This is a genomic window from Planktothrix tepida PCC 9214 (genome assembly GCF_900009145.1).
Lineage (GTDB): Bacteria > Cyanobacteriota > Cyanobacteriia > Cyanobacteriales > Microcoleaceae > Planktothrix > Planktothrix tepida.
In genome coordinates, this window is the sequence record NZ_LN889782.1 from 764,496 (window position 1) to 822,166 (window position 57,671).

At 39.1% G+C, this 57,671-nt stretch carries 47 protein-coding genes and 1 pseudogene (2 of these 48 cut by a window edge); 26 read left to right on the plus strand and 22 right to left on the minus strand.

All coding sequences use genetic code 11. From position 1 onward, the window contains the following. Window positions 1-630: the 5' portion of a calcium-binding protein gene (locus tag PL9214_RS06300; RefSeq protein WP_072717957.1), read on the minus strand. The gene continues 267 nt to the left of window position 1, outside the view; only the first 630 of its 897 coding nucleotides appear in the window; the start codon lies at window positions 628-630; the stop codon falls past the left edge of the window. Window positions 631-775: 145 nt separating this feature from the next. On the opposite strand from PL9214_RS06300, the gene PL9214_RS06305 reads away from it, so the two are divergent. Further along, window positions 776-2,083 carry a hypothetical protein gene (locus PL9214_RS06305; RefSeq protein ID WP_072717958.1) on the plus strand — a complete coding sequence of 436 codons (1,308 nt, stop codon included), beginning with the start codon at window positions 776-778 and terminating at the stop codon, window positions 2,081-2,083. A gap of 61 nt (window positions 2,084-2,144) precedes the next feature. On the opposite strand, the gene PL9214_RS06310 is transcribed toward PL9214_RS06305, so the two are convergent. Then, complete coding sequence (locus tag PL9214_RS06310; RefSeq protein WP_072717959.1) at window positions 2,145-2,816, minus strand: response regulator; 672 nt, start codon at window positions 2,814-2,816, stop codon at window positions 2,145-2,147. A 44-nt stretch (window positions 2,817-2,860) separates the two neighbouring features. Continuing rightward, window positions 2,861-3,925: a sensor histidine kinase gene (locus tag PL9214_RS06315; protein ID WP_072717960.1), complete on the minus strand. Its 1,065-nt coding sequence runs from the start codon at window positions 3,923-3,925 to the stop codon at window positions 2,861-2,863. A 364-nt stretch (window positions 3,926-4,289) separates the two neighbouring features. On the opposite strand from PL9214_RS06315, the gene kdpA reads away from it, so the two are divergent. From kdpA to PL9214_RS06340, 5 genes are read left to right on the plus strand one after another with little or no spacing between them, the layout of a single operon-like run. Next, a complete protein-coding gene (kdpA, locus tag PL9214_RS06320; RefSeq protein WP_072717961.1) occupies window positions 4,290-5,972 on the plus strand; it encodes a potassium-transporting ATPase subunit KdpA in 1,683 nt (560 codons plus the stop codon). A gap of 38 nt (window positions 5,973-6,010) precedes the next feature. Next, complete coding sequence (kdpB, locus tag PL9214_RS06325) at window positions 6,011-8,077, plus strand: potassium-transporting ATPase subunit KdpB (protein WP_437126745.1); 2,067 nt, start codon at window positions 6,011-6,013, stop codon at window positions 8,075-8,077. Between the two features lie 41 nt (window positions 8,078-8,118). Next, on the plus strand, window positions 8,119-8,388 hold the full coding sequence (locus PL9214_RS06330; protein ID WP_072717963.1) for a potassium-transporting ATPase subunit F: 270 nt from the start codon (window positions 8,119-8,121) through the stop codon (window positions 8,386-8,388). A gap of 48 nt (window positions 8,389-8,436) precedes the next feature. Further along, entirely contained in the window at window positions 8,437-9,015 is a 579-nt protein-coding gene (gene kdpC / locus PL9214_RS06335; protein ID WP_072717964.1) for a K(+)-transporting ATPase subunit C, read from the plus strand. A gap of 2 nt (window positions 9,016-9,017) precedes the next feature. Next, window positions 9,018-10,175: a histidine kinase gene (locus PL9214_RS06340; RefSeq protein ID WP_072717965.1), complete on the plus strand. Its 1,158-nt coding sequence runs from the start codon at window positions 9,018-9,020 to the stop codon at window positions 10,173-10,175. Here PL9214_RS06340 and PL9214_RS06345 read toward each other — a convergent pair. From PL9214_RS06345 to PL9214_RS06355, 3 genes are all read right to left on the minus strand, one after another. Then, complete coding sequence (locus tag PL9214_RS06345) at window positions 10,172-11,524, minus strand: Fic family protein (protein ID WP_083579901.1); 1,353 nt, start codon at window positions 11,522-11,524, stop codon at window positions 10,172-10,174. The two genes, PL9214_RS06340 and PL9214_RS06345, sit on opposite strands and share 4 nt — an antisense overlap. Window positions 11,525-11,579: 55 nt before the next feature. After that, the gene (locus PL9214_RS06350) at window positions 11,580-12,839 is read right to left on the minus strand and encodes a glycoside hydrolase family 10-like protein (protein ID WP_072717966.1); all 1,260 of its coding nucleotides are present in this window, start codon (window positions 12,837-12,839) and stop codon (window positions 11,580-11,582) included. Between the two features lie 109 nt (window positions 12,840-12,948). Further along, the gene (locus PL9214_RS06355) at window positions 12,949-14,490 is read right to left on the minus strand and encodes a bifunctional aminoglycoside phosphotransferase/ATP-binding protein (protein ID WP_072718686.1); all 1,542 of its coding nucleotides are present in this window, start codon (window positions 14,488-14,490) and stop codon (window positions 12,949-12,951) included. 176 nt (window positions 14,491-14,666) lie between these two features. On the opposite strand from PL9214_RS06355, the gene PL9214_RS06360 reads away from it, so the two are divergent. Then, entirely contained in the window at window positions 14,667-15,668 is a 1,002-nt protein-coding gene (locus PL9214_RS06360; protein WP_072717967.1) for an adenosine kinase, read from the plus strand. Window positions 15,669-15,800: 132 nt separating this feature from the next. Here PL9214_RS06360 and PL9214_RS06365 read toward each other — a convergent pair whose 3' ends face one another. Both PL9214_RS06365 and PL9214_RS06370 read right to left on the minus strand, forming a co-directional pair. Then, a complete protein-coding gene (locus tag PL9214_RS06365) occupies window positions 15,801-16,388 on the minus strand; it encodes a 50S ribosomal protein L25/general stress protein Ctc (protein ID WP_072717968.1) in 588 nt (195 codons plus the stop codon). Window positions 16,389-16,620: 232 nt separating this feature from the next. After that, complete coding sequence (locus PL9214_RS06370; protein ID WP_072717969.1) at window positions 16,621-17,961, minus strand: adenylosuccinate synthase; 1,341 nt, start codon at window positions 17,959-17,961, stop codon at window positions 16,621-16,623. 449 nt (window positions 17,962-18,410) lie between these two features. Here PL9214_RS06370 and PL9214_RS06375 point away from each other — a divergent pair, with 449 nt between their 5' ends. Further along, window positions 18,411-19,439 (plus strand): adenosine deaminase, encoded by a 1,029-nt coding sequence (locus PL9214_RS06375; RefSeq protein ID WP_072717970.1) that lies wholly within the window; start codon window positions 18,411-18,413, stop codon window positions 19,437-19,439. Window positions 19,440-19,693: 254 nt separating this feature from the next. Here the strand turns inward: PL9214_RS06375 and PL9214_RS06380 are convergent, their stop codons facing one another. Then, window positions 19,694-20,131, minus strand: a complete 438-nt coding sequence (locus tag PL9214_RS06380) for an ATP-binding protein (RefSeq protein ID WP_072717971.1) — start codon at window positions 20,129-20,131, stop codon at window positions 19,694-19,696. A 604-nt stretch (window positions 20,132-20,735) separates the two neighbouring features. On the opposite strand from PL9214_RS06380, the gene PL9214_RS06385 reads away from it, so the two are divergent. Next, window positions 20,736-21,872, plus strand: a complete 1,137-nt coding sequence (locus tag PL9214_RS06385; protein WP_072717972.1) for a PP2C family protein-serine/threonine phosphatase — start codon at window positions 20,736-20,738, stop codon at window positions 21,870-21,872. 87 nt (window positions 21,873-21,959) lie between these two features. Here PL9214_RS06385 and PL9214_RS06390 read toward each other — a convergent pair whose 3' ends face one another. The 4 genes and pseudogenes from PL9214_RS06390 to PL9214_RS06405 all read right to left on the minus strand — a co-directional run bounded on the left by PL9214_RS06390 (window position 21,960) and on the right by PL9214_RS06405 (window position 23,865). Then, window positions 21,960-22,280: an STAS domain-containing protein gene (locus PL9214_RS06390; RefSeq protein WP_072717973.1), complete on the minus strand. Its 321-nt coding sequence runs from the start codon at window positions 22,278-22,280 to the stop codon at window positions 21,960-21,962. Between the two features lie 166 nt (window positions 22,281-22,446). Further along, window positions 22,447-23,088, minus strand: a complete 642-nt coding sequence (locus PL9214_RS06395) for a helix-turn-helix domain-containing protein (protein WP_072717974.1) — start codon at window positions 23,086-23,088, stop codon at window positions 22,447-22,449. A gap of 42 nt (window positions 23,089-23,130) precedes the next feature. Continuing rightward, a pseudogene (gene dps / locus PL9214_RS06400) lies at window positions 23,131-23,520 on the minus strand (DNA starvation/stationary phase protection protein Dps); the annotation flags it as partial. 84 nt (window positions 23,521-23,604) lie between these two features. After that, window positions 23,605-23,865, minus strand: a complete 261-nt coding sequence (locus PL9214_RS06405; RefSeq protein WP_072717975.1) for a ParB N-terminal domain-containing protein — start codon at window positions 23,863-23,865, stop codon at window positions 23,605-23,607. A 275-nt stretch (window positions 23,866-24,140) separates the two neighbouring features. Between PL9214_RS06405 and murI the strand changes: the two genes are divergently transcribed. Continuing rightward, complete coding sequence (gene murI / locus PL9214_RS06410) at window positions 24,141-25,004, plus strand: glutamate racemase (RefSeq protein ID WP_072717976.1); 864 nt, start codon at window positions 24,141-24,143, stop codon at window positions 25,002-25,004. Between the two features lie 952 nt (window positions 25,005-25,956). Next, the gene (gene sds / locus PL9214_RS06415; protein WP_072717977.1) at window positions 25,957-26,928 is read left to right on the plus strand and encodes a solanesyl diphosphate synthase; all 972 of its coding nucleotides are present in this window, start codon (window positions 25,957-25,959) and stop codon (window positions 26,926-26,928) included. Between the two features lie 120 nt (window positions 26,929-27,048). On the opposite strand, the gene PL9214_RS06420 is transcribed toward sds, so the two are convergent. Beyond that, window positions 27,049-27,537: a hypothetical protein gene (locus PL9214_RS06420; RefSeq protein WP_072718687.1), complete on the minus strand. Its 489-nt coding sequence runs from the start codon at window positions 27,535-27,537 to the stop codon at window positions 27,049-27,051. 147 nt (window positions 27,538-27,684) lie between these two features. Between PL9214_RS06420 and hetZ the strand changes: the two genes are divergently transcribed. The 6 genes from hetZ (at window position 27,685) to nadB (ending at window position 36,191) form a co-directional block, all read left to right on the plus strand. After that, window positions 27,685-28,845 carry a heterocyst differentiation protein HetZ gene (hetZ, locus tag PL9214_RS06425; RefSeq protein WP_072717978.1) on the plus strand — a complete coding sequence of 387 codons (1,161 nt, stop codon included), beginning with the start codon at window positions 27,685-27,687 and terminating at the stop codon, window positions 28,843-28,845. Beyond that, the gene (locus PL9214_RS06430) at window positions 28,838-29,863 is read left to right on the plus strand and encodes a hypothetical protein (protein ID WP_072717979.1); all 1,026 of its coding nucleotides are present in this window, start codon (window positions 28,838-28,840) and stop codon (window positions 29,861-29,863) included. Before hetZ ends, PL9214_RS06430 begins: the two co-directional genes overlap by 8 nt. A gap of 95 nt (window positions 29,864-29,958) precedes the next feature. Further along, entirely contained in the window at window positions 29,959-32,319 is a 2,361-nt protein-coding gene (locus PL9214_RS06435) for a transglutaminase TgpA family protein (RefSeq protein ID WP_072717980.1), read from the plus strand. Window positions 32,320-32,714: 395 nt separating this feature from the next. Next, window positions 32,715-33,590 (plus strand): hypothetical protein, encoded by an 876-nt coding sequence (locus PL9214_RS06440; RefSeq protein ID WP_139294978.1) that lies wholly within the window; start codon window positions 32,715-32,717, stop codon window positions 33,588-33,590. A 269-nt stretch (window positions 33,591-33,859) separates the two neighbouring features. Then, on the plus strand, window positions 33,860-34,291 hold the full coding sequence (gene psbU / locus PL9214_RS06445) for a photosystem II complex extrinsic protein PsbU (protein ID WP_072717982.1): 432 nt from the start codon (window positions 33,860-33,862) through the stop codon (window positions 34,289-34,291). A 187-nt stretch (window positions 34,292-34,478) separates the two neighbouring features. Further along, window positions 34,479-36,191, plus strand: coding sequence for an L-aspartate oxidase (gene nadB, locus PL9214_RS06450; RefSeq protein WP_072717983.1), 1,713 nt, complete (start codon window positions 34,479-34,481; stop codon window positions 36,189-36,191). Here the strand turns inward: nadB and PL9214_RS30485 are convergent. The 4 genes from PL9214_RS30485 to btpA all read right to left on the minus strand — a co-directional run bounded on the left by PL9214_RS30485 (window position 36,188) and on the right by btpA (window position 41,024). Then, complete coding sequence (locus PL9214_RS30485) at window positions 36,188-36,406, minus strand: hypothetical protein (RefSeq protein WP_139294979.1); 219 nt, start codon at window positions 36,404-36,406, stop codon at window positions 36,188-36,190. The two genes, nadB and PL9214_RS30485, sit on opposite strands and share 4 nt — an antisense overlap. A gap of 258 nt (window positions 36,407-36,664) precedes the next feature. After that, a complete protein-coding gene (locus tag PL9214_RS06455; RefSeq protein ID WP_072717984.1) occupies window positions 36,665-38,827 on the minus strand; it encodes a CHASE2 domain-containing protein in 2,163 nt (720 codons plus the stop codon). A gap of 316 nt (window positions 38,828-39,143) precedes the next feature. Continuing rightward, window positions 39,144-40,064, minus strand: coding sequence for a vitamin K epoxide reductase family protein (locus PL9214_RS06460; RefSeq protein ID WP_072717985.1), 921 nt, complete (start codon window positions 40,062-40,064; stop codon window positions 39,144-39,146). Between the two features lie 96 nt (window positions 40,065-40,160). Continuing rightward, window positions 40,161-41,024: a photosystem I biogenesis protein BtpA gene (gene btpA, locus PL9214_RS06465; protein WP_072717986.1), complete on the minus strand. Its 864-nt coding sequence runs from the start codon at window positions 41,022-41,024 to the stop codon at window positions 40,161-40,163. A 271-nt stretch (window positions 41,025-41,295) separates the two neighbouring features. On the opposite strand from btpA, the gene PL9214_RS06470 reads away from it, so the two are divergent. Then, a complete protein-coding gene (locus tag PL9214_RS06470; protein WP_072717987.1) occupies window positions 41,296-42,561 on the plus strand; it encodes an RNA-guided endonuclease InsQ/TnpB family protein in 1,266 nt (421 codons plus the stop codon). A gap of 46 nt (window positions 42,562-42,607) precedes the next feature. Beyond that, the gene (locus tag PL9214_RS06475) at window positions 42,608-43,546 is read left to right on the plus strand and encodes an SGNH/GDSL hydrolase family protein (RefSeq protein WP_072717988.1); all 939 of its coding nucleotides are present in this window, start codon (window positions 42,608-42,610) and stop codon (window positions 43,544-43,546) included. 26 nt (window positions 43,547-43,572) lie between these two features. Here PL9214_RS06475 and PL9214_RS06480 read toward each other — a convergent pair whose 3' ends face one another. From PL9214_RS06480 to PL9214_RS06490, 3 genes are all read right to left on the minus strand, one after another. Continuing rightward, window positions 43,573-44,640: a Gfo/Idh/MocA family protein gene (locus tag PL9214_RS06480; RefSeq protein ID WP_072718688.1), complete on the minus strand. Its 1,068-nt coding sequence runs from the start codon at window positions 44,638-44,640 to the stop codon at window positions 43,573-43,575. 302 nt (window positions 44,641-44,942) lie between these two features. Continuing rightward, window positions 44,943-46,115: a hormogonium polysaccharide biosynthesis glycosyltransferase HpsP gene (hpsP, locus tag PL9214_RS06485; protein WP_072717989.1), complete on the minus strand. Its 1,173-nt coding sequence runs from the start codon at window positions 46,113-46,115 to the stop codon at window positions 44,943-44,945. Between the two features lie 165 nt (window positions 46,116-46,280). Beyond that, the gene (locus PL9214_RS06490) at window positions 46,281-47,579 is read right to left on the minus strand and encodes an MFS transporter (RefSeq protein ID WP_072717990.1); all 1,299 of its coding nucleotides are present in this window, start codon (window positions 47,577-47,579) and stop codon (window positions 46,281-46,283) included. 265 nt (window positions 47,580-47,844) lie between these two features. Between PL9214_RS06490 and PL9214_RS06495 the strand changes: the two genes are divergently transcribed. Then, entirely contained in the window at window positions 47,845-49,089 is a 1,245-nt protein-coding gene (locus tag PL9214_RS06495) for a DNA methyltransferase (RefSeq protein ID WP_072717991.1), read from the plus strand. Window positions 49,090-49,115: 26 nt separating this feature from the next. Further along, window positions 49,116-50,027 (plus strand): Bpu10I family restriction endonuclease, encoded by a 912-nt coding sequence (locus tag PL9214_RS06500; RefSeq protein WP_072717992.1) that lies wholly within the window; start codon window positions 49,116-49,118, stop codon window positions 50,025-50,027. A gap of 211 nt (window positions 50,028-50,238) precedes the next feature. Here PL9214_RS06500 and PL9214_RS06505 read toward each other — a convergent pair whose 3' ends face one another. After that, window positions 50,239-51,462, minus strand: a complete 1,224-nt coding sequence (locus PL9214_RS06505) for a glycosyltransferase family 4 protein (protein ID WP_072717993.1) — start codon at window positions 51,460-51,462, stop codon at window positions 50,239-50,241. 33 nt (window positions 51,463-51,495) lie between these two features. On the opposite strand from PL9214_RS06505, the gene PL9214_RS06510 reads away from it, so the two are divergent. From PL9214_RS06510 to PL9214_RS06530, 5 genes are all read left to right on the plus strand, one after another. Then, window positions 51,496-53,259 carry a fatty acyl-AMP ligase gene (locus PL9214_RS06510; protein WP_072717994.1) on the plus strand — a complete coding sequence of 588 codons (1,764 nt, stop codon included), beginning with the start codon at window positions 51,496-51,498 and terminating at the stop codon, window positions 53,257-53,259. 71 nt (window positions 53,260-53,330) lie between these two features. Continuing rightward, a complete protein-coding gene (locus tag PL9214_RS06515) occupies window positions 53,331-54,116 on the plus strand; it encodes an aspartyl/asparaginyl beta-hydroxylase domain-containing protein (protein WP_072718689.1) in 786 nt (261 codons plus the stop codon). Between the two features lie 171 nt (window positions 54,117-54,287). After that, window positions 54,288-56,078 carry a fatty acyl-AMP ligase gene (locus tag PL9214_RS06520; RefSeq protein WP_072717995.1) on the plus strand — a complete coding sequence of 597 codons (1,791 nt, stop codon included), beginning with the start codon at window positions 54,288-54,290 and terminating at the stop codon, window positions 56,076-56,078. A 248-nt stretch (window positions 56,079-56,326) separates the two neighbouring features. Continuing rightward, window positions 56,327-56,803 (plus strand): acyl carrier protein, encoded by a 477-nt coding sequence (locus PL9214_RS06525; RefSeq protein ID WP_083579902.1) that lies wholly within the window; start codon window positions 56,327-56,329, stop codon window positions 56,801-56,803. After that, window positions 56,796-57,671: the 5' portion of an aminotransferase class I/II-fold pyridoxal phosphate-dependent enzyme gene (locus PL9214_RS06530; protein ID WP_072717996.1), read on the plus strand. 450 nt of this gene lie beyond the right edge of the window; 876 of the gene's 1,326 nt are visible here — the first part of the coding sequence; its start codon is at window positions 56,796-56,798; its stop codon lies off the right edge, out of view. Before PL9214_RS06525 ends, PL9214_RS06530 begins: the two co-directional genes overlap by 8 nt.

Here is a 57,671-nt window from a genome sequence, read left to right on the forward strand (position 1 = left end):
AATATCAACCGGGTCAGCATCAGTAACTAAACCAATAATTGTTTGATCACCTAACAGAATATCAATATCAACGGCTTGAGTCAGATCATCTTTTAAAGCCGGAGGTGTTCCTAATCTTCCGTCGGCTAACCCTTGCTGCCAAAAATGTTCAAATAAGGTGTTATATAGTCCTGATTCTAATTCTGATCTAATTTCAGGATATCGAGTTTGATAAAAGTCAGTATCAAAAGCTAAACTAGGATTTCGCCCTTCGTATTGTCCGTGCAGAAAAAAATGTTCAAAGGGATTAATTTCTGCTCTCAGGAAAGCACCTTTGACATCGGAATATCGTTCTAAATAATAGAATGGATCAAAAAAGGGATTCGGAGAGCGCAATTCAAACTGACCATAATTAATAAAATGTTCAACAGGTGTCAGAAATCCTTCTTCTATTTGGGCAGATAAATCGGGATTAGACTTCTGATAATATTGACTATCAAAGATAGCATTAGGTTCATAACCTGATTCTTGACCTATCTCGATAAAATGATCAAAAGCTGTATCAAATTCTCCACTTTCAATTGTTTTAGCAACATCAGGATATTTGGCAAGATAAAATTCTTCATCAAACAAGGTTTCTAACGTTAACATTTTTTCACAACCTTCCGATTATTTACTTCTGTCTTAAGTTTACTATAACAACAGTAACCCAATTTTCAAAAAAACAGTAATAATAGAATTATCCAGAGAAAATCACCTCTGATGAAATTGGATGAGTGTTGAGTAGGAGAAACCAATGGTTCTTAATCCTAGCATCATCAATGCCGTTGAAAAATTGGGACATCGTGTTACCAGTGGCGATGTAGCCACTCAAGCGGGAATTGATGTTAATATCGCCCAACGAGAACTTCTAGCTCTAGCATCGGAAGCGGGAGGTCATTTACAAGTTGCTGAGTCAGGAGATATAGCCTTTGAATTTCCCCAAAATTTTCGGGCTATTCTGCGGAATAAATATTGGCAATTAAAATTAAAAGACTGGTGGGAAAAAAGCTGGAAAATTTTATTTTACCTGATTCGGATGTCTTTTGGAATTATTCTAATTGCATCGATTATTCTAATTATTTTTGCTATTATTGCAATTACCATTGCCATTAGTTTTAGTCAAGATAATGATAGTTCAGGCGGAAATGATAGCAGTATTGGCTTCTTTCCGATTAGTTGGTTTATATCGGATTGGTGGTGGTTTTTTTCTTGGGATACTAATAATTATCAACGCTATGATTCTCCCCAGAAAAAAAATGATAAAAAACGGATGAATTTTTTGGAATCTATTTTTTCTTTTATGTTTGGAGATGGAAATCCGAATTATAATTTAGAAGAACGAAGATGGCAAACGATTGGCAGAGTTATTCATAATCAAAAAGGAGCAATTATTGCGGAACAAATCACCCCTTATTTAGATGAAATCGGGAGTTCAGTGGCTCAAGAATATGAAGATTATATGTTACCGATTTTAGCTCGATTTGATGGCCGACCGGAAGTGAGTCCAGAAGGACAATTAATTTATCATTTTCCCGAATTACAAATCACAGCGCAAAACTCCAAAACTCAGCCTGTCCCTGCTTATTTAAAAGAAAGAAAGTGGCGTTTTAGTTTAGCAACTTCTGGACAAGTTTTAGGAGCAATTGGTTTGGGTTCGGTTAATTTAATTGGCGCATTAATGTTGGGAAGTTTATTAAAGACTCCTGAAATTGCTGGATATTTAACCGGATTTTTAGGGTTTGTGCAATTTATTTATCCCATTTTATTGATTTACGGTATAGGATTTTTAACGATTCCTTTGATTCGATATTTTTGGATTCAAGGAAAAAATAAAAAGATTGATAATCGCAATATTATGCGACAAAAAAGAGCTAATATTTTAGCTCAGGGAGGTTCGATTTTAAAGAAAAAAATCAATTATGCTGGTCAGTTTGCTAAAAAAATTGTGATTCATCAAGATAATTTAGCTTATACGACTGAAACTGATTTATTAGAACAGGAAATAAAAAATTTGGATCAGAGTGATGCAGAATGGCAAAAGCGTTTAGATGAATCTGAATAATGGTAAAATAGACTGAATTAAACTTAATAAAACTTGAATTTTATAAGACTTAAATTAGGGCTCATGAAGGTTTAGAAATCAATCCTTTCTGAATCGCTAGAATTGCAGCTTGGGTGCGATCGCGTACTTCTAACTTTTGTAAAATAGCATGAACATGACTTCTAACTGTTCCTAATGTAATATGAAGTAAATTTGCAATTTCTTGATTCGTTTTCCCATCAGCAATTAAGGCTAAAATTTCTTGTTCTCTTTGGGTTAAATCATGAGCAGCGATCACTGTATTTTGGGTTTCTCCTGAGCTAGTATTCTCAAAAAATGTCCGAATTTCTGCCGTTACCGTTTGATCCCACCAAGAGGCTCCAGCAGCAACAGAATGTAAGGCTAAAATTAGTAAATGAGGTTCAATTCCTTTTAAACAATACCCGGATGCACCCGCTTGAATTAACCGTTCAATTAGGCTTTTTTGGAAATGAGAAGTTAAGACTAAAATCGGAATTTCAGGGTGGTTTTGTTTGATTTGACGACAGGCTTCTACGCCTCCAATTCCAGGTAATCCTATATCTAATAATACCACATCTGGTAAATATTGATTTGTTAATTCAACGGCTGTTTCTCCATCAGTAGCTTCGCCAATAATTTTGATGTCGGCTTCTTTTTGCAAACGAATATTTAGTCCTAGACGAAATAATTCATCATCTTCAACTAATAAAAGTCTTAATAGGTTTGATTGCATTTTTTTTATAACTTTTTTAAAAAATTTAAGTGTTACAGTTGAATTTATCCCTGAGCCAGAGCCGGAAGGCGAAAACAAAACATTGCCCCATTGGGGATTTTGTTTTCTGCCCAAATTATACCTCCATGGGCTTCAATAATTTGTCGAGTTAAGTATAATCCTAATCCTGAGCCTTTCGCTTGGCGATCGCTATTTCCTTGATAAAATCGCTCAAACAAATTCGGCAATTCTTCGGGGGTTATTCCTAGACCCTGATCCCAAATTTTCACCACTTGAAAATGAGCTTCAGACTCCAATATTACTTCAACCCGACCTCCACGCGGAGAATGATTAATCCCATTAATTAATAAATTACTAAAAACGCGCTGGAGTTGCAGTTGATCGCCTTTGACCCAGAGATATCGGCGAAAATTAGAATCTTGATAACTTAAATTAAAATAAATTCGCCGGGTTTCTGCTAAATTCGTTAAAGTTGCGATCGCTTCTTCTGCAATTTCAACTAAATTAATCGGTTCTAAATTTAGTTTTAATCCCTCCGTATCATTCCGATAAACATCCAATAAAGTTTGAACTAACTGTAAGCTACTTTGGTGAGAACGCAACATCATATCGAGAATTTTTTCTTGAGTTGAATTAATATCACCAAACTGTCTGTTTTGAAAGGATTTTAGCATTTCAATTGCCCCTAAAAGCGGTGTTTTTAAATCATGAGTCAAAGTAGACGCAAAATCTTCTCGAACACTGGCTAGTTTTTGATGAGCTTGGAGTTGAGCTTGTTGTTGAGAAATCGCTTCTTCATAGCGACGAGTGCGATCGCTTAACCAACCTGTAACAATTAAAGCAAAAACTACAATTATTCGATTAGCAACTGTTGCTGAATTATTAATTTCAGCAAGGGGAAAAACTAAATTTAATAACGTTAATAAACAAGCAGATACAGTTACTTGTAGCGTAATCATCCGATTTAAACGGGGGTGAGCTAATAAAATCGGAACCGTATAAAGATAACCAAAAACATAGTCTGCGGGAGTCGTATATTCTAATAAAATCACCACCGCAAAGAATCCTAAAATTAACCAATGAATTTTTAAAGGATTTTTTAAAGTCATAACTGATTGCTCAATTGATTGCTTTTTTTAATCTAACTTAAAATCACCGTTGAAAGTGAACTATAGCAATCCGCACCTTCGAGACAGAGGTTGTAACATTTTATCGTAGGGGTTGAGTTTTCTAACCCTATTAGGATCTGGGTTCGGAGGGACGCTACCCCTACATTTTTTAGGATTGTTATATATCTCTAGTTATACTCATCTATATCAAGAAGTTTATGAGTTCAGATGGGGGTAGCTACATATCTATTATATTTTGGGCTTATATCATTTTCTGCTCAAAATTATACTTTTTGTTAGATTGCTTTTTCGAGAAAAAGTAAAATAATACGATTAAATTCAGATGTAAATCTCTCTCATATTTATGTGGCAAGGATTTTTTCAAATTGCCCTAATATTAGGACTATTAGTGGTTATTGTTCCTATTTTTGGAACCTATATCGCTGATGTTTTTTTAGGGAAAAAGACTCTTCTTGACTTTATACTCAATCCCCTGGAACGCCTGATTTATAACTTCAGTGGAGTTCATTTTCAATCCAATATGACAGGTTGGCAATATGCTAGGGCTATACTTTTGAGTAACTTATTGATGGGAGTTTTTGTTTATATTATTATTAGTTTGCAAGGAATTTTACCCTTAAACCCAATGCAATTAAATGCTCCGCGTTGGGATTTAACCTTACATACAACCATTTCATTTTTAACCAATACGGATCAACAACATTATTCCGGTGAAAATACCCTCAGCTATGCCAGCCAGGTACTCGCATTAGGGTTTTTAATGTTTACTTCGGCTGCGACAGGTTTAGCCGTTTCTATCGCTTTTATTCGAGGATTAACAGGCAGATCATTAGGGAATTTTTATATTGATTTAACCCGTTCTATTACTCGGATTTTATTACCTATTTCTTTAATTGGAGCAATCATTTTATTAGCGTCAGGTGTACCTGAAACCTTGGCAGGGTCGCAAATTGTTACCTCCTTAGACGGAGGAACACAAGCGATTGCACGGGGGCCTGTTGCCCATTTTGAAATTATTAAACAATTAGGAGAAAATGGGGGAGGTTTTTTTGGAGCAAATTCAGCCCATCCCTATGAAAATCCCAATGGGTTTTCTAACTTAATTGAAACCTTAGCAATGGTTTCTATTCCTACTTCTTTGATTTATACCTTTGGAATTTTGATCCAAGATAAAAAACAAGCCTGGTTACTCTTTGGAATGGTATTTTTAATCTATTCCGGCTTCATTATTATTACCGCCCTAGGAGAATTTCAAGGAAACCCAATTGTTAATAATTTTCTCGATCAACAAGCACCCAATTTAGAAGGAAAAGAAATCCGGTTTGGTTGGGCAGAAACAGCATTGTGGGCTGTTACCACAACCGGAACGATGTGCGGTGCTGTTAATGGAATGCTGGATTCATTCATGCCAAATGGGGGTTTTTCTACTTTATTTAATCTGTTTTTACAAATTGTTTGGGGAGGACAAGGAACTGGAACAGTCTACTTATTTATTTTCCTGATTTTAACAGTGTTCTTAACCGGATTAATGGTGGGAAGAACCCCAGAATTTTTAGGGCGAAAAATTGAGAAACGAGAAATTATTCTCGCCAGTGTAATTTTACTGGTTCATCCCATTGGGATTCTAATTCCTGGTGCTATTACTCTCGCCTATCCTCAACTTTCAGGGATTTCAAACCCCGGATTTCATGGCATTTCCCAAGTAATTTATGAATACGCTTCCGCCGCTGCCAATAATGGCTCAGGATTTGAAGGATTAGGGGATAATACGATTTGGTGGAATTTGAGTACCAGTGTTGTGCTTTTAGCCGGACGTTATATCCCAATTGTGGCTTTATTACTGTTAGCAGAAAGTCTATTAAATAAACAACCTGTTCCTGAAACTCCGGGCACATTAAAAACAAATTCTCTCTTATTTATCAGTGTGACAACGGGAGTGATTTTGATTTTAGGAGCCTTAACATTCTTACCTGTTTTAGCATTAGGGCCAGTGGCGGAAGCCTTTCAAATTGCTAGTTTCAAATAATCTCATTATTTTTTATTAAATACCCCTTCAATTTTATGATGCAAACTCGCTTAAATAAACGACAACAAAAAAAGCAAAAAAAAGTCAATACAAAAGGACTTTATCAACGGGCATTTCAAGATGCTTTTAGCAAACTTGATCCGCGATACATGATTAAAAATCCTGTGATGTTTGTCGTTTGGTTAGGAACAATAATCACAGCCTTATTAGTTCTCGATCCCAACTTATTTGGAACCGTTAAAGGAGAAAATAATCGCTTCTTTAATTTTCTCGTGACCGTGATTTTATTGTTAACCCTTCTGTTTGCAAATTTCGCTGAAGCGGTCGCAGAAGGACGGGGAAAAGCCCAAGCAGATTCCTTACGTTCTACAAAAGCGGAAACCACCGCCCGCAAATTATTACCCGATGGTTTGATTGAAGAAATTAGTTCCACATCGTTAAAAAAAGGAGATCAAATTAAAGTTATTGCTGGAGATATGATTCCAGTAGATGCTGAAGTAATTGCGGGAGTTGCTTCTGTCGATGAATCTGCAATTACTGGCGAATCTGCCCCGGTTCTAAAAGAACCTGGAAGCGATATTGCCAGTTCTGTAACGGGAGGAACTCGGATTATTTCTGATGAATTAATCTTGCGGGTGACATCGGAACCAGGAAAAGGATTTTTAGACCGAATGATTGCTTTAGTTGAAGGGGCAGAACGGACAAAAACCCCAAATGAAATTGCCTTAACGGTGTTATTAGCCGTATTAACTGAAGTTTTTTTAATCGTAGTTGCTACGATTTCACCCCTTGCTAATTACGTTCAAACTCCAGTTAGTATTGTAATTTTAATTGCTTTATTAGTGGCGTTAATTCCCACAACAATTGGGGGTTTATTAAGTGCAATTGGCATTGCTGGAATGGATCGGGTGGCTCAATTTAATGTTGTTGCCACATCGGGACGGGCTGTAGAAGCCTGTGGGGATATCAATACTTTAGTCTTAGATAAAACCGGAACCATTACTTTAGGAAATCGACTAGCTGAAGAATTTATTCCGGTGAATGGTCATAGTCCAAAAGCTGTTGCTGAAGTCGCACTCGCTGCGAGTATTTTTGATGAGACACCGGAAGGAAAATCGATTGTTCGACTTGCAGAAAAAATGGGTGCAACGGTTAATTTTAATCGAAAATTAGCCGAAGGAATTGAGTTCTCTGCTAGAACTCGTATGAGTGGTACAAACTTACCTGGTGACAGCGAAGTTAGAAAAGGGGCAGTTGATGCAATTAAGGGATTTGTTCGATCTCGCGGAGGTCAACTAACGACTGATTTAGATATCGCTTATCAGCATATTTCTCGTTTGGGTGGTACACCTTTAGCAGTTTGCAAAGACAATGAATTGTATGGAATTATTTACCTAAAAGATATTATTAAACCGGGAATTAGAGATCGCTTTGCTCAACTGCGACGTATGGGAGTGAGAACCGTAATGTTAACGGGAGATAATCGGATTACGGCTGAAGTTATTGCTCAAGAAGCGGGGGTAGATGACTTTATTGCAGAAGCCACTCCAGAGGATAAAATTTCTGTGATTCAACGGGAACAATCCCAGGGTAAATTAGTAGCGATGACGGGGGATGGTACGAATGATGCTCCGGCGTTAGCTCAAGCAAATGTCGGGTTAGCAATGAATTCGGGAACTCAAGCTGCAAAGGAAGCTGCGAATATGGTTGACTTAGATTCTGATCCTACAAAGTTGATTGATTTAGTCACCATTGGTAAGCAATTATTGATTACTCGCGGAGCGTTAACTACTTTTTCTATTGCGAATGATATTGCTAAGTATTTTGCGATTATTCCAGCGATGTTTTCATCAGCAGGAATTGGGGGTTTAAATATTATGGGGTTAGCCAGTAGTCAATCGGCTATTTTATCCGCCCTAATTTATAATGCTTTAATTATCCCCGCCTTAATTCCTTTAGCCTTAAAAGGGGTTAAGTTTCGCCCCGTTAGTGCCAATAAATTACTTAGAGAAAACATTTTAATTTATGGATTAGGAGGAATTATAGCACCCTTTATTGGAATTAAAATGATTGATAGCATAATTGCTATTATTGGTTTAACATAATAATAAACCAGATTTTGATAGACAAAAAATAGGAGTAAAAAATGAAAAAAATAGATGAATTTAATTCAAAATTAACCCGTAAATTCAAAGGAATAATTTCCTTAATCAAAACTAAAGGCAAACCCAACCTTTTACCCCTTTCTTTATTTTTCCTGTTATCCTCTAATTTAATCTTTGCTCCCATTATTTATGCAGCAACAGGAGAAGAGATAACTCGCAAAGCAGCTTGGGCTATTGGGGTTTTAATTTTAGTAACGATAGCCATTGCTCTCTACTTATTGGCTGTAATTTTACAACCTGAACGGTTTTAAAAACCAGTCAAATTCTTAAAAAATGTACTTTCAATTTCAAAATATACTATGTTTAGAGATTTGTTAACCGCCATCCGCACTACCCTAGTTTTATGGGTTTTAACGGCTATTTTATACCCGGTTTTGATTCTAATAATCGGTCAATCAATTTTCCCATTTCAAGCCAATGGAAGTTTGATCAAAAATCCGCAAGGAGAGATTGTGGGTTCAGCTTTAATCGGTCAAAATTTTACCTCTAATCGTTATTTTATATCCCGTCCAAGTAGCGTTGATTATAGTCCGGTTAACGAGGGTTTAGCAACGGGAATTTCAGGAGGAAGTAATTTAGCACCCAGTAATCCCGATTTGTTAAAAAAAGTAACAGCACGAATTGATCAACTCCAATTTAATAATATTATTCCAACGGCGGATTTAGTTTATTCATCGGGTTCTGGGTTAGATCCTCATATTAGTATTCAAGCCGCAAACGCCCAAATTCAACGTGTGGCTAATGCGCGTTCTTTAAATCCTAATCAAGTGGAAATTCTCGTTAACAAAAATACTGAACATCGATTTTTAGGAATTTTTGGAGAACCAGGAGTTAATGTTATGAAAGTTAATTTAGATTTAGATAACCTATCCAATTAACGATGATTAATAGCAGTGAAATTGATGCTCAAAAAAATTCCCCTGAATCTTATTATCAAACCTCCTCTCGAAATCAAGGGAAACATAAAATTTTTATTGGGATGTCTCCTGGGGTCGGTAAAACCTATCGAATGTTAGAAGAAGGACATCAATTAAAAGAAGAAGGAATTGATGTTGTAATTGGGTTATTAGAAACCCATGGACGGGAAGAAACCGCAGAAAAAGCAATCGGTTTAGAACTTATCCCTAAAAAAACGGTTTTTCATCAAGGAATAACCTTATGGGAAATGGATACCAATGCAATTTTAGCTCGTCAACCTCAATTGGTTTTAGTGGATGAATTAGCTCATACTAATGTTCCGGGTTCTATCCGAGAAAAGCGTTATCAAGATGTGGAAATTATTCTTAATCATGGAATTAATGTTTATTCAACCGTGAATATTCAACACTTAGAAAGTTTGAATGATTTAGTCGCAAAAATTACAGGAGTTATTGTTCGAGAACGCATTCCTGATCGTCTTTTAGATGAAGCGACGCAGGTTGTGGTCATTGATGTTACCCCAGAAACGTTACAAGAACGCTTAAAAGAAGGTAAAATATATGCACCTGAAAAAATTGAACAAGCGTTACAAAATTTCTTTCAACGTCGTCATTTAGTGGCGCTGCGAGAGTTGGCTTTACGCGAAGTTGCTGATAATATTGAAGAATCAGCAGAAACGACTGAAAAAGCTTTATTTTGTAATGTTCATGAGCGAGTTTTAGTTTGTATTTCTACTTATCAAAATTCCCCCCAACTTTTGAGGCGAGGATTACGTTTAGCGAATGTAATGAAAGCTCGTTTATATGGGTTATATGTGGAAAACCCAGAACGTTTTTTAACAAAAGAAGAAAGTTTACTGTTAGAAACTTGTCAAGATTTAATTAAAGAGTTTGGGGGAGAATTTCTTCGGGTTAAAAGTTATAATGTCTCGGAAGCGATCGCTCAAATTGCTCACCAATATCATATCACTCAAGTTGTCCTCGGACATACGCGCAAATCTCGTTGGGAATTGTTTTGGAAAGGCTCACCCGTTCAGCAATTGTTAAAATATCTGAAAGGAGTTGATATTCATATTATTGATGGTGAAAAAACATTGAATTCCTCCTCTTCATTAGATTAGAGTTTCAATCTAGCTTGTAAGTTGGCTGGAGCCAGATAGAGAACTGTTTTCTGATTTTTAGATTTAGCGGCTATTAATAAATCTTTATTCACTAATTTATTAAGATAGCTTCTGGCAGTATTTTCGGTGATCCCAAAATCGATGGCGACTTGTTTTGAAGTAAATTCTTTACCGGGTGTTCTGAATGCTTCTTTGAGGATTTCTAAATGACCTCTGCGTAAAGTTCTTGCAATAGGACTTTTATCAATCCAATCCATAAATTCATAAAAATCTTGTTTTTTTCTGCTCATATACTCATACAATGATTTCACTGCTTTTTCTATGGTACTAATCTGATTATAGAGAAAATAGGTGAGATCAAAATCATCAGTTTCAGTGTAAATAAAAGCTTGATCATAATCTCCACGTTTTTCTTGTATGAGTTTGCTAATCGAAACATATTGAAATAGCCAATAACCTGACCGCAGAATACTCCAATAGAAAATAGCTCTTGCCGTTCTACCATTACCATCCCCAAAAGGATGGATATATCCTATCATAAAATGTAAGATAATAGCCTTGATGATGGGATGAATAAAATTACTATAATCATTGGGAGCGGGATCATAATTTGCAAAATCACACAAATTTGTTAATCTAGCTTCGAGGGTTTTCCAGTCAGGAGGATAAAAAGTATTCTCATTGTATAAATTAGAAACAAAAATATTATTGTTTTTTCTAATTTCCCCTGGTGTTGCTTGATTTTCTATGGCTTCTTCTGTTGCAATTCTATGGAGTTCTAATATCAATTCTAGGGATAATTTCTCATCTTTTTTTTCAACCGCTTTTTTCATCAATAAATAATTATTGAGGATCATCTGTTGAGATTTATCTTTAGGGGTGAGATTTTTTTCCAGCATTTCCTTTGCAACTTCACGAGTTGTTGAAGCTCCTTCAAGTTGAGAGGAAGTTATCGCTTCCTCTTGCATTAAACTTTTGACGAGATAAGGATTTTTGGGAGGAGAAGATCCGAGAATACTATTACTATTCTCTCGACTTCCCCCGGTCATTGTATCAATCCCATAGAGTTGAGCAAACAGTGAGTCTGGTACACAATAACTAAAGCAGCGATTGCCTTCAGCTTTTAATAATGGGAAGTTTTTAGTAATTGCTTTCCGTGCAATTTTAGTGGCTATCCATGCAGCTAATTCGTTGTCACCCGGCTTGACTCTCCATTTAAAATCATTCCAATGAAAATACCTTCCTTTGGAATCTGTTGCTCCATATTTTCCAAGTAACGGTAGAAATTTTTCGGCTTCAACCTCTTGTAATAGCAAAATGAGAGGCTTAGGAACTCTAATTCTTGCCATAGAGAGTATTTCTCACTCAATTCTATTCTTTTAGTTTATCTTATTTTAGTCAAATTCATGAATCAGAAAATAAGGTTTTAAAGCTTTGGCGACGATATCGGGGCGAGTCGGGAGTAAAGTAACTCCACAGGGTTTCCCAATAGAAAAATGAGACTCCATCAAAACCGCGATCGCGCACAACTTTCATTTGTTTTTCTATTTGTTCCATTGGTACAGGATGGCGTAATGTTCCACTTAATAACCCAATAATTACCGGGACTTTCCGCCGTGCTATTTGTACAGATTCATGGTCTAATTCTGAAATAAATTTAGTTATACTATCTCGATAAACTTGCAAAACAATATCATCCACTAATCCTTGATTGACCCAGGTTAACCAATCTTGTAAATACATTTCATAAGTATATTCGTAAGGGTTTGGAGATAAAGAAATCATACAATCGGGTTTAACTTCTTTAACATTTTTGACAATTCTTTGAACTAACTCAGTAATTTTATCTGCTCTCCAATTTCGCCATTCTTGATTATAAGGATTGTTAGGGGGTAATTGATTATTATGTTCTTGTTTATAAAGTTGAATCGTATACTCATCATAACCAAATTCAACAGGAAGACCAAAATGATCATCGAGTTGAATTCCATCAATATTATATTTCATTACAACTTCTAAAATTAAATCTTCAATAAATTGTTGGACTCCAGGATGTAACGGATTTAACCAGACATTTTTAATGGTCATCCATTCTAAAATTTGATTGACAATCCAGTTTTTGATCTTGGTTTGATAGGAAACATCCTCCGAATTCCTGAAATGATTTAAGGCTTTTTCTCCTTTTTGAGTTTGAGCAAGCCAGTCAGGATGACGTTGAACAATCGCTGAGTTTTTAGGAGCCATAAATCCATATTCAAACCAAGGAATTACTTTTAATCCGTTTCGATGTCCTTCTGTAACAATTTTGGATAAAATATCTCCTCCTAATTGGGTTAAATTTAATAAGGAATCTTGTGAACGACCGATGACTCGTCTGGCGACTGCACTTTTATAAAATGTAACTCCTCGATTCCAAACAACGGGATAAATCGTATTAAATTTGAGGTCTGATAATTGATGTAAAGCACGATTCATTCCCCAAGGAAAAAATAAAACTCCACTGCTGACATTGGTTAACCAAACTCCTCTAATTTCATTGGGTATAATTAAAATAGGTTGGGACGGTGCGGGCGGAATTAAAAGAGTGATCGCTACAATCAACGATAAAATAAAACTTGAGATTCTATAGATAGTTAATATGATTTTTTTTCTTAATTTTAGCATTATAAAAAAGTAAACACAAAGACACTCATACACAAAGAAAGAGAGAAGGATAGACGGTAAGGAAGAAACTAGATTTTTAGTGTATCCGCAACCGAAACCCTAGATAATTTTAATATAATTTTTTCCATTGCTGATCAATATTTTGGGTTGTATCAATCGTGGTCAGATAATTCTTTTCATAATCTGTAAAAGGTTGAGCTTTTGCTTGTTGAGAGGTTAATAAATCTACCGTTGCGTCAGCAATATCTCCCTGACGGTGTTGCAAACGATCTTGTAAAATATCCATCGGTGCTGTACATTCAATAATTTGTAAGGGTAATTGATGAGTATTACAAGTTTCTATCACTTCTCCCCGTCGTTCTTGTTGATCATATTTGGCATCTAAAATTACCCAAAATCCTTGTTTTGCTAATAATAATCCTAACTCTAATAATCGTTTATAAGTCTTTTCTGTCATTTCTGGGGTATAGATTTCTTCTCCTCCTTTTTCATACAGGGGAACATTTGCTAAATGTTTTCGCACTGCATCAGAACGAATATGAATCGCATTTAATCGTTTTGATAATTTGCGGGCGGTTGTGCTTTTTCCAGACCCCGATAACCCGGACATCATCACCATTCCTCCTGAAGATCTGCGAGTATATTGCCATGCTAATTTATAATATTGAGTAGCTTCTTGTTTTGCTATTTCTTTTTGTTCTTCAGCAACGGCTGGATCATCTAAAATTAAAGAATTAACTTTGGCTCTAACATAAGCTTGACGAGTTAAATAAAAAGGTAATAATTGTAATCCTTCCCAATCTCCGGTTTGTTCAATATAAGTATTTAAAAATCGATTTCCTAAATCCGTCCGTCCTCGTCCTTCTAAATCCATGACCACAAAAGCGACATCATAAATCACATCCACAAAGCGAAATTCTTGATTAAATTCAATCCGATCAAACAGTAAAATTTTATCCTGATAAATACAAATATTTTTTAAATGCAAATCGCCATGACATTCTCGAATCCATCGGTTTTCAATCCGACTTTTAAAAATAGCGTCATGGGTTTCAAAAAAGTGATCTGTGTATTGTTTGGTTTGTTCATATTGTTCTTGAGTTTGACAACAGCCAATATATTTTTGTGTTTTTTGATAATTTCCATCAATGGAATGACGAATTTGAGCAATTTCTCCAAATTTGAGAATCTCATCATTCGTTGGACAACTTTGATGGAATTCAGCAACAACTTTTCCTAACTCTTCCATCTCGTTTGTTGTCAATTTATCCTGTGCAAATAAATTGATCAATAAATCTTCTTCTGGAAACTGACGCATTTTTAAAGCATATTCAACAGCAGAGTTTTGATTATCCCCGAATTGAAAGCGATCGCCGATTTCTATAATCGGTACAACCTCTAAATACAATTCTGGTGCTTGTTGCTGGTTCATTTGTAATTCTTGTTCACAAAAATAGCGCCGTTTCTCTAAAGTTGAATAATCTAAAAACCCAAAATCGACTATTTTTTTAAGTTTATACACATACTCACCCGTTAACACAATAAAAGAAATATGTGTTTGTAAGAGTTGAATCGGTTCTTGTACCGGATGAAGGTAAAAATCCGGTTCTAACATTTGTTGAATCAGTCGAGGAAGTGCAGAGTCAGTCATATCCATACCGGAAAGATAAAAATGAATTCAATCAAGCTGAGAACAAGTCATGGGTTTAGGGTTATTTTTATTATCTCTTGAGAAAAAGCCAATTCCAATCACTTGAAAATAAAAGTAACAAAAGATTTGATATGATCAACAATTGAATTGTTCAAGCCGTTTTATACAAAGAGTCAATGACAGAACCCAAACCCTTTAATGTCTTTGGTGTTGGAAATGCCCTCCTCGATATTTTGGCATTAGTTGAGGATAATTTTATTCAAACCCATGACCTCAACCGAGGATCAATGACCCTGATGGATACAATCAAACAGGGGAAATTATTACAACAATTGGAAACCCATCCCTTAGAATTACGTTGTGGAGGTTCCGCCGCTAATACCATGATGGCGATCGCCCAAAGTGGCGGGACGGGAATTTATTCGGGTAAAGTCAGTGCGGATACCAATGGCGAATTTTATCAACAGGATATGGTCGCGGCTGGAATTCAATTTGAAATTGAACCCGCCGACACCACCCAAGGGCCAACGGGAACCTGTTTAGTCTTAACAACCCCTGACGCAGAACGCACCATGTGTACTAATTTGGGGGTTTCTACAACTTTATCGGTTACGGATATCAATGTTGATCATTTGAGTCAGTGTCAATACAGTTATATTGAAGGCTATTTGTGGGATGCACCCCAACCTCGAAAAGCCAGTATTGAAACCATGGAACAGTCGAAACGCCTGGGGGTAAAAGTGGCGTTTACTTTCTCCGATATGTTTTTAGTTGAACGGTTTGGAGATGATTTCCGTAGCGTTTTAACAGAGTATTGTGATGTTTTATTTTGCAATGCAGATGAGGTGCGTCACTTCTGCGGTAACGAAGATTTAGAGGTTTGTGCCCGTCAGTTAGGAGAAAAAGTTAATCTAGTTTTCATTACCAATAGTAATAAAGGCTGTTTAGTTGTTGAAAACCAAAGTTTAATTCAGGTTCCAGGGTTCCCGGTTAAACCTGTTGATACCGTTGGGGCGGGAGATGCTTTTGCTGGTGGGGTATTATATGGACTCACCAATGGTTTAACCACCCCACAAGCCGCCCGTTGGGGAAATTATCTCGGTTCTCAAATCGTTCAAATTCATGGCCCCCGTTTAAGCGAATCTCAACAAGATAAATTAGCAACAATTATTAATTAGACTGCGAAGTGCGGGGTGCGGAGCGTAAGGTTTCAGGTGTCAGGCTTCAGATGTAGGGTTTCAATGATTTCTCCCTCTCCCCTGCTTCCCCTGCTTTCCCTACTTCCCCTGCTCCCCCAGTTCCCGATATTCTTAACCTTCGACGCTGCTTTCTTCCTCACCCCGTTCAGGATGAATAATACTAACAACGACTTGCTCTGCATCCCCTGTAGCTGTGACTCCCGCAGGTAAATTGAGTTCTCTAATGTGCAGGGCTTGACCTTGATGTAAACCTGTGACGTCCACATCAATGCGATCAGGAATGCTACCCGGTTCGCAGTCTACTTCCAATTCAGAAAGAACAACATCTAACAAACCGCCTTCTAATTTCACCCCAACCGCTTCACCAACGAAATGCAGAGGAATAGAAACGGTTAAACTATCTTGTTGAGCAACGGAGAAAAAGCTCAGGTGATAGGGAAATCCTTTCCAAGGATGTTTTTGAACTTCTCTGAGCAGGGTTTTACCACTCCAAGACAGTTCAGGAACGTTCAGTTGAATTAAAGTATGGTTAACAACATTCCGTTTGAGCAGGGTTTCTACAGTTTTCGCGGGAATCGTAATGTTAATAGATTCAGTACCTTGATGACCATACAGCACCGCCGGAACTAATCCTTGACGACGCAAAGCATTGGGTTTAGAGCCTTCTGGCCGTTTTTGACCTTCAATTGTAATTTCCATGACGTTGATTGCGCTTAGGGTTAAACACTTAAAATTTTTTAGCCAAACTCTGATTATACCAAAATCATGACGTTGTAGCTCAGATCTTGGATTTTGATTGCATAGATCATTCGGATATAAACACCATCTCCACGCCTAGGCACTAAACCATTGAACGTAGCATGGGTTGGCATCCCAAGCTACGTTTTAAAGAGAAGAAATATGACAACGAAAAGACTGGATACAATCCCTTCTAACCGCCAACGGTTACAGGTTGTCCGTCTGCATCTAATAACGCTCGTTTCGGCCCGTGAATCGGATCTTCAACAATAATCGTTTGATCTCGACTGGCTCCTAATGAAACAATCGCGATCGGAACTTTCATTAATTCCGCTAAAAATTTCAAATAACTTAAAGCTTCTTTGGGTAAATCTTCTAACTTGCGACAATCAGCCGTTGATTCTTTCCAACCGGGAACCGTTTCATAAATCGGTTGACACCGAGCAAAAGTTCTCGCACTACTAGGGAAATGTTCGCACCGTTCCCCATCAATATCATAGGCAACGCAAACTTTAATTTCCTCTAAGCCATCTAAAACATCTAATTTGGTAATGGCCAAACAATCTAAACCGTTGATTCTAACAGCATAACGGCCAATCACCGCATCAAACCAACCGCAACGCCGTTGACGTCCCGTTGTTGTTCCGAATTCAGCCCCGCGATCGCATAAAACCTGGCCAATGCCTTCCACCATCTCCGTCGGGAATGGCCCTTCACCCACACGAGTTGTATAAGCTTTCGCTACCCCAATTACCCGATCAATCATCGTCGGGCCAACTCCTGCCCCCACACAAGCCCCCCCTGCTACGGGGTTAGAGGAGGTCACATAGGGATAGGTTCCATGATCTAAATCTAATAGTGTCCCTTGCGCCCCTTCAAATAAAATATTCCGTCGAGCCTGCACTGCTGCGTCGATTTTCAGTGAAGCATCAACGACATGGGGACGCAACCGTTCTGCATATTCCAAATATTCCTTAATCACCGCTTCTGGGTCGAGAGGAGGATGATTATAAAGCTTTTCGAGGATAACGTTTTTATTGTTAATCGTCCAGCGCAACTGATCGGGCAAAGTCTCGGTTTCCATCAAATCAATGATGCGAATTCCCGTGCGTTCAGACTTATCGGCGTAAGTCGGGCCAATCCCCCGCTTCGTTGTCCCAATCTTTTGATCTCCCCGTTGCTCTTCCGATGCTTGATCCAAGAGGCGATGGTAAGGCATCGTTACATGAGCCGTCTGGGAAATCATTAAGTTTTTGGTGGAAATCTTCAGGGATTCGAGTTGATCCAGTTCTTCAATTAAAATTTTGGGATCAATCACGGTTCCTGAACCGATAATGCACTCGGTATCGGGATATAAAATGCCTGAAGGAATCAGGTGCAGTTTAAAGGTTTGATTGTCAACTACAACCGTATGACCTGCATTAACGCCACCTTGGTAGCGGACAACCACATCGGCTGAACCACTCAGCAGATCGGTGATTTTGCCTTTTCCTTCATCGCCCCACTGGGCACCGATAACAACTACGTTAGCCAAGAGAGTTTTCACTCCGACAGTTTACACAAATCTTAATTATCTGTTATTAAGGGAACTCTGTCAAATTAAGTTTTGTTAACTGTTTTGTCACCCTTGATTCTAATGCCCTCACTGACCCCTCTAGGATAGAGACCCCAAGGACACCTCTCTATCAGCGATCGCCGATTCCCCCCAGATCTCAGTTTTTGAGCAGAAAAATATTAAAAGAAGTAACACAAATCAATTTTATCTTAGATTTTTATCCAAAACTCTATTATAGCAAAAAAAAGATTTTTCAGCCCCAAACTCTAAAATAAGAATCTTCATAGAAATGCAGGTTTTAACCCCATGTTTTTTGAGGGTTGTGCTATCGTTAATGGTTAATATCAGGATCAGTTGATCAAGTGAGTCAATAAACCTTGAAACCGATCAGTGATAGCCATTGTTTTAACCTTTATTTAAGAGTTACTATGCCGTTACACGCTGAGTTACATCGCCATTTAGGGGGTTCTGTTGTACCGCGTATTCTGTGGCGGTATTTTGAACGTCATAACCCTCAGTTAACCCAAGGGTTTGTTGAATATGAACGGTTTGAAGATTTTTATACCAAACCCCGCAATACCTTAGATGAATATTTAGAACTGCATACAATGGTTGAAAGTGTGCAGACCGTTGAAACCCTGCCTTATTTTATTTATCGGTTGATGCGGGGTGCTTATACTTTTGAAAATTTGGCGTATTTAGAATTGCGCTATACACCTTATTTACGAACACCGGAACATCTCAACCAGTCCCAACGAATTGATTGTATGGCTGAAATTGTGGAAGTCGTGGGAAAAGCGAGTCAAAGTAGTGATACTCCCATTATTACCAGCCAAATTTTATGTATGCACACTCGACTTCCATTAGAAGTTAACCGGGCAATTATTGATTTAGCAGCACAAATACCTCAATATGTTTGTGCAATCGATATTGCTGGAGGGGATAATCATTATGCTGAACGGTTGGATGAGTTTATTAACTTGTACCAATATGCCTTATCCTTGGGATTAAAAACCACCGGACATTTATATGAAACCCCAGAAGGTTGTTATCCCGAATTATTGCCCTATTTAATGCGAATTGGTCATGGCATTCAAATTCCGTTATTACATCCTGAATTATTACCGGAATTAGCTCGACAACAGCAATGTTTAGAAGTTTGTCCCACGACCTATATTAAAACGGGTACTCTCAAGGATATTCAGCAACTAAAAATTGTCTTTGAACGCTGTTTTGATGCCGGAGTTGATATTGCCATTTGTACTGATAATGCCGGGTTACATAACGTGCGTTTACCCTTTGAATACGAGAATTTATTAACCCTTGATATTCTAGGGTTTGAAGAATTACAAGCCTGTCAACAAGCCGCCTTTCGTCATGCCTTTGCATGGCCCCATGAAAACCCCCCCGCACACATTCTCAATGGTTTATTAAAACCTGAACCTGCAATGGTTTAAATCATGGGAAACAGCGAGCAGTTGATTTATTCTCCTGTCTCCTGTCTCCTAACTTTTTAATAATTTCGGTTTTTTCGCTTTTTCTAATAGCGGTTTTAAACCCTGAGCAACTCGTTCCCCTAAAAGTTGATGTCCAGCAGCATTCGGATGAATAAAATCTTCCTGTCGGTATTATAGCCACTGGCAATACTATCTCCTAAAACAATAATTTTGTCTCCAACTCCCGCCTCAAGATTTTTAACTGTTTCAATAGCTTAAAAATTCTTAATAATTAATAAACAGTTACGTCCATCTTCACCCTGTTCATAACTTAAATAATCGGCAATATCGTACATTAATTTCAAACCCCTTCCCCCTCCCTTTATCTCCGTATTCCTTGAGGGATCATTCATCTCCTTGAGAATGTCTTTGATTTTATCAAGTAAATCAAAAGGTTCGCCAAAATCCCAAATCCGAATTTCAATTTGTTGTTCTAAAACAGTCACTTCTAAATCAATATATAGATCCTCAGAACGTCCTTTATGAGCATGACGAACTGCATTTGTAAATCCCTCTGCTAAAGCTAACTGACAGCGTATCCAAACAGATTGAGGAATAAAGGACTGATACAGTTGCTCAAACCATGACAAGACTTTAGTGAGGAACACTAAACTAGACGGAACTTGAAGTTGAGTCGTTTGGGGCAGTGGCAATGGTTTTGAATCCTCTTATTCAATCACAATTAAGTTTGACTGATTCCCTAAATCCTTAACTGCATTAGGGATTGAGAATGATAACAAGTGGGCTAACTTCATCATAATACAACAAAAGTTTGCACAGGAGGGCAGCTAATTTAACCTCAGAGGTAGCCAGTTCGTTACAGCGTTTTATCCCCCTCGAATAAGTCATTGCCTCTGGAGTCCTCCAATAGTTTACTGCATTTTTGAGTGGTTTTCTAGTCTTTCTGAACCGCGATTGTGCTAGATCAAGTAAAATATTGGAGATGGGATAACACAACCTGTGAAATTTCATAAAAATCAACCGCTAAAGGAGTGAAAACACACTCCTCGCTAATCAGGCTGAAAGCGCGTAGATCAGGGCTAATATGACATAAAATTACTTCTCTAACATGAAAAGGAATTAATCGTAACTTTTATGGGATGAACTTTATGAATCTTAAATATTAACTGAACAAAACCTTGAATTCCGTCAATTTCAAGTTCAGGCAATCCTCTAATTAGACTATACTCAAAGACAGCAAAGTCTTAACTTGGCCTTGATTACCCTCATCTGGTGTACCAACGTACCTCAACGCTCATGTTTAAAATTCTGGTTATCGATGATGATGTTGCCATTTTAGAACTTCTCAAAAGAACGCTGAAAAAACAGGGTTATGATGTTAGTGTGGCAAATAATGGTGAAGAAGGCATAGAACAGGCTAAACAGCTACGTCCAGCACTAATTATTTGTGATTGGATTATGCCCAAGTTAACGGGGATTGAGGTCTGTCGTCAAGTTAAAGCGACTTCAGAATTATCAACGACACAATTTTTCTTATTAACATCCCTCGGTTCAGTTTCAGATCGAGTCACGGGCTTAGATGCAGGCGCTGATGATTTTATTTCTAAACCTATTGAAATGAATGAACTCTATGCTAGAGTTCGAGCAGGATTAAGATTACATCAACTTAGCCAAGATTTACAAACCCAAAAACAACGGATCGAAGCCGAATTAGCAGAAGCCGCAGAATATGTGCGATCGCTCCTTCCTGAACCGTTAACTGAACCTGTAAAAATTGATACTAAATTTATTCCCTCTCGTCAATTAGGCGGAGATTCTTTTGACTATTATTGGTTAGATTCTGATCATTTATCGATTTATTTATTAGATACATCAGGACATGGCTTAAGAGCGGCTCTTCCCTCCGTTTCTGTTCTTAATTTACTCCGTTCTAGGGCTATTCCTAATATTGATTATTATCAACCCAGTAACGTTTTAAAAGCCTTAAACACCACCTTTCAGATGACCTATCAAAATGATAAATATTTTACAATTTGGTATGGTGTTTATGAGCTTTCAACTCGACAATTATTATATTCTAGTGCGGGTCATCCTCCCGCTATTTTATTAACAGGAAAAAATAAAAAAGATATTAAAATTGAACGCTTAAAAACACGAGGAATGCCTGTAGGAATGTTTTTAGAAGCAGAATATATGGATGCCACCCACAAAATAGAAGAATTTAGTAATCTTTATATTTTCAGTGATGGAGTTTATGAAATCAATCAACCTGATAATACAATGTTAGGCTTAGAAGGGCTAATTTCAATTTTAGTAGAATACAATGATTTACAAACAGATACTTTAGAAGAAGTTTTAAATACCGTTAAAAAAATTAATGCAAACAACCCCTTTGATGATGATTTTTCTTTGCTAAAAGTTACTTTTACTTAATCGGGTGAAATGGGGAAACATAAATCTGTTGAAATCCAGATTAAACTCCCCGTTTTCACCCTATCTTAGCTCCTGAATCACCAAAGATTAGCTTTTCAAAGATTCCAAAAATTTATCTTCGTTTTCAAAAATCTCAAATACCCGATCCATACTGGTGAGTTCAAATAAAATCCTAATTTGTTCATTAATAGAACAAACAAATAATTTACTCCCAGCCGCTCTAACCGTTTTCAGAGCTAAGACTAATGCACCCAAACCCGAACTATCCATAAATGTGACATCTTGGAAGTCAATTAATATTATTTTGGCTCCCTTCTCAACTAAAGCAGCAATATCTTGACGAAATGGACTAGCTTTAGTACCATCTAAAATCCCGTGAGGTTTAAGAATTTTAACATCAGAACTCATAGTGTTTTAGGGATGAAACCCTCCATAAGACTCGCCCGACTCAGTTAGTATAGCTTTGAGATGGACTCATAGCCAAATACATCCATTTAACCTGGGGAACAGGAAATTTAATCAGTACCCTGTCTGTTTCCGGGCTGCATTGATGATCCCGCAACCGTAAAGTTAATCAACCTTTCACCGGACTGACTTTAGCCCGATAAAGGAGTTTATTCCCTTCTCGATATCCCGTATATCGCACAATCACTTGCTCTCCGGGTTGAGCCGTTCCCTCCAGGAGTTGATGTAGATGCGGATCATAGGGAACTTGTGTGCCGACAGGTGCGATCGCGTCTACTCCCCATTGTCTCATAAGCTGTTCTACTGGACGCACAAAAGGTAATAATTTTACCGCCGGAAGTTGGAGGTTTTCTTGAACTCGATACACCACTGTTGGCCATTGCAATAACCACGACTCCAAAACGTGCAGACTTTCCCGTTTCCATTCTTCTAACAACGCAGAACGTTGCTGTTCCATCTGTGTTTGTAAGCGTTGATATTCTGATTCTAAATCTCCCCGAATTGGAGTTTCAGAAGGAACAGAACCTGGAGCAAATACGGCTAATAATTCGCTCAGAGAAATCTTTAAACCTTGACTAATTTTCAACAAAATACTAACCGGGGTTTGTAGCGCGAGTCCCCGTCGCAGTCGAATAATCTGCAACGGGGAAACCCCAGCAATTTGGCTTAATTCTTCTATACTTGAAACCCCCGCCCGTTGCATTAGTTCCTGTAACTGGGGGCTATAGTCCGGTAACGCAGATTCACTCATTTTGATTTTTAGTTCACGAGTTACACTGCCATTGATGGCCCTTTAGTTGCCTTGCAAATGAGCTTCTAAGAACCACAACCGCTTATCAATGGCGCGGGAAATTTCAGTGTACAAATCTGCTGTATCCGCATCGCCTAATGCACCTGTTTGATCAATGGCTTCTCGAACCATTTTCGCATACGGAGCATAGCGATCGGCTAAAGCCACCACATAATCTTTATCATTAGCCAAATCCAGGGGGAATTCTGGGATAATGGTATCTGCAATTGCCATGCGGGCTGTTCCCAGTGCCGTTCCTCCTAAAGCGGTTGCTCGTTCAGCAATCAGATCAATATATTCTTCTAATTCTGTAGCCATTTCATCAAACAATTCATGCAATTGATAAAAGTTAATTCCTTTGACATTCCAATGGGCTTGTTTGACTTGAGTTTTTAAATCTAATAATGAATCAAAACTTTACAATTATAGAAGAGATTGATCACAGTGTATCGAATTTCAAATTCTTCTAAATCTATCTCAAGCTAGATGCTTTTGCAGGACAGAACAGGGTGCTTTTCGGACATTACAGCGAATGGTTTCTAACCCTAATTTTGTACAAGCTTCATAGCGATGACATCCTGAAAATCCATAATATTGTCCGTCCACTTCTAACACATCAATCGGTTCCTGTAAGCCAATCTCTTGAATCGATTTCATTAAGGCTTCAACTTTTTTTGGGTCTGTTCCACGAGGCAGAGGACGACGAATCTGCTTGAGAGGAATGTCTTTAACCTGCATGAAGTTTATCCTCCTTTTCCTTTTTCCTTGTCTTTCTATATCATACTCATAATGACTTCAAGTTGCAACAACTCTAGTCCAAAACTTAAACATCAGGTTTCCGGCATTCACACAGACGAGGAAGAAAAGGAGGGCAAGGGGATGAGGGGATAGGGGGACAGGGGGAAGAAATAATTTATTCCCTATTGGCTATTACTTTGGTTTAACAGTCAACAGACTTGACAACAGACCTATTAACCATCGATAACAGACAATCAAAGACTGATTTTTAACTCATGACAACGGACAATCGACAAAAAAGAATCGCAATATTTGATAGTGGTGTCGGAGGATTAACGGTTTTAAGGGAACTCTACCGTCAACTCCCCAATGAATCCGTTCTTTACTTTGGAGATACGGCGCGGTTGCCTTATGGAACCCGCTCACGAGAGGAAATCTTGCAGTTTGTCCGTCCCATTATTCTGTGGGCGATGCAACAGGATGCCAAAATGATTCTCATGGCTTGTAACACCAGTTCCGCCCTCGCCTTAGAAACGGTTCAAGATGAATTTGATATCCCCATCCTAGGATTAATTCTTCCGGGTGCTCAAGCCGCCGTGCGACAGGGTAAACGAATTGGGGTGATTGCTACTCCCGCAACAGCCGCGAGTAATGCCTATCGTCACGCGATTCAGGAAACAGATTCTTCTGTTCAAGTTTGGCAAGTGGGGTGTCCAGAGTTTGTTCCCTTAATTGAACAAAACCGGATTCATGATCCTTATACCCATCAAGTGGCACGGGACTATTTAACCCCCTTAATTCAGCAGCAAATTGATACCCTGATCTATGGCTGTACTCATTATCCCCATTTAGCTCCTGTCTTGCGTTCTATCCTTCCGGTTCACGTTCAACTTGTTGACCCGGCGGTGTCTTTAGTTAAAGCTGCGGCTAAAGAATTAGAACTGTTAGGACTGCGGAATACTCACTCTCCCAAACCCACTCGCTTTTGCGTCAGTGGTTGTCCTCAACAGTTTGCTTCTATTTCGGTTCAGTGGTTAGGGTTTACTCCCCTGGTAGAAGCGACTACGTTACCCACGATGGAACCCGTCAATAGTACCCCTATGGCGGTCAGTGATGGTATTACCCCATCATTAACCTGATATTTAGCAACAATACCCACTCAGCTTGTCTCAAACTGGGTGGGTCTGTTTTTCATTTTCCATTTCCATTGCATCATTTCAGAATTCTTGATTACTTGAGCCAGTAATTTGGGAAAACTGATTTAAGATAGATTTTTAAGATCTCAATCGAGAGATATTTGTTGTATACTTAGCGAGGGCTAAGAGCAAATAAATCATTAAAACATAGCCCGTTGCCAAAAGCGGGATGATTAAAGGCATATCATTATAAAACATAGGAGCCAGCCACAAGAATTAGGAGAAGGAGCGCACAGGAGTTTAATATCCGCTACATAAGGTCAACACGCAAAGCCAGGGTCTAGCTTTTATGACCTACTACTAAAAATTTCTATGGGAAATTCTCATCCCCTGGAAATATTGCTCACACTTAACTCCGCCAGAAGATTCCCTATGAAAAACCCTAGAGTTTTCTCAGAAAACCCTAAATAGAGACTCCTCTAACCGATGTCATGGATAAGTCCACCGACTGGAATCCGCTTGCGAACTCTTAAAAAAAGTTCTAACGGCTATCCGAAAGCCAATGAAACAATCAGGTGGCGATTGATTATCCTTAATCCCATCGCTAGACCCGTTTCCCTTAATGTGTAGAATTATTGGTTAAACTCTTAATGTTAAGATAACACAAAAATTAGAAAACAGGAGCATTTCAGGAAATTTTTTTTTTGCTTTGGGGTGGCTTACCCAACCGGGAGACAACACCTAGCTAGAGGGGATGGGAAATAGCCAGAAGTAACCTCTCTCAACAGTTAGACAGAAGTGTTAAAATCCCTATCCATTCTGGATTAGGGTCTATTTACGTCGAAATTTCCAGACTCCTGTTTCAACTTAAATGCGATCCCCTGAACCGAAACAGATTAAAATTAGACTATAATATGTAAAATTTTGTTAACTCAACGCCTGAGTTGGCTAATCCATGACATCGCAAACTCTTCTATTTTCGCCAGTTGAAGCAGACCTGCGGCAGTTGACCGATAACTTAAAACAACTTGTCGGTGCACGACATCCGATTTTGTATGCAGCCGCAGAACACCTGTTTAGTGTCAAAGGGAAACGGGTACGTCCTGCGATTGTCCTGTTGATTTCCCGAACCACAATGCCCGATCAAAATATTACCCTCAAGCATCGGAGGTTAGCAGAAATCACAGAAATGATCCATACGGCCAGTCTTGTCCATGATGATGTGGTGGACGATGCTGAAATGCGTCGGGGAGTGCCAACGGTTCATAGCTTATTCAATAACCGAGTTGCGGTTTTAGCCGGAGATTTCCTATTTGCTCAATCTTCTTGGTATTTAGCCAATTTGGATAACTTGGAAGTTGTCAAATTACTCTCCCAAGTAATTATGGATTTAGCAGAGGGAGAAATCCAACAAGGTTTGAATCGATTTGATACGGGATTATCAATTGAAGCCTACTTAGAAAAAAGTTATTATAAAACTGCTTCTTTGATTGCCAATAGTTCTAAAGCAGCAGGTGTTTTAAGTGGGGTTTCAACCCAACAGGCAGAAGATTTATATAACTATGGTCGCCATATTGGTTTAGCCTTCCAAATTGTCGATGATATTTTGGACTTTACTGGTGTCACCGAGGAATTAGGAAAACCAGCCGCTTCTGATCTCAAAAGTGGAAATTTAACCGCACCGACCCTCTATGCTTTAGAAGAAAAACCGTCTTTGGAAGCTTTAATCGAGCGAGAATTTGCTCAGGAAGGAGATTTAGAACAAGCTTTAACCTTAATCAAAGATAGCTCAGGCATTCAACGTTCTAGGGAATTAGCATCTGATCATGCTCAACAAGCCGTCAAGTACATCGAATCTTTTCAAGTCTGTGAATCTCGACAGGTATTAATCGATTTAGCCGATTATGTTTTGAGCCGGCTTTATTAACGGCAAAGTTGACAGTGTACAGACGCACCATGGTGCGTCTCTACTGACAGTTGACAGTTGACTGTTTTCAACTAATAATTGATAACTGATGATGCGGATACTTGATAACTGATAACGACTTTAAGCAATATTTGGTGGAATTTTACGGGATTTAGACTGACGACGTTGTTGATAGTCTTGGAGATAAATTTGTACTAATTCTTGAATTTCACTGCGTTTGATTTCGGTAGCCGACTGAAAATTTTTAGGAATTTCAAAGAAATATAAACTATCAGGCATTTCTAAGACAACCATTTGGAATAGAATATGAGTAACGGGTAACGGAATCGCTACAAGTTGAGAACCGGAATCAGGATTCCCATAACTTAACGCATCTTCTAAAGTGGAAAACGCATAAATAACTCTTTTTTTGAGTTTGGGTTGATCTACATTAATAAACGGTTGTATCACCCAACTTTGATCTAAAGTTTGTAAAATATAATATTCGGGATGTTGCAATTGTTCTGCTAATAGTTTTAGCGCAGGTGAAATCGCTTCAACAACCTGGGGAGTTGTTCCATCTTGAGGTGCTTTATCAATTAAAGTTTGAATTTGTTGATCTAAATTCATAGGTGTTGGTTGTTGACTGTTGACTGTATTCTTTCCCACATCTCCCAATGAACAGGCAAGATGCCTGTTCCACAATAGTAAACCATCCGGAAATCCAAGACTGATTCTGGAATCATTGTGTTAGGGTCATTGTAGTAACTAGACATCATGGGGGAAATCTGCCAAAGCGAAACCATTTTCCAAAGGCTATTGAGAGAACTGAATCAATCCACTCGTGCTTCTGAACAAAACTGTCGGGATGTTGCAGAACGAATTACCGAAGAAGCCACCCGTATTTGTACAGAAAGCAAACGGATTCAAGACTCAGGGGATATAGAAACTTGGGCCATGACTTTAGCTCAACACCGTTTACAGCAATGTATTCAATATTATAAGCTAGGGTCAAAACAAGGGCCGTTGGAGTTACATAGTACCTTGAGCGCGATTGTTTATCGATATATTACTCCTCCTCAAGTGCAATCGAGTTACCAAGCTCGATTGGAATTAATTAAGGATTTTTTACAAGCCTTTTATTTAGAAACCTTGAATGCCTTTCGTAAAGAAGCGCAGTTAGCTGCCACCTACCGTCCTCGGACACTCTTGGAACTTGCGGAATATATGGCATTTACGGAACGCTACGGTAAACGGCGAATTCCTTTAGCCCGGGGTCGGAGTCAGCAATTGATTATACTCAGAGCGCAAACCTTCTCTCAACAACAGCCTAAAGAAAGTTTTGTTGATTTAGAACAAGCCGCTGAGGGGTCAGGTTCCGAATCTGATACCACCTGGAATGATTCCTCACTCCAGCAAGTCCGAGCCGCAATGGTAACAGAGTCCAACGAATCAGAGTCCGATTCTCTCCGTCAAACGGTAGTAGAGGAACTGATGGCTTATTTAGAAGAACACAAACAACAAGATTGTGCCGACTATTTTGCCTTGCGGTTACAGGATTTACCCACTCGTGAAATTGAGAAAATCCTAGGATTAACATCCCGTCAGCGTGATTATTTACAGCAACGATTTAAGTATCATCTGCTTCGATTTGCTTTAGGACATCGTTGGGAATTAGTTCACCAATGGTTAGAAGCAGATTTAGAACGAGATTTAGGGTTATTGCCTCATCAATGGCAAGAATTCTTAACTCAAATTGGTTCGGAGCAGGAGAGTTTGTTAAGGTTAAAACAACAAGGATTGTCTGATGCGGAAATTGCCAAAAGTTTAAATTGCAAAGAAGCTCAGATTCAAAAACGTTGGTTTAAATTGTTAGAGTTGGCTTGGGAAATCAGGAATCGTTCAGTATCCGGAGCAGGGGCATCCAGTGATGAATAACGAAGCAAACCGAGATAATCAATGCTGTGAGCGTCGATTCTTTGACTGGTTGTTGCAACAGCCAACGACATCTTTATCTCATCAGGCTCAGGATGGATTAAACTCCCATCCCATTCCTGATGAGACTTCTGGAGTTGAAAACTTAGAGGGGGAGGAATTAGACCCCCTCGATTCTGAAGAGATGGACGTTTTCGACCCCAACAGTCAACGATTCACACTGGGAGATATACCGATTGTGAAAAACCGATTTGAGACCGTTTTGAGAGAAAGACTCAAACCCACGATTCAACTGAACCCGCCCTTGTTTCCTTGGGAACCCGTCGGCACTGATTTGCAGCATGAATATCCAGACGCATTCAGGGAAGAACCGGTTCCTCTGTCTAATCTTTGGGTTGCTCATCGACAGCAATTGAGATGGTCAGTTCCTCTACCAGAGTGGGTTTTTGATCAATTATTGGTTCCTTGTCAAAAAGTGGTTCACTCTGCTTTGCAGCAAGGTGCTAAATTAGTTCAGGTGGTGGAAACGTTATTTCCTAATGAATCCCAACCTCTGAATGAATTGGCAGGTTATGTGATTCTAGGGCGTTTACGAAGTTATACCGATTTAACCGAGTCTCAGCCTTGTTATGAAACTGCAACCCCTGAGCAACAAATGGTGTTGTTATTATTAGCAGCGCAGGAAATTCTTCAGGCTTTGACTCTCAATTGTGGTTTGAATCAAGCTCCTGTTCACCAAGAGTGGTTAACGACTTTAGGAGAATTGACCCTTGAGGTGGAATATGTTCAAACCGAGTATGGATCTAGTTTGAAAATTCTGGGTCAACTTCCAGCCGGAGGGCGGTTGCAACTGTTAGATGACACGAGATCAGCAACAGCGCAACGGGAATCTCCCGGATATTTGAAACTGGAACTAATAGACCCGGAACCGAACCGAATTTATCGACTTCATGTTTTATTTCATAGTGACGAGCAAAATCCCCTCTGTTTTGCAATTTGCCCCCAACCTTGGATTGAATAAGGAGCAACCCATAAGCTAAATTTAGTCTGTCAGTTTAGGTGATCTTAAGTTAAAGTAGTTTAAGGTTTCAACCCTTTAACCTTTAAGCTTAAACGATGACACCCTCAATCCCTTTTTTTAGTCAATTATGGCGACGGATTGAAGCAGCACCCAAGCCAGTACCGGAGGATTCCCTGTGGCTACGGGTGTTAGTTCAATTGTTAGTGATTGCGGGGATTGTGGCAACGGATGTTGCTATTGAGGAACCCCTGAATTTATGGGCAATTCCTGTAAGTATCCTGGGGGCAACCTGGAGTTGGTTTCGTCGCCGCCATCGCAATGTGCCGATTAAATTTTGTATTGCGATTGGAATGTTAGTTGCCCTGGCTGCATTTTTTGGGCGACTATTTGGGGAAATGAATGATACGCGGTTAGCGTTAGCCAGATTATTAATTGAATTACAGGTTTTACATAGTTTTGATTTACCCCGTCGCAAAGATTTGGGGTATTCGATGGTGATTGGGTTGATTTTATTGGGAGTCGCAGGGACGCTTAGTCAAACGATGGCGTTTGCGCCTGTGGTGTTAGTATTTTTGGGGTTGGCTTTACCGACGTTAATTTTAGATTATCGCTCTCGGTTAGGGTTAGGAGATATTGAATTTAAGTCGAAAAAAACATCACAGCAACCGGGTAGTCAGGTAAATTTTAAGTTTGTTGGAATTCTTTTTTTAGTCGTAGTTGCTTTAGGATTAATTATTTTTACCGCTCTTCCTCGGTTCCCAGGATATCAGTTAAGAACATTTCCGGTGAGTTCTCCGATTAAAATGCCACCGGGACAATTTGATGGCAGACAAATTTTAAATCCAGGTTATGTGTCTTCAGGAAAAGATCAGAATAATAATTCCGGTGGGGGTGGTACTGGATTAAATCAGGAAACAGGAGCCGGAACGCTAAACGATACGTTTTATTATGGATTTAATACGAAAATTAATCAGAATTTACGCGGAGCATTAAAGCCTCAAGACGTTCTACGAGTGCGCTCACAAGCGAGGGGATTTTGGCGAGTCGTGGCTTTTGATCGCTATACCGGACAAGGATGGGAAATTTCTCGTAATGATAGAACAATTCCTTTAAGGCGTTCGATTTGGTCGTATCAGTTTAATTTGTTTCCGTTAATCACTCAAGCAAAAATGCAAGAAGTGGTTCAGAGTTATACCGTACTGCAACAACTTCCGAGTTTAATTCCGGCGATGGATAAGCCAAAAGAAATCTATTTTCCCACTGAGGAAATCGCTGTTGATCCTGATGGGAATTTACGCTCACCTTTGGAACTCCGAGAGGGAATGACTTACACAGTGGTTTCTCAAGTTCCCTATCGTAACCGCAATCAATTACAACAAGCATCAACGAACTATCCCAAAACTATCAAAAAATATTATTTACAAGTTCCTGAAGAAATCGAGGAGAAAGTCAGGAAAAAAACAGAAGAAATCTTAGCCAGCGTCAATCAAGTCGCCCAAAATAAGAAACCTTTAGATTCAACCTATGAAAAAGTTTTATATTTAGCACAATATCTTAAACAAAACCCCAATTATAAATTACAAAAGGAACCTCCATTTCTAAAGAAAAATGAAGATTTAGTTGCAGCGTTTTTATTTGGGTATCAAGATAGTCCTCCAGGAGAAAAAATCACCGGAGGCTACCCCGATCATTTTTCTACGGTTCTAACAATAATGTTACGTTCTATCGGAATTCCAGCGCGACTGGTCGCCGGGTTTAACCCTGGGGAGTTTAATTATTTTACGGGGTTATACGTTGTGAAAAATACTGATGCTTTTGCGATGACAGAGGTATATTTCCCTAACTATGGTTGGTTTGCATTTAATCCCATTCCGGGGATGGATTTAATTCCCCCTTCGGTGGAAGAAGACCAAACTTTTAGTGCCTTAAAAGCGTTTTGGAGTTGGGTGGCGGGTTGGCTACCTTCTCCGGTTGTGAATGGGTTACAAGCGATTTTAGGAACGATAATTTTAGGAATACTTCAAGGAATTCGTTGGTTTTTTAGTTTATTTACCCAGGGAGGGTTAGGGATTTTTAGTGGATTAATTATTACCACTGTGATTGCATTTTTCGGGTGGTTAAGTTGGGATATTTGGCAGGGTTGGAGCTATCGTCGTTGGTTGGCGAAACTCCCTCCTGAAGAAAGTCTTTACCAACAACTCTTAGCGGTTTTAGCCAGTAAAGGTTATCCGAAACATCCTGCACAAACCCCGTTAGAATATGCGTCTTGGTTACAGCAATATCATTCAATTGCGGAAGCTGAAGTTATTGATGAATTGTCTCAAGGCTATATTGGTTGGCGTTATGGTGGAAAACCGCTTAATCTTGAGCAAATGCGAGAGTTATTGATGAATTTAAAAAGAGCATATTGGAGACGGCTCAACCATCGAAGTTGGCTTAAATACATAAAACGATGATTTTGTCAAGATCAACTTATTGCAGATCAAAATAGTCTCTGAAAATTTGGTATCACACTTCAAGGTAAATTCAGGAATGTAATATTATGATTACACGAAAAATCAGGATTTTAGACCTATGATTTTTAATAAAGCTATACTTACCCAGATTATTTTTTTTGTATTATAGCACCAAACGGCGTAATTGCGTCAATAGTTGCAAATAGCTTGCAATAACCTCTTGACAAAATTTGCCCCAAAATTGAGATAAACTTTTAAAATTTAAAACAATAACTCTTTTGCAATAAAGTAAGCTTATGTTAAGTTCCCTACCCCAGACAAGATAGGCTATGAGTCTCTACTAAAATTCCGATAAAATAACAACCAACAATCTGCAAGTGTGAGGAACAATGGTGATGAAGCGAATAGTAGTAACGGGATTAATCAGTAGTTTTCTCTGGGGTTTACCCGTTCAAGCACAACCGACAACAGCTAATCCCTATAACTTATTGCAATATAGTCAACTGAAAATTGGCATGACCTATGATCAAGTCAAAACGATTTTAGGGTCAGAAGGACAACAAGATCGGGGGTTTACAAACAATCAGAACCCTAATTCCCCCGTAATTTATCATTGGATTAATGGAAATGGTTCAGCAATTAGTATTGTTTTTGATGCCGATAAAAAAGTAATCAAATTAGCGTCTTATAATTTAAGCCATCCCGAACATTTACAAGTAACAAAAGCTGAAGACGGAACGTTACAAAATTTATCCCAAAGTACCATTCTGATTGATCAATATAATCAAATTAAATTAGGAATGGCTTATGATGAAGTCGTTAAAATCATGGGTAGTGAAGGCAAAAAAGATGAAGAAATCAATCATTCTCCCCAGAACTTATCAGACCATCGTTATCATTGGTTAAATCCCAATGGTTCTCGAATTACCGTAATCTTTGATCAAAATCAAAACGTTACCTCGGTTTTGACCCAAAATTTAGACAACTATACAATTGGACAACTCGCACCCCCGAACCATCCAGAAGGGCCAACCTTAGCAACCCGTGAACAGTATTATCAATTGCGATTAGGAATGACCTATGAACAGGTGAAAGTGATTATGGGGAGTGAAGGAACCGTGAATACAGGCTTTAATCCCGAATTAGCAGAGAATTTTAAGGCGGCTTATGAATGGATGAACCCTGATGGAACCGGAATTAAAATCATTATGAGTGCTGAAGATCAAGTTTTAAGTATTTATAGTTATGGGATGGGTGTGGGACTGCGATAAGTTGCGACCGCTCCCATGCCAGAACCGTAACAAATTTTAAGAAAGTTTACATAAAACCGGAAAAGGTTGACAACAGCATAAACTGAACTGTGATTTGAGTAAACTTCCAAATCCGGGCTTTTTAGCTAGGGGATCAGCGAGTTTTTCTATTGAACTTTGCGCCTAAATTGGGGGTAAAGGAAATGGTAGAATACACTTTGCTACTCATTCTGCCTGAAAATATCAAATTCTTGTAAATGCTGTTTATGTCAGTTGGGAGAAGAGCGTTGATGAAACGATTGAGTCGCCTGTTGGCTGTGTTAGTTTTAATAGTGGGTTGTCTAGGATGGACTGGACATCAAAGTGCTTTAGCTGCAAACTTAAACGTGATGCAGTATGGAGTTACTTCTCCGATCTTAGCAACGGAAACGCCTCGGAGAAATCGTGTTGATGACAAGATGGCTAAGGTTCGCAATAAATTGGACTTAAATAATAGCGATCTGCGAGATTTTCGTCAATACAAAGGAATGTTTCCCAAGTTAGGGTCACTGATTATTCTGAATGCACCCTATGATTCCGTTGAGGATGTGTTGAAAATATCTGGTTTGACAGAACAACAAAAAGAAATTCTGCAACAGAATTTAGAGAACTTTACCGTGACTCCTCCTGAGTCTGTGTTTATCGAAGGTGACCAACGGTTAAATGTTGGGGCTTACGACTAAGCCATTTTTGGGATTCAGTGTCAGAATGTACGGATTATGTTAACGAGATTAAAAAAAGTTAACATAATCTCTAACGTCAGTTTAATCCGTTTAAATCTGTTATGGTTCTGGGGTACTGTACACCACTGGTACAGAGCAAAACCCTCATCCCTGACTTAAAACCAACCCCTCATCCTGGCACTGACCCATGACCGTTATTGAGACTTCCTTAACTTCCCACCTGCCCTTAGTGTTTGATGTGTTGGTTGTGGGTACAGGAGCGGCGGGATTATATACCGCCCTTTGTTTACCTGAACACTTGAAGATTGGCTTAGTGAGTAAAGATGCTCTACCCCTATCAGCGAGTGATTGGGCGCAGGGAGGAATTGCTGCTGCTATTTCAAGCGATGACTCTCCCACCCTGCATTTAGAAGATACCTTAAAAGCTGGGGCTGGGTTATGTGAAGTAGAGGCTGTTCAATTTCTAGTGAATCATGCGCCAAAATGTATTCATCGGTTAGTAGAATTAGGCGTAGCCTTTGATCGGCATCAAAGCCAGTTAGCCCTCACCTTAGAAGCAGCCCATTCCCGTCATCGAGTTTTGCACGCCGCCGATACAACTGGACGGGCTGTGATTACAACCTTAACTGAACGAGTCTTAGAACGACCTAATATTAAAATTATTTCTCCCGCCTTCGCCTTAGATTTATGGATGGATACCGACGGCCAACGCTGCCAAGGCATCAGTTTGATTCACAATCATCAGATTTATCGGGTGAAAGCAAAGGCTGTAATCTTAGCCACGGGGGGAGGAGGCCAAGTTTTTGCCCACACCACAAACCCAGAAGTGAGTACCGGGGATGGGGTGGCTATTGCTTGGAGAGCCGGAGCATTACTGAGAGATTTAGAGTTTTTCCAATTCCACCCAACGGCGTTAACCCAACCGGGAGCGCCGCGATTTTTAATTAGTGAAGCCGTCCGAGGAGAAGGGGCCCACTTAATTGATAGCCAAGGTCGGCGGTTTGTCTTTGATTATGATAGCCGGGGAGAATTAGCGCCCAGAGATGTGGTCAGTCGGGCTATTTTTAACCATTTGCAACAGTTACGTCAACAACCGGGAAATCATGGAGAACAAGTTTGGTTAGATTTACGGTCTATTCCCCCGGACAAAATCCGCTATCGCTTTCCGAATATTATTCAAGTTTGTCAACAGTGGGGCATTGATATTTTAAATCAACCCATTCCTGTGACCCCAGCAGCCCACTATTGGATGGGGGGTATTGTGACGGATACTCAAGGTCAAACTTCTATCCCTGGACTTTATGCAGTGGGTGAAACAGCCAGTACCGGAGTGCATGGTGCGAATCGTTTAGCCAGCAATTCTTTGCTAGAATGTTTAGTGTTTGGTGCTCAACTAGCATCTATTGACTTTCGTAACCTTCCGACAACGAAGGAAAAATTTGATTCAACTTTAGAAATCAAGCCAGTGATTTTGAGTGACTCCCACTGGGAGGAACACTATGCTAGAATTAAAACAATTCGATCCCACTTGCCCCATGTCCTATGGCAAAGTGCTGGGATTTGTCGCCAGTCTGATCACTTGGAGGAGGGTTTAACTCAGGTGAAAGCATGGTCTGAAGAATTTTTAGCTTTACCCATCAGCCAATTATTATCTCGTGTACATCCGAGTGATTCGAGTCATTGGGAATTAGTGGGCATTAAGGCACATGATTTAAAACAATGGGGAGAAACTCGTAACTTACTCAGCATTGGCGAGTTAATTTTGAAGAGTGCAGCGTTTCGCCTTGAAAGTCGTGGGGGTCATTATCGACAAGATTACCCACAGTCAGACCCAAGCTGGCAAGTTCATACTTTAATTCAAGAAAATCAAATTTGGAAATCACCACCGGTTCCCGATTAAGTTCGTGAGCCAGAACCATCGCCATCTGGGGGTTTTCCCGTTTTAGGAGGAACATACTCACAAATTAAATCTGAGGGAACCCAAAAATGATGAAATTGAGAAAGATTAAGCGGGTTGGCTGGCCCAAACTTAAGGATGAGAGCAAAAAGCAAGGCAACACTTAAGGGCAAACAGCAAACCCCTGCCAATATTTTGAGTGTTAGGCTAGAAACCACAATCGTTTTACCCCCTAATTAAACCTTTAATCTTTCAACCAGGGCAGCCAACGATAACAAAACTGCCTTAATGGTTCAAGTATATCAATTATATTCCGTATTTACACTGAGTATTCTGGGAGAGTTTTTGACAATCAGCCCTATTCCCCCTGATATAAAGTCTATGATTAAAAATCATTACAATAATTATAAAATATTTTTATAATTTAACATAAAACCGTCAGGGAAATTCTCTGTAGATATACAGTTGGAGTTAGCTTAGAGATTCGCAAACTCATACAAATTTTTTCCACTGCTCTTGGCTCGATACATGGCAGTATCTGCTAACTTAATCAGGGTTTCGAGATCTTGAGTATCCGTTGGATAAAAACTAATCCCTATACTGGTGGTAATGGAGAGATGATGTCCTTCTAAGACAGTTTCTTGAGTAATCGTATCAAGGATTTTTTGGGCGACTCTCGCCGCATCAGACTTACTGGGAATTCCAGGAAGAATAACAGTAAACTCATCTCCTCCTAAACGGGAGACGGTATCACTTCCCCGTAAACACCCTTTGAGTCGGTTCGCAACGGTTTTGAGCAGTAAGTCTCCAATATGATGTCCCTGATTATCGTTGACATCCTTAAAGTCGTTTAAGTCCAAAAATAACAGTGCTACCAAACGATTTTGACTTTCGGCCCATTCTAAGGATTGGCTTAAGCGTTCATTAAATAAGGTACGGTTGGGAAGTCCCGTTAAAGGGTCATGTTCGGCGGAAACTCGCAGTTCAGCATTTGAGCGCTTTAGTTCGGCGGCAATTTGTTTTAAATTATCTTCTAACAATTTGCGTTCTGTAATATCCCGAATCACCCCCACTAAAAATAAATTTCCTGCCGCATCTCGGTGTAGCGATCGCTTCGTCGCAATATAATGAGTAATACCGTGAGCATCGGTTAATTGTTCTTCATTTTCCTGTTCCCAAGTGGTATGAAATGCCAGTTCATCTTGTTGGCGGAAGAGTTCTGCTTCATATTTGGGAAAAAGTTCTTCATCACTTTTCTCCATTAATACATTTAAAGGATAACCCACAAATTTACAATAAGCTTGATTCAAGACCAGCTTTTCATGATCTTTATTCTTAACAAAAATGGGGTCAGGAATCGTATTAATAATACTTTGTAAAAATTCCGTAGAGCGTTTTAACTGTCCTTGTAAATGAGCAAAATGGGCAATAATCACCCCCGCAGACCCCACTAAAGCTAGATTAGCAGGAATCACAGGAATCCACCAACCCCCTAGAAAAGCCAGGTAAGTAGCTCCCGTTATCCCGATAGTCATTAAAATAATTAAACCCACAGAACGACGAGGGGATTGCAATTTCCAACTTAAGGCTGCACCCACCCAAGACCACCCGAAAATCCACAGCCATTCTAACGGTTCCGGCCAAACTTTAATTAACGTTCGACCGTCTAAAACAGAACTGATAATTTGACTAATTAATTGAGCTTGCAATTCTACCCCATAAATGGGTGCGGAGGCTTTAAAAACCCCATCACTATAGGACGTTAATTCAAAATCTTTAATACTAGCCGCCTTAGAACCAATAATTACAATCCGATTTTTAATCACATCAGGAGAGACACGATTTTCTAAAATATCTCGCATGGGAATACTGGGAAAAGTTCCCGATGGCCCTCGGAGGTTGACTAAAAATTGATAACCTCTATCATTAGCTCTGATGTAAGAGCCATCGTTAGGTTTAAACCGATTAAATACCGTATTTTTTAGTTTTAACTCATTAGAGTCTGGAGAATAAGACTCTTCTTTAATGCCTTGATATTTGAGATAAATTAAAGCCAACTTCAACGCAAAACTGGTGTGAGTTTGTCCATCTTCAGTATCACTATATAATAAACCTCTTCGGACTTTCCCATCAGCATCTCGTGCTAAATTATTAAAACCAATTTCTTTTTTATCTTTTAAAATTTCAGGAGGGCGAACTCCATCTTTTCGGTCAGTTTCTAATAATTCAATTCCAATTAAATTAGGAATTGTTTTAAAAGCTTTTTCTAATTCTGCTTGTCCGGGTTCGATGGGTAAATCTCGATAAATATCTAAACCAATAGCTCTGGGTTTAGCTGCATTAACTTTTTCTAAAAGTTGAGCAAGAATCCCATCAGAAGTGGGAAATCCATATTTTTGTAAATCTTGTTCATCAATGCCAATAATGACAATTCGCTCATCAACAGGTTCTAGGGGACGCCAACGAAAATATTGATCAAACAGAGCCCATTCTGAGGGTTGTAATACGCCTAAAAATCGAATCAGAAGCACAACTCCTGCCACACTAGAAGAAGTGGCTAAGACTCGACCTTCATGAGATAACCACCGTTTTAGAGCCGGGACAACTTGACGACGAGAACCCTTAAATCTCTTCAACATCTAATGAAACCATCCTGTTTCTGTATTGTATTAAAGTTAATGCCCATTCACCCCAATTTCAGGGTAATCTATTTACAATTAAAACTAAAATTAAACCTGGGAGTCTGTTAGATGTTGACTTCATCTGGTGAATCAACATTAACCTAACGCCTCCGTCTAAGAAGATGCGATGTAGAAAAGACACAGAACGAATTCGTCCCACAAGTTTTAAGTGATCAACCGTTATCAATATTTTAGATAGGGATAGGTTTTGAAATCTATCCCTGGTCTGCCAGATCCCGATTAACAACCTACCCAACTCGATGCTTAATCTTGATCAAAACTTAAAGTTTTGTTGTCCCTGATAATTTGATAATTCAGCTAATTTTCTTAACGGTTGAATTCCGGGGTAAAATTCCCCTTTAATTTCCCACGTTGGGAACCCTTTAATCCCCACTTCTTGGCAAAGTTGGGTTTGAGGATTTTTACCGTTAGCATCACATTCCACATAATTAATGATAGCAAACGCTTCCTTGCCAAATAGTTGCTTTTGATCATAACAGTGGGGACACCAATAAGCTCCATACTCCTTCGCGCCGATTTGGGTTAAGTGACGAGCTAAGGCAATTTCTGCGGGCCCTGATGTCGTCGTAATGGCTAACCCGACTTTTCCTTGACTCTCATCCGCAGAAGCAGGGAGATTGGCAACATTAACACTATTGTATAAACCTAGGGCTACAATTCCTGTAATCATGGCGACCCCCAAACCGGATAACCAAAGCTGACCCACATCCTCCCAGGTCTGGCCAATTAGGTTTAGAACAAATAGACTGACACAGAAAAGGGCTGAAGCAATACAGTAGGGACAAATCGCTTGAATTTTAAAAAAGAGCAGATACATTAAGTAACTGCTAAAACACACCATTGCGGTGGTGACGAGGAATAGCCCAAACCCGGTCTGAGTTTCCAACTTCTGGCGACGGGATTTTTGAGTGACCGGGTTGACGCTGAGAGGAGCAAGGGCTAGAAGCAGAACAGTTGTATAAGCTACAAGTCCAAACAAGGTTAGGGGTAAACCCAAGACAGTTGCATAAGGACTATTGAGCACTTCATTACAACCGGAAGTGGGACAAACCGCCGTCCCTCCCATCAGCTTAATTGCGGTTAAATAAATATTTTCGATCACACCCACAATTGCAATAACCGCAATAATCCTGCGTGACCAAAGATGAATCCAAGGAGTAGAACGTCCGCGCATAAATTCAGTTATCAGTTGTCAGTCATCAGTAATCAGTGTAAGAGCTAATCCGTGATCGGTAATACAGACGTACCCAGACACGTCTACCCTATGATCTTACTGATTACTGATGACTGGTGTTGGGCTGTCTTTCGTCCAAGGGGAAGAGGAAGCATGAGCCTCTAAACTGCGCCGAGTGGTTTCAACAAACTGACTGACTCGACTCGGATCAATGGGTTGATGAATGCGTCCATGGCGTTTCAGAGAACTGGACACAATTACGCCATCGGCTGCTTGCATTAGGGTTCCCACATTTTCCCAACTTGCACCACTGCCAATAAAAACTGGGGTTCCCATCGCAGCAGCACTAGCGAGTTCTAAGTCTTCTAAACTGGGGGGACTTCCGGTAGACCAACCCGAAAGAATCACCCCATCAGCTAAGGCCCGTTCAATGGTTTCTTGGACAGCCGTAGTTAAGTTAGGAGATCCTAAAGGGCGACCATGTTTAACTAAAACATCCGCTAAGATTTTGACATCGCAGCCTAATTCTCGCCGATAGCGTAAAAGCTTATGGGCGTGACCTTCAATAATGCCTTGATCTGTCGCCATGACCCCGTTCAATACATTCACGCGGATAAACTGAGCACCTGCACAGGCTGCAATCGCTAAGGAGCTTTGAGCATCATTCCGCAGGACGTTAATCCCAATCGGCAGCGTTACTAAGTTCATAATTCGCTGCACAATTAAGGTCATGGCACTGACAACGGCCGGGTCAACTTGATCTTTGGCAAAGGGGGCATCAAAAAAATTTTCAACGATAATGCCATTGACCCCGCCTGAAGCGAGAGCCGTTGCTTCCTGTTCAGCCCGGTCAATGACCGTTTTGAGATTCCCTCCCCAACGGGGAGAGGTCGGTAAAGGCAACAGGTGTACAACACCGATGATAGGATTTGGAGTTTTAAAGATTTGATCTAAGTCCACAGATTTACCTATGACCCCCAAAATTTTGCAGCTTTACCTCTATGCAGAGTACAAGCAGAGGATGGTGAGTCTCAAAATGAATAAAGACAGTACATTTTAGAATTCTATCTTAAACCGAGCAAGAGGACTCCCGCTACACCCTTCGGGTTAATGGGAGATCAATTGCGCGAGACAAAAATAAAACCCGGACACAAGAAATACAGTTTACATAACTTGATGGTTTGTGTAGATTATGTTAACTTAAGCAAAGCATTAACACAAGGTCGAACAAATGCTAACTTTAACTTACGAATACAAGCTAATACCAGATGAGCAGCAAATTGAGCTAATAGAACATACCTTAAACCTTTGCCGTTCTGTTTGGAATTATGCACTGAGAGAACGTAAAGATTGGTTAGCTTCTCGAAAATCACCAGTTAATGCTTGTTCACTCTTAACGGAATATATTATCCCGGCTGATACTCCCTACCCTAATTATCACAATCAGGCTAAAGCATTAACAGAAGCTAAAAAAACTAATGAAATACTTAAATCAGTAAATGCTCAAGTCTTGCAACAGGTTTTAAGAACTTTAGACCGAGCTTTTGCGGATATGCAATCTCAAGGATTAGGTTTTCCCCGCTTCAAAAATAGATACAGGATGCGCTCTTATGTCTATCCTCAAATGCTTAAAGATTGTTTTAAAGGTAATCTAATTAAGTTACCTCAATTGGGATGGGTAAAGTTGAGAAAGTCTAGGGAAATACCCGAAGGCTTTGAAATCAAACAAGCCCGAATTGTCAGGAAAGCATCGGGTTATTTTCTGATGCTTTCAATGCAATTAGATGTTAATATCCCTGATGTTCCGTTTCACGGACATCCATTAGGTATTGACTTAGGCTTAGATAAATTTCTAGCGACTTCTGATGGGGAATTTGTGAAAAGACCCCGATTCTTAAATCAACTACACCGTAAGCTGAAATTGCTACAACGTAGATTAAAAAATAAGCAAAAAGGATCTAATAATCGCCACAAGTTAAATCAAAAGATAGCTAGATTACATCAACAGATTTCTGAGACTCGTAAGGATTGGCATTTTAAATTAGCTCATCACCTTTGTGACCAAGCTCAATCAATCTTTATTGAAGAGATTGATTTTCGGTCATGGGGACGAGGGATGCTGTCTAAACATTGTCTGGATGCTGGTTTTGGACAATTTGTAACGATTCTCAAATGGGTCGGGTGGAAACGAGATGTATTTGTCGCAGAAGTTGACAAAAATTACACTTCTCAAATCTGCCCGAATTGTGGTTTACATACAGGCAAAAAGACTCTTGATGTTAGAGAACACCATTGTCCTGAATGTGGTTACAAAACCCATCGAGATGTAGCAGCAGCACAGGTGATCAGAAATCGTGGGATAGAAAATACGGTAGGGCATATCGGATCAGAAAATGCCTGTGGAGATGGTCTGACGGGGGTAGTAATACCTAGTCAAGAATCTGTGAAGCAGGAAATCTTAAATGTGAGTTTAAGAATCCCCCGTTACACTGTGTAGCGGTTAACGGCGGAGTGTGTCAACGTTAAAGTGTGGAGGTAGAGGGGTGAAAATTGCCCTAGTTCTGTTGAGCGTTCTGTTTGGGATTTTAATTTTAGTTGAGATCAGTCTACGGATTGGTTTTGGGTTCGGTTCTCCGGTGCTTTACTTAGCGGATACGGAAATTGGTTATTTATTGGCCCCGAATCAACAAACCCGTCGTTATGGCAACCGCATTGAAATTAATCAGTATTCGATGCGAAGTGCCGCGATTACTCCCATCCCTTCCCCGGAAACCCGGCGAGTTCTACTCTTGGGGGACTCCTTAGTGAATGGGGGATGGTGGACAGACCAATCTCAAACCCTGTCGGCGTTGATTCGCCAACAACTGCAAGCCCGGATGGGAAACCGGGACAATTGGGAAGTTTTGAATATCGCTGCCAATTCCTGGGGGCCACCGAATCAACTCGCCTATTTACAACGGTTTGGAACCTTTGGGTCAGAGGTGATTGTTTTGTTGCTCAATAGCGATGATTTATTTACTCAGCCCCCAAATTCTGGGGTTGTAGGACGTGATCGCAACTATCCCCATACAAAACCGCCTTTAGCGTTAGTGGAAGTGTTTAACCGCTATTTAAAACGGTCTGAACCTATTCCTCCAGCTAAACAACCTCAACCCTCTGATCCTGTCGCCTATAATTTAGAGAAAATCCAAAAAATTCAGGCGATCGCGACTCAAAATCACGCTAATTTTATATTAGCTATGACACCGTTATTACGAGAAGTTGGAGAACCAGGGTCACGGGATTATGAAATTAAAGCTCGTCAACGATTTAAACAGTTAATCCAAGATAAAAATTGGATTTATATGGATTTTTTACCGTTATTTAAAGAAACTGCACAACCCCAAAGTTTGTATCGAGATCATATCCACCTCAGTCCTTCAGGCAATCAATTCGTTAGTGAAATTATCAGTTATCAGTTAACAGTTAACAGTTCTCAGTGAAAGAATCAGTTATTAACTCTTAACTCTTAACTGATGACTGATAACTGATGACTGATAACTGATTCGGTTTCTGCTAAATTCCAAGCTTTACCATCTAAAGCCATTTGTTCAATTAAACTGGCTAAACGTAACGCTTTTAAAGCTTGCTCTCCGCCAACGGAAGGTTGATTTCCACCCCGAACACAACTCACAAAATGTTCTAATTCTGCGTGTAGGGGTTCAATATTACTGGTATAAACTTTTTCAATTAATCCATCTTGACGATAAAGAACTTGACCATAATCCGTGATATAATTCGCAGTTGTTTGCCGATGAATTAAAATTTCATTATTGAGAAAATCAGCTTCTGTTAAAGAATTTTTGCAATGGGCAACAATAGAACGTAATTTGCGGTGGGTGACTTTACTACTAATTAAAGTAGCGACAACGCCATTTGAAAAACCCAGGGTAGCTGTGACATAATCTAAATAGCCAGAGTCGGAAGCGCGGCTGCCACTAGCTGTTAATTTAACAACGGAAGCGTTCACCAAATCCAACATTAAATCAATATCATGAATCATTAAGTCTAAAACCACCGAAACATCATTGGCTCGGTTAGAATAGGGACTCATGCGACGCGCTTCTAAGGCTAAAACTTCTTCCGTTTTTAAGACTTTACTGAATTCTTGAAAAGCCGGATTAAACCGTTCAATATGACCGACTTGTAAAATCCGTTGATAATCCGCCGCCGCATTCACTAATAATTCCGCTTCGCTAATACTCGCAGCAATGGGTTTTTCAATCAAAACATGAACCCCTGCTTGTAAGCAAGCCATCCCCACAGGATAGTGTAAGCGAGTTGGAACCGCAATACACACGGCATCTACCAAAGCCAAAAGATCTCGATAATCTTCAAAAAATCGAACGCGGTACTTGCTTGCAGTATCAAGTCCTCGTTCAACATTAACATCAGCAACTCCAACAAGTTCCACGTCTTTGAGCATACTCAAGACACGGGTATGATGCTGGCCCATATTACCGACCCCAATCACACCAACTCGGATAGGGTCAGGATGATGTCTCCCAGTTATAGCAGTCGAATATCCGACGGGCATCCTATTTTGCACTCCTCGATTCTCTTCCACTCCAGAAATTCTAGCCGAGTGGCTATTCTCTGGATGTAAATCCATCCAGATACTATCACAGCCTTCGGTTTTGTAAAGAAATTTTAAATAGGTATTTGTTGGGGGTTGATGGTTAAGGGTTGAAAGAAGAGTTCGTAAGCTGTGACTGTCTTTAGCCATTTCGGGGTATAGGCTTGAAATTACGCCGTTTCAGCCTACGGAAAATCAGGCTTTTTCCTTAAAGTGATAAAATGAGGAATAATAACAAGTTTGTTTTTAATGTTTAATTACCCCTATCTCCTGATTCTTTGATATGCTTGAATCATTTGTTGAGCGATCGCATCCCAACGATAATGATTTAAAGCATAATTTTGAGCATTTAAACCCCTGCGTTGACACTCTTGAGGGTTCGTTAATGCGGTTGCAATTAAAATTGAGATCTCATCAATGGTTCCATTTCCTACCCAACCTGCTTCGGCTTCTTCTACATCTTCCCAAATATAAATTCCTTTAGAAATGACCACCGGAGTTCCAACTGCCATGGCTTCAGCTACTGCAATGCCAAAATTTTCATAATAAGAAGGTAATACAAATAAATCGGCTATTGTTAATAATGCAGTTTTATTTTCTCCTGTAACAAACCCTGGAATAATCGTTTTTGGGGCTAAAGAAGATTGTTGAATTTGTTGTTTAATTTTAGTTTCATATTCAGGATCTTGAGGATTAGAACCTGCTAAAATAAACTGAAAGTCTAATCCGCTTGCTAAAACTTTTTCTAAAGCGGGAATTAAAATATCCAGTCCTTTCTTGGGTTCAATTCGAGATAAAAATAAAATAATCGGAACATTGGGCTTGATTTTTAAATGGGATAAAATGGCTTGAGGCGTTTGGGTTAATTGGGGTAATGTTACTCCTAATGGAATGATTAAATCGTTGGTTTTGACTCCAAAGCGTTCAGAGATTCTGGCTTCTTCATGACTGGTAAAATGGATAGCAGACGCTCCCGCAATATTAGGACGTTCTAATATTGCTGCATATAGTTTTTTTAACTGTTTTTTCTTGTTTAAATCAGCCGGATCTAAGGTTCCTAATGGTCGTAAAATATACGGTAATTTTTGAGAACGAGCAACCGTCGCTGCTGCTGAACTGATGGGAGAAAATAAGGCATGAATATGGGCTAAATCATATTCGGAAGCGTGTGTTTTTAACCAGGTTAATAAATCTAAAGAAAATTTATATCGACGAAAGGGAGAACAGGGAAAATAGCGAACTTGATAGCCATTTTCATTGACGGGTTGATCTAAGGGAACATCTAAGGGTGCTTGACCGCTATCTCCGTTTACATTTGTGGTTAAAACGGTGACATCAACTCCCAGTTTAGCTAATGCAGCAGAAAGACCCCGTACCATTTGACTAGGGCCACCATAAACTAAAGAAATTGAAGGAATAATTTGTAAAATCTTCATCGGTGGGTGTGGGTTGAGGGTTGATTTTTGGTGCATCCGCTTGGGCGGGAGAACCCCGCCCCTACGCACGCTACATTTTAACTCTATTAATGTTTAGGATTTTTATGGGTTTCTGTTGGTTTGGGGGGGTTTTTGGTGCGTGCGCGTTGATGGAACACCCTACGCTTAACTGATGATTGCGATCGCATCGGGAATTTCTTTTTCTACTCTTCGTAACCGAGGCATTCGATAGGCGATGAGGGCTGCCATAATATTGAGAATGCCAATTAACATAAATAATAACCCAATTCCTCGTCCTGCACCCACTCCGATAATTTTGCCAATAGTATCGGCTAACAGTCCATCGGGTTCCATCATCGGTTCTAAAACGCGATCTGCTAAAGGCCCAACGCTGATATGAGATAAAATTAAAAGCGATCGCTCAACAACACTTTGTAATGAAAAGATGCGTCCTTGTAATTCAAAGGGAACTTTAGATTGCCAAATGGTATGATTACTACTGACAATAAAAGGACGAGCAAATAAATAGCCAAACCCTCCAATTCCTGCCAAAATAACTGAAGGTTTAAACCCTCCTAAACACAGGCATAAACCCTGTAAACCCACTAACCATAAAATTGCTTTCATGCGGTTTTTGGGGCCACCCCAAACACTAACAGCAATGCTTCCGAGGAGCATTCCGCAACCGCTAATAGATAGAATTAATCCTAAATCTTTACTCGTGGCAAAACTTAATACTAACGGCCAGAATAAAATAGCAAGCATTCCTTCTGTAAAGTAAGTTATTGCAAAAAAGCTTAATAATTTTCTTAACCCCGGACGGATTAGAATATAATTCCAGGCAGAACGGGTTTCTTTCCACAGTTGTTGAAAGTTGAACGGTTGTCGTTGAGAAATTGAATGCTCTACTTTGGGAAAACGAACTAATAATAGTATTATGAACCCAAAAATAAAGGTTCCTGAATCAATGATTAAAATTGAACCGATGCCAATACTGCTAACTAAAATTCCAGCAATTGTTGGGCCAGAAATTTTAGCGATCGCCCTAGAAACTTGAACCATGCCATTAGCCCGACTCAACTCATTCATAGGAACAAGTTGAGGAATTGAAGCCATATAAGCGGGCCATTGGAACGCACCGCAAATGGAACTAACGGACACAGCAACGTAAATATGCCAAACTTCTAAACGCTGAGAAAATACCAACCCCATCAAAATTAATGTTCCGATGACCGAAATAATATCGTTGAGGATCATTGCCCCTCGACGACTAAAACGGTCTACTACCGCCCCTGCGAGGGGGGAAATTAACAGGTTTGGCAGATGAATAAAAACGGAAATTAGGGCAAACTGGGTAATGGAACCTGTGGTTTGATAAACCCAAACCCCCAAGGCAAATTCTGTTAAGCTGGAACCAAATAGAGAAACAATTTGTCCCAACCAAACCAGCAAAAAAGTTGGCATACGCTCTTTGTCCCGCAGTTTCATCTGTAATCGCTTGCTTATATTAAGTATTGTAAACACAGTTTGTCAATCTGTATCTAGCTTTTGGCTTGTTCATTCTGGTATATTGAAATCAAATCAGCTAGGTTTTAATTAAAGTGATCTATTTAGAAAGAGGCGCAAACCACTATTATCAGATTATTTAATTGTTATATCAATCCAGATTTTTAATTAATGAGTATGACTTATTTTTGAGTTATATTTTATACTTTAATAACTTATTGATATGCCCAATACATTATTCTTGGTTAATCAGCTTAGAAAACTATTTTTAAGTCAAGATGTAAAAGATTTTAACATAGGTTTACCTCAAAAACTTCTGGATATTGAAGATAAAAATAGATCCAACTTATTTTGTTGGAGAGGGCAGTTTTCCCCTCAGTTAATTGAAAATATCATGCTTGCCTATACGCCGAAAAACGCTATTATTTTTGATCCATTTATAGGCAGTGGAACTGTTCTATATACAGCAGGATGTTTAGGCTTAAAAGCATTAGGTTTTGAACTTAATCCAGCAGCTTGGATTTTAAGCAGAACCTATCAACTAATTAATTTAAAACGAGAGGAACGAGAAAAGATTATTGCCTCGATCAATCAAAAATTAGAGAATCTATTTTCAATATCTAGCTTTTTTGAGAGCCAATATTATCAACCCATACCAATAGACAAGTTTGAAAAAAAAATAAAATTTCTTTATGAAAACTTAGAAGGAGAGGAGAGCATTATTGTAGATACCTTAGTCATTCTATTAGATATCTCAGACAAGAGTAATTTAATGAGAGAAAAGATTTACAAAACCTCTTCTAAACTGTATGAATTAATTCGAGATATGCCTTACTCTGAAGAAAAAATTATCAGTTTTTTAGGGGATGCACGTCAAATTCCATTAGAAGAGGATCAAATAAATTTTGTGATCACCTCTCCTCCCTACATCAATGTTTTTAATTATCATCAAAATTATCGAAATTCTGTAGAATTATTAGGATGGAACTTACTGAAAATTGCAAAGTCTGAAATTGGTTCAAATCGAGCTAACCGAGGAAATCGATTTTTGACAGTCATTCAATATTGTTTGGATTTAGTCGCTGTTCTTCAAGAACTTCAAAGAATTTGCCAAAAGGAAACACGGATTATTTTTGTAGTTGGTTATCAATCAACGGTTTTAGGTGTTCCTTTTTATAACTCAGAAATTATTATTGAATTAGTTAAACAGTCTGGAGTTTTTGAACAGGTACTTACTCAAAAGCGTAAATTTAAAAATAAGTTTGGTCAAATCATCCGAGAAGATTTATTACATCTTATTAATAAAAAAGTTTATTTATCGGTTCAAAACTGGGATACAATTGCTAGACAGGTTGCGAAAAAAGCACTCAGTCAAGGATTAGAGGTGGTTTCAGAAAAAAATAAATTTTTTCTCCAAGAGGCAATTAATAAACTTCCTGATGTGAACTCATCTCCCTATTGGTATTAATAAATCCTCGAAATGATAATAGACCTATGATTAAATTCCCAACTCCTCATTATGATAAACTGAAAGCTTGTTTGAATAATCCTCAATTACCTCCTGCTGATTTGGAAGGAGTTCAAGAATCTCTAAAACAATATCAACAATGGATAAAAGCCTTAGAATCTGTAACACCAGGTCAAGCAGATACGGTAGAAAAATTAGTGGAGGAAACTAATCGCTATCAGCGTTTTATTGAATTGGATTTAATCTTTGATAGTTCTGACAATTTTCTATATCGTCAAAAGGGACAACTAAAATTGGATAATACAATTCTTGAAGAATTTCTTCCTCAATTGATATACAGAAGTTTACAGGGAATTGATGAATCCTTTGAAATAGGGCCTAGAAATACTTTTTCTGGGTTAAGTTTTTTGTCTTCTTTGGGAAATATAGGTCAGGGAGGTGAACCGAGTTTAAGAACGAAAAACCAAGATTTTGTTTTAGGAAAAAAATTATATTTAAAAACTGCTTTTGATAGTGGATTTCACAACTATAAGCTGCTTGAATCTCATTTAGGGTATGTTTGTGCTGAATGTAAAACTAATTTAGATAAAACGATGTTTCAAGAAGCAGTGGCTACTAGCAGAGATTTAAAAATAGCTGTTCCTGCTTCTTTGTATTTTTTAGTCTGTGAATTTTTAGATATGATGCCTGTTTCTATTATTTCAACACAGATTGATGATGTATTAATTGTAAGAAAAAATAAGCGTTTACCTGCTAATATTCGTCAGCAATATAAAACACCAGAATCTCGAAAGAGATATCGCCAATCCTATGCAGATTTTCTGGACTCTTCAAAATATTATCCTGATGTATTTCAAAGAATGATTAATAAAATTCAGATTTTAATTGATGATACAGCACCAGAAATTGATAAAATTTTAAAAAGAGGACATTTTTAAATAATCTCAATTAAATTTATAGCAATCCCAAATAGGTTGTGATAATTTAAAACTGATATGAAACAGCTAGAAGTATTACCCTTGTTCCCTGTTCCCTTTTGAGCAGAAATTTTGGATACAACTCAAATAGGATTGCTATATTTAATTAAATTTATAAAAAACATCAAAAAATGGGAAATTACAACTTTAATGAATCAGGATATTATCTGATTTACTTCATCACGTTTTGTTCCCAAATCTCCACTAAATTTTTAATAACTCGATCCCAACTATAATTCCCGACGGATTTTAATCCTTGCTGTCCCATTGTTTTTCTTAATATCGGATCATCAATTAATTGTTTTAATTTTTGAGTAAAATCTTCTGGATCTTGAGGCGTATAGATTAATCCATTTTCTCCGTCTTGAACGTTCTCAACCAACCCACCCGCACGGGGAACTAACACGGGAATACCGGACGCAAATGCTTCTAATACGGTTAATCCCCTCGATTCTCGCTCAGATGTAGTAATATGAATATCGCTATTGGCATAAACTGCTGGAACTTGGTCATAAGGAACTCGACCGAGGAAGTAAACATGGCGGGTATACTTTGCTAAACCGTTGATAATTTCATCTTTCATTTGTCCATCCCCAACAATAATAAAACCGACCTTTTCTAAATCGATTTGTTTTGCTAGTTTTGCCATCGCTTTTAACGTAAAACTCCAACCCTTATCCGGCGTTAAACGACCAACAAACACTAATTTGGTTAAAGGGTCTAATTCGGGTAAATTATAATATTTTCCAAAAAAGTTATCTTCTTTTAAATTCAGGTCAAACCGTTCAGCCTCAAATCCCGCTAAATTGGAATAAACCGCATTTTTAATTCCCATTTGGGGAGCAATTTTATAGGTGATTTTGCTGGTAAATAAAGTGATATCATAACTATTATAAATCCAAGCAAAAATGCGTCTGAAAATTTCTTGGATAATTTCAACGGCAAATTTAGGTAAAGGAATATAATCTTCTGCGTAGGATAGAAACCAAGTTCTAAAAAAGGCAATACAAGGAATTTTAGCTTTTTTAGCATAATCAATTCCAGCCCGTCTAAAAAATCCAAAGAATAGCCGTTCAGGTTCATCAACATGGATAATATCAGGCTGAAATTGTTCTAATTCTTTTAAGACAATCGAATAGGATTGAATTGAAGGATTACGCTCAAAATCAATTCCTAAAAACGATGTACTGGGTATATTACAAACCCGCACACCCGGTAAAATATTTCCCGTATACTCTCGCCAATTGGGGTAAATGCTTTCAATGGTGCTATAGTCGGGACAGAAAAATAACACTTCATGTCCCCACTGACTTAACCGTTGTAGTCGCATCATGGCACTGACTGTAACACCATCAATAACCGGAAGAAAACCAGAGGAAATAATTGCAATTTTCATTTAAACTGTACTGGGTTTAATCAAAATCTCGATATGAACAATTTTTCCAGTTTAGTCGATTTACTGCGCGATCGCGCCGAATCTCAACCGGATCAACTGGCTTATCGGTTTTTAGCCGATGGGGAAACCGAGTCAGGAACCTTAACGTATCAGCAGTTACATCAACAAGCAATCTTGATCGCCTCTTATCTGCAATCTTTTGTATCATCGGGCGATCGCGTTTTAGTCGTTTATCCCTATAGTGCGGGCTTAGAATTTATTGCGGCGTTTTTCGGCTGTTTATATGCAGGTGTGATCGCCGTCACCGATAACCCTCCGGTATCAACCCAAGCTATTCCGAAGCTACAAACCCGTTTAGAATCTTCTCAATGTCGGGCGATTTTAAGTACAGAAACATTAATTCAACAGATACAAACCCAATTCTCCGTAGAGACGCGCCATGGCGCGTCTCTACGTTGGGTGGGGACTGATCGCCTTTTTTCCCAAAACCTCGCTACACAATGGAAAGAACCGCAAATTAACGGGGATACAATCGCTTTTTTACAATATACTTCCGGTTCAACGGGGACTCCAAAAGGAGTTATGGTCACTCATCAAAATGTTATCCATAATTCCGAGATTATTTATAAAGCCTTTGGACATAACCCCAATAGTCGAGGATTAATTTGGCTTCCCCTGTTTCATGATATGGGATTAATTGGAGGGATAATTCAACCCTTATATGGAAGATTTCCCGTTACCTTAATGTCCCCTATTTCCTTAGTGCAGAAACCCTTTCGTTGGTTAGAAGCAGTTTCTGAATATCAAGCCACCACAAGTGGCGGGCCAAATTTTGCCTATGATTTAGTCTGTCGGACAGCAACTCCAGAAAAGTTAGAAAAGTTAGATTTAAGTTCCTGGGATGTGGCTTTTTCCGGTGCTGAACCTGTCCGCTTGGAAACCCTCAAACGATTTGCAGAAATTTTTGGCCCCTGTGGGTTCAAAGCCGAAGCCTTTTACCCCTGTTACGGAATGGCCGAAACTACCCTATTTATTTCCGGTGGAAACAAACACCAAACCCCCAAAAGTCTCTGGGTCGATGCAGCCGCCTTAGAACAAAATCAAGTGATTATTCAACCATCAACAAAAACCCGATCTCTCGTCAGTTGTGGCTTTCCTTGGTTGGGAGATGAGGTCATTATTGTTGATCCTGAACAGTTAACACGACGAGATGACGATCAAGTTGGTGAAATCTTGGTATCAGGAAAGGGTGTGGGTTTGGGATATTGGGGAAAACCAGAAGATACGGAAACCACCTTTAAGGTTTATGTCGATGGACAAGGCCCCTATTTACGCACAGGAGATTTAGGGTTTTTGCATGAAGGAGAATTATATATTACCGGACGCATCAAGGACATGATGATTCTGTGGGGAAGAAACCGTTATCCCCAGGAAATTGAAGCCACACTGGATACCTGTCACCCCGCCATTCGTCCGGGTCATAGTGCGGCGTTTTCCATTGAAACGGAAATTGGAGAACAGTTAATTATTGCATCTGAAATTGAACGGCGTTACCTGCGGAACTTGAACATTGAAGAAGTGGTCAATGCTATTCGTCAAGCCGTCGCCGAACAGAATACCGTTGATATTTTTGCCATTGTATTATTGAAAACCACGACCATTCCTAAAACCACCAGTGGTAAAATTCAACGTCGTGCTTGTCGAACTAAATTCCTAGAAGGCAGTTTAGATATTGTTGGACAATGGCAATTAAATTCAGAATCCAGTCAATTAACAGAACTAGCCAATCGTTCTTAAAGGTTAACCGTAGGGTGCGTAAGCTTCATCGCACGCACCAAAAACCTTTATTTCCTATCCCTCAAATTAATATGAAACAAGAAAAAATATCAGAAAAAATTAGGTATTTTCTGTTGTATAAAATTGGAGCAAAAATATTATGGACATTTGAAAAATTAATCCCTGAATATTCATTAATTGAAGATACCGCTTTTTTTGAACCTACTCAATTTCCGTGGTCAAAAGAGTTAGAAGCCAATTGGCATTTAATTCGCCAAGAGTTAGAGCAAATTCTGAAAGTTCAAGAACAACTACCAAATTTTCAAGATATTTCCCCTGATCAAGGGTATAGTACCACTCAAGATAATTTATGGAAAACCTATTTTTTCTATGGCTATGGAATTAAAGTCGATAAAAATTGCCAACGCTGTCCAGAAACCACCCGTTTAATTGAACAAATTCCAGGGATGAAAACGGCATTTTTTTCAATTTTATTACCCGGAAAACATATTCCAGAACATCGAGGGCCGTATAAGGGAGTCATCCGTTGTTTATTAGGATTAAAAATTCCTGAACCCCGCGAAAAATGTCGAATCCGAGTAGGAGAAGAAACCCGCTATTGGGAAGAAGGCAAATGTATGATTTTTGATGATTCTTTTCCCCATGAAGCTTGGAACGAAACCGATGGTGTTAGAGTCGTTTTATTTTTAGATATTATGCGACCCTTACGGTTTCCCCTGTCGATTATTAATGAACTTTTTCTCAAATTAATTACAATGTCTCCCTTTGTTCAAGACGGTTATGCGAATCAACGGAAATGGGATGTTCGCTTAGAGCAAGTCTTTGCTGCCCAGAAGGGCGGTGTAACTCCACCCTAGAGGCGAAATTCCCCCGTCCGTAACCCCTTATCAGTTATCAACAATTGCTGATTTGTTCAAAATTTAAGAGTTAAGAAAATCCTTACTTCTTGAATAATGACTAACTACGGATGGAGGAAAACCACCCCTATAAATGATAGAATAGATAACAAAACATTACCTATTTTTTTCATGACTGGTTCATTTGATTTTTTAAAAGCGACCACTTTAATTGAACTTTTACAACATCGGGCATTCCAGCAACCGAATCAGATTGCTTATACATTTTTAGTTGATGGAGAATCGGAAACTGTTACATTGACCTATCAACAATTAAACCAAAAAGCTCAAACTATTGCGAGTAAATTACAAACTATTTGTCAACCGCAAGATCGAATTTTGTTATTGTATCAACCTGGATTAGATTATATTAGTGCGTTTTTCGGTTGTTTATATGCTGGAGTGATTGCTGTTCCCGCCTATCCCCCTCGACCCGATCGCTCCCTTCCTCGTTTACAAGCGATTATTCAAGATACAAATGCAACGATTGCTTTAACGACAGAATCCACCTTATCCAGTTTACAACGGTTTTTTCCGCAAATGTCTGATATTGCACCGTTAAATTGGTTGACAACCGATATTTTAGAAACAGAAATTGAAAATAATTGGCAACCTCCAGCAATTAATCCTCAAACTCTTGCCTTTTTACAATATACCTCCGGTTCTACCGCAACCCCCAAAGGGGTGATGATTTCTCATCAAAATTTATTGCATAATTTAGCAGCCATTTATGATCATTTTGGTCATTCCCCGGATAGTAAAGGAGTCATTTGGTTGCCTCCTTATCATGATATGGGATTAATTGGCGGCGTTTTAGAACCTCTGTTTGGTGGATTTCCAGTTATTTTAATGTCGCCTTTGATGTTTGTGCAAAATCCGTTACGCTGGTTACAAACCATTTCTCGATATCAAGGAACCACCAGTGGTGGCCCTAATTTTGCCTATGATTTATGTGTGAGGAAAGTCTTCGGGAAGGGTGGGGTTAACCCGTCGTTACAGTTAGATCATTTAGATTTAAGCAGTTGGGAAGTGGCATTTAATGGAGCAGAACCGATTAATCATAACGTGATGGAACGATTTACTCAAACTTTTGCCCCCTATGGGTTTAGGCGAGAAGCGTTTTATCCTTGTTATGGTATGGCTGAAGCAACTTTAATGATTACCGGAGGCTTAAAAACAGCAGCACCCATTTTTAAAACCGTTGATGGAATTGCCTTAAAAAATAACAAGATTATTGGCATTGATGAACCCACCGCTAACTTAACAGAAAATGCTAAAACCTTTGTCGGTTGTGGTCAATGTTTATCGGATCAAAAAGTATTGATTGTTAATCCTGAAACCTTTAATCGTTGTCAAGCTGGAGAAGTGGGGGAAATTTGGGTTTCTGGGCCGAGCGTGGGACAGGGATATTGGAATAAATCGGAAGAAACGGGAACCTTATTTAAGGCTTACTTAACAACAGGAGAAGGCCCATTTTTAAGAACAGGAGATTTAGGATTTTTAGATGCTGAAGAATTATTTATTACCGGAAGAATCAAAGACATTATTATTATTAACGGTCGCAACCATTATCCCCAAGATATTGAATGGACAGTTGAACAAAGTCACCCCTTAATTCGTCCCAGTGGAGTAGCCGGATTTTCGATTGATGTCGATGGAGAAGAACGGTTAGTCGTGGCGGTGGAGATGGAACGTCAATATTGGCAACAACTCCGTACTCAGGAAAATGGTAATGGTTCGGCTAAAACCTCAATTAAACAGCAGGTGATTCAATCCATTCGTCGGGCTATCTCTCAAAATCATGATTTACAGGTTCATACAACCGTATTATTAAAACCGGGAAGTTTACCTAAAACCTCTAGTGGTAAAATTCAACGCCATGCTTGTCGTTCTAGTTTTTTAGCCGGAAACTTGGGCGAGTAAGACGTAGGGAAGGAATAGGGAATTTTTAGGATACAGCGATCGCAGCACGCACACCCACCCCGAACAGTCATCATGGATTTAGACAGATTTGAGGAATTTCACCTTGTTACGCCTATCGTCACTGGCTAACCGTCAGTAACTAACCACTAACTCCCCACGACTAACTCTTAAACTGATAACTGAATTACTGATTACTGATTACTGATATCTTGGGATGCTAAAGTTTTATGGTGATGGAGGAGTGAGCCATGCAAGTGTTAAATGCGTCTATGAATGGGACAAAACCCCAACAACCATCGGGAACGGTGCGTCATCCAGAGTGGTCGGTGAATGGCATTGAATCTTTCCAGTCTGTTACCACAATTGAGGAATGGTTAGTTAGTCAACTGGCAGAGCGGTTGGGGTTAGAAGCGTCAGAGATTGAGATACAGGAGGATTTTGGCAATTATGGCCTCAACTCCATTGAAGCGATTAATCTCTCTGGAGACTTAGAAACAATTTTAGGTCGCCGACTTCCCCCGACTTTGTTGTGGGATTATCCCAATATTGCCACCTTGGCTGAATATTTAGCAACTCAGGCTAAACTCGATATCGCTCAATATCAGAATGGCATTTCCCCTGAAGATGCTGAACATCTTTTGCATCATTTGGATCAATTGTCGGATGCAGAGGTTGATAGTTTATTAAATATTTTATTAGCGGAACAGGAAGACCACAATGATTAATTTATCCCCCTCAGTCAGTCAGTTATCCTCTCAAGAAAAGCGATCACTTTTGGCGGACTTACTGCGGAAGAAAGCACAATCTATTTCCCTTCCTGAGATTCCTGTCGAATATTATCAATTTAATCAATTTCCTGAATATCTGCATCTGAAACAACAACAGCAAGAACTGGCGGCTTTAGGATTAGGAAACCCCTTTTTTAGGGCGCAAGAAGGCATTGCCAATGATCAAGCCAGGATTGGAGGTCAGGATTATATTAATTATGCCACTTATAATTATTTAGGAATGTGTGGCGATCCGAAGGTTTCTCAAGGTGCAAAAGAGGCAATTGATCGATATGGAACCTCTGCGGGAGCCAGTCGGTTATTATCAGGTGAAAAAGTGATTCACCAAGAACTAGAACGAGAAATTGCTGATTTTATTGGCGTTGAAGATAGTATTGTTTTTGTGGGAGGTCATGCCACGAACGTAACAACGGTGGGGCATTTATTCAAACAACATGATTTAATTTTACATGATGCCCTGAGTCATAATAGTTTAATGCAAGGGGCTGTTTTATCGGGGGCAACGGCGATCGCATTTCCCCATAATGATTGCCAAGCCTTAGAACGAATGTTACGAGAACGGCGTCATCGCTATCAACGGGTTTTAATTATTGTAGAAGGAGTTTATAGTACCGATGGAGATATTCCCAATTTACCGGAATTAATTGAGATTAAAAAACGTCATAAAGCCTTTTTAATGGTGGATGAAGCGCACTCCATTGGGGTTTTAGGAAAACAGGGTCGGGGTATTAGTGAATATTTTGGCATGAATCCCCATGATGTTGATTTATGGATGGGAACTTTAAGTAAATCCTTTGCTAGTTGT

What these genes read in the sequence shown, in the direction of transcription:
- hetZ (WP_072717978.1), top strand. Translation starts at nt 27,685, where the DNA reads ATGGGGGAAATCTGCCAAAGCGAAACCATTTTCCAAAGGCTATTGAGA.
- PL9214_RS06525 (WP_083579902.1), top strand. Translation starts at nt 56,327, where the DNA reads ATGCAAGTGTTAAATGCGTCTATGAATGGGACAAAACCCCAACAACCA.
- PL9214_RS06330 (WP_072717963.1), top strand. Translation starts at nt 8,119, where the DNA reads ATGAAAAAAATAGATGAATTTAATTCAAAATTAACCCGTAAATTCAAA.
- PL9214_RS06365 (WP_072717968.1), bottom strand. Translation starts at nt 16,388, where the DNA reads ATGGAAATTACAATTGAAGGTCAAAAACGGCCAGAAGGCTCTAAACCC.
- kdpA (WP_072717961.1), top strand. Translation starts at nt 4,290, where the DNA reads ATGTGGCAAGGATTTTTTCAAATTGCCCTAATATTAGGACTATTAGTG.
- PL9214_RS06490 (WP_072717990.1), bottom strand. Translation starts at nt 47,579, where the DNA reads ATGCCAACTTTTTTGCTGGTTTGGTTGGGACAAATTGTTTCTCTATTT.
- PL9214_RS06315 (WP_072717960.1), bottom strand. Translation starts at nt 3,925, where the DNA reads ATGACTTTAAAAAATCCTTTAAAAATTCATTGGTTAATTTTAGGATTC.
- murI (WP_072717976.1), top strand. Translation starts at nt 24,141, where the DNA reads ATGACAACGGACAATCGACAAAAAAGAATCGCAATATTTGATAGTGGT.
- PL9214_RS06430 (WP_072717979.1), top strand. Translation starts at nt 28,838, where the DNA reads ATGAATAACGAAGCAAACCGAGATAATCAATGCTGTGAGCGTCGATTC.
- PL9214_RS06375 (WP_072717970.1), top strand. Translation starts at nt 18,411, where the DNA reads ATGCCGTTACACGCTGAGTTACATCGCCATTTAGGGGGTTCTGTTGTA.
- PL9214_RS06405 (WP_072717975.1), bottom strand. Translation starts at nt 23,865, where the DNA reads ATGCAGGTTAAAGACATTCCTCTCAAGCAGATTCGTCGTCCTCTGCCT.
- sds (WP_072717977.1), top strand. Translation starts at nt 25,957, where the DNA reads ATGACATCGCAAACTCTTCTATTTTCGCCAGTTGAAGCAGACCTGCGG.
- PL9214_RS06500 (WP_072717992.1), top strand. Translation starts at nt 49,116, where the DNA reads ATGATTAAATTCCCAACTCCTCATTATGATAAACTGAAAGCTTGTTTG.
- psbU (WP_072717982.1), top strand. Translation starts at nt 33,860, where the DNA reads ATGAAACGATTGAGTCGCCTGTTGGCTGTGTTAGTTTTAATAGTGGGT.
- PL9214_RS06505 (WP_072717993.1), bottom strand. Translation starts at nt 51,462, where the DNA reads ATGAAAATTGCAATTATTTCCTCTGGTTTTCTTCCGGTTATTGATGGT.
- PL9214_RS06435 (WP_072717980.1), top strand. Translation starts at nt 29,959, where the DNA reads ATGACACCCTCAATCCCTTTTTTTAGTCAATTATGGCGACGGATTGAA.
- PL9214_RS06350 (WP_072717966.1), bottom strand. Translation starts at nt 12,839, where the DNA reads ATGCTAAAATTAAGAAAAAAAATCATATTAACTATCTATAGAATCTCA.
- PL9214_RS06395 (WP_072717974.1), bottom strand. Translation starts at nt 23,088, where the DNA reads ATGAGTGAATCTGCGTTACCGGACTATAGCCCCCAGTTACAGGAACTA.
- PL9214_RS06305 (WP_072717958.1), top strand. Translation starts at nt 776, where the DNA reads ATGGTTCTTAATCCTAGCATCATCAATGCCGTTGAAAAATTGGGACAT.
- PL9214_RS06355 (WP_072718686.1), bottom strand. Translation starts at nt 14,490, where the DNA reads ATGACTGACTCTGCACTTCCTCGACTGATTCAACAAATGTTAGAACCG.
- kdpB (WP_437126745.1), top strand. Translation starts at nt 6,011, where the DNA reads ATGCAAACTCGCTTAAATAAACGACAACAAAAAAAGCAAAAAAAAGTC.
- kdpC (WP_072717964.1), top strand. Translation starts at nt 8,437, where the DNA reads ATGTTTAGAGATTTGTTAACCGCCATCCGCACTACCCTAGTTTTATGG.
- PL9214_RS06480 (WP_072718688.1), bottom strand. Translation starts at nt 44,640, where the DNA reads ATGCCCGTCGGATATTCGACTGCTATAACTGGGAGACATCATCCTGAC.
- PL9214_RS06470 (WP_072717987.1), top strand. Translation starts at nt 41,296, where the DNA reads ATGCTAACTTTAACTTACGAATACAAGCTAATACCAGATGAGCAGCAA.
- hpsP (WP_072717989.1), bottom strand. Translation starts at nt 46,115, where the DNA reads ATGAAGATTTTACAAATTATTCCTTCAATTTCTTTAGTTTATGGTGGC.
- PL9214_RS06515 (WP_072718689.1), top strand. Translation starts at nt 53,331, where the DNA reads ATGAAACAAGAAAAAATATCAGAAAAAATTAGGTATTTTCTGTTGTAT.
- PL9214_RS06440 (WP_139294978.1), top strand. Translation starts at nt 32,715, where the DNA reads ATGAAGCGAATAGTAGTAACGGGATTAATCAGTAGTTTTCTCTGGGGT.
- PL9214_RS06345 (WP_083579901.1), bottom strand. Translation starts at nt 11,524, where the DNA reads ATGGCAAGAATTAGAGTTCCTAAGCCTCTCATTTTGCTATTACAAGAG.
- nadB (WP_072717983.1), top strand. Translation starts at nt 34,479, where the DNA reads ATGACCGTTATTGAGACTTCCTTAACTTCCCACCTGCCCTTAGTGTTT.
- PL9214_RS06360 (WP_072717967.1), top strand. Translation starts at nt 14,667, where the DNA reads ATGACAGAACCCAAACCCTTTAATGTCTTTGGTGTTGGAAATGCCCTC.
- PL9214_RS06390 (WP_072717973.1), bottom strand. Translation starts at nt 22,280, where the DNA reads ATGAGTTCTGATGTTAAAATTCTTAAACCTCACGGGATTTTAGATGGT.
- PL9214_RS06310 (WP_072717959.1), bottom strand. Translation starts at nt 2,816, where the DNA reads ATGCAATCAAACCTATTAAGACTTTTATTAGTTGAAGATGATGAATTA.
- PL9214_RS06385 (WP_072717972.1), top strand. Translation starts at nt 20,736, where the DNA reads ATGTTTAAAATTCTGGTTATCGATGATGATGTTGCCATTTTAGAACTT.
- PL9214_RS06460 (WP_072717985.1), bottom strand. Translation starts at nt 40,064, where the DNA reads ATGCGCGGACGTTCTACTCCTTGGATTCATCTTTGGTCACGCAGGATT.
- PL9214_RS06495 (WP_072717991.1), top strand. Translation starts at nt 47,845, where the DNA reads ATGCCCAATACATTATTCTTGGTTAATCAGCTTAGAAAACTATTTTTA.
- PL9214_RS06520 (WP_072717995.1), top strand. Translation starts at nt 54,288, where the DNA reads ATGACTGGTTCATTTGATTTTTTAAAAGCGACCACTTTAATTGAACTT.
- PL9214_RS06420 (WP_072718687.1), bottom strand. Translation starts at nt 27,537, where the DNA reads ATGAATTTAGATCAACAAATTCAAACTTTAATTGATAAAGCACCTCAA.
- PL9214_RS06455 (WP_072717984.1), bottom strand. Translation starts at nt 38,827, where the DNA reads ATGTTGAAGAGATTTAAGGGTTCTCGTCGTCAAGTTGTCCCGGCTCTA.
- PL9214_RS06340 (WP_072717965.1), top strand. Translation starts at nt 9,018, where the DNA reads ATGATTAATAGCAGTGAAATTGATGCTCAAAAAAATTCCCCTGAATCT.
- PL9214_RS06510 (WP_072717994.1), top strand. Translation starts at nt 51,496, where the DNA reads ATGAACAATTTTTCCAGTTTAGTCGATTTACTGCGCGATCGCGCCGAA.